This is a genomic window from Sulfitobacter sp. (assembly GCF_041552635.1).
In the GTDB taxonomy this organism is placed as follows: domain Bacteria; phylum Pseudomonadota; class Alphaproteobacteria; order Rhodobacterales; family Rhodobacteraceae; genus Sulfitobacter.
The window spans coordinates 1-42,271 of the sequence record NZ_JBFEKM010000009.1 but is presented as its reverse complement, the minus strand read 5'-3'; the positions used below and the strand labels follow the sequence as shown (position 1 = coordinate 42,271).

The following is a 42,271-nucleotide window of genomic DNA, read 5'->3' as shown; positions in this document are numbered from 1 at the left end:
GCCGCCAAGGCGGCAAATCCCAAGCTGCGGTTTTTTGCACCCTGCTTGCTGGTGCTGATCGCCGCAATGGCCGCTTGCAGTGCATAGTAGACCGCGAATGCCCGCGAGGCATAGCTGATGATCTGGAACACATCCGCGCCCCACGTCAGCAGCAACCCAACCACCGTGAGCAGCAGATACCCCATGCGCACGGAAATACGTTTTGCCGACAGTTCTTCCATAAGTCCACCTGATCCGCTGGTGTCGGCCACTGCGGCGCTAAACTGCGCCGCCAAAGCGGCAGCAACCAACAAAAACGGCAAGATCGGTGCCACATCGGCCATCATGTCAACGATGGCCGTTTCGCTGAAATGCAGGTCATCGCGGTGAAAGACATAGGCCAGTAGCACGATGTAGATCATGTAAATCAGGGTCGACAGCCATTGCGCCCACTTCATCGACCGCACACGGGTGCCAGCCTCATAGGTATCACCCAGATAGCGCGAGGTCTCGAACCCCTGCACTGTGACGATCAGTCCAAAGGCCAGCGTGACCGCCGCCCAGCCGGACATTTCTATCGGGATAACCACCAGCGCGCCCACCTGCACCTTGCCCCAAAAGAACGCCGACAGCGCCACCAACAGACCCGCGATAATCGCCAGTTTGATCGTCACAGCAAGGTATTCCAACCGCTCAAGCGAGGCAAAGCCGCGCGTCCAACCGACGGTCAGGATCAGCAGATAGACAGCACTGGTCAGTAACTTGGCCCCAACTGCGCTGTCAAAGGGCGTCAAACTTACGCCAAAGGCGCCGAACAGGTTCAGATAATAGGCGACAGACACGATATAGGCAAAACTCAGCGCCCAGGATGATGCCGCCTCAAGCCCTTTTGGCATTGCCTCGCCAGCCTGAAGCCGGCGCATATTATAGCGGATTGCGGCCCCGAACAGATAGGCGACGCCACATAGTCCGGCCATGACCACAGGGGCCAGCCAGCCATAATGGGCCATCAGGATCGGCCCCAATACCAGAAATCCGCTGCCGATGATCGACGCCAGCGGTGTCGTCATCGCAGCCCATGTCACGCTGCGCCGCACTGGCCCCGACCACAAAACACCCGCCGCCACAGTGATCGCGCCAAGGATTGCGAGCGCCAATATCATCGGGGCGATCTCATCGAGAAACTTTCAACGGCTTAGCCGCGGACATCTATAACGCCTGCCTCGGTCACGATCAGGTCCAGCGGTTGATCTGTGGGCTCAAGCGGCAGCGCGTCGACCTCTTGCCCCGCAAAGGCAAAGCCTATGGCCAACGTGGCCCGCCGCGCGCGAAGCTGTTCCAACGTGCGGTCATAGAACCCGCCGCCATACCCCAACCTGTCGCCCTTGCGCGTAAAGGCCAGCAACGGGACAATCACGATTTCGGGGTCGAAAAAATCGTCAGTCTCGGGAATTTTCGCCCCGAAGGGACCCGCTATCATCACCCCCTCGGGCGTCCAGCGCGAAAAGCGCAACGGTTGGTTTGCGCCCATGATCACGGGCACCCCGACGGGACCATGCGCAGATGCTTCGGCCATGGCCGGGCACGGGTCGATTTCGGTCCGGATCGGCATAAATCCCGACAGCGGCACACCGCGATAGCCTGCAAGAACCTCGCTTAGATATCCGGCTTGTGCGGCATTCGCAGCCTTGAACAGTGGGCTACGGCGGGCAAAGCTTGCCTTGCGGGCCGCATCCTTGATCGCCGCCAGATCGGTCACAGCAACACGGCGGCAGCAAGGCCAAGGAACGCGAAAAAGCCCACCACATCCGTGACCGTCGTCACAAACGCCCCCGAGGCCAGCGCAGGATCAACACCGATCCGTTCCAACACAATCGGAATGCCTGTCCCCGCGAGGCCTGCAACAACCATGTTAATCACCATGGCCGTCGCAATCACATAGCCCAGCGCGGGCGAGCCGAACCAAACGATCCCCACAATCCCCATAACAACGGCAAAGATGATTCCGTTGATCAGCCCCACCAGACATTCGCGCCGGATCACCCGCCAAACATTCGACCCAGTAAGGTCGCGTGTTGCGATGGCGCGCACGGCCACGGTAAGGCTTTGGGTGCCCGCATTGCCGCCCATCGACGCAACAATCGGCATCAACACAGCCAGCGCCACGATCTGCGCAATCGCAACTTCGAATTGTGAAATAACCATCGACGCTGCAATCGCAGTCACCAGATTGACCGCCAACCACGGCAGGCGCTGTTTTGTCGTCTCTATGACGCGGTCGGACAGCGACCCTTCACCGACACCGGCCAGACGCAAGATGTCTTCCTCGTGTTCCTCGTCCAGTACGGCCATGGCATCATCAATCGTAATGACCCCGATCAACCGGCCTTCGTCATCGACCACAGGGGCCGAGATCAGGTGATACTGGTTGAACGCATAGGCCACATCGCCCTCGGGCTGGGTGGCCGGGATCACCTGAAAGGTATCCTCAAGAATATCGCGCAGCGGCGTCGCCCGCTTTGAGCGCATCAGCTTGCCCAGCGTGACATTGCCCACCGGATGCAGCCGCGGATCAACCATCACGACGTGATAGAACTGATCGGGCAGATCATCCTCGGGGGTTTTGCGCAAATAATCGATCGCCTCGCCCACCGTCCAGTGTTCGGGGGCCATCACGACCTCGCGCTGCATCAGACGACCGGCGGAATACTCCGGATATGCCATCGCCTGCTCGACAGCGGCACGGTCCACATCTTCAAGCGCACCCAAAATCGCTTCGGCTTGCGCATCTTCAAGGTCTTCGATCAGGTCGACAACATCATCGCTGTCCATGTCGCGCACAGCGTCGGACAACACCTGCGGGGTCAGGATGCCGATGACTTCCTCGCGGATGGATTCGTCAAGTTCCGACAGGATTTCGCCGTCGAATTCGCGGTCATAAAGCCGGATCAGCTTGGTCCGCTCGAAACTGCTGATCTGCTCCAAAAGGTCAGCGATATCCGCCGCGTGCAGCGGCTCCATCAGCTCGGTCAGCTTGGCGGCATCATCAATCTCGACCGCATAAAGGATCGAGGCAACAGCCTTGGGGTTCAACCGGTAGGCTTCGGAATCGTCCTCTGCTTCAACGGGGTGCTCAAGTTCTTGAAGTTCATCGGCCATCACACACCCCTTTTCCGGTCGCAACGATAATAGGGGGGCCTGCAAGGGGATACAATGGCGCGCAACGTGACATTTGGGCGATTGTCCCCGCCCCGACCACCCCCTAAAAGGGAGCCATGAAAAACCAAGCACTCCTTCTCGGCCAGACCCTGCATTTCAACGGCAATCCGCTTACCGACAGCTGGAACGAAACCGTCCATATCGACAACGCAGGCGGTGTCCTGATCGAAGGCGGCCATATCGCGGCCGTTGGCCCGGCTGCAACACTCCGCGCCGCCCACCCGCGCGCACAGGTGACTGATTATGGCGATGCGCTGATCTGTCCGGGCTTTGTGGATGCGCATGTGCACTACCCCCAAACCGCCATCATCGCCAGCTGGGGCAAGCGCCTGATTGACTGGCTCAACCTCTATACCTTCCCCGAAGAAATGCGCCTGTCCGATCCGGCCTATGCGGCTGATATCGCGGGCCGTTATCTTGATCTGACGCTGGACCATGGCACAACGACGGTGTGTTCTTACGCGACCATCGCCCCCCATAGCGTTGATGCGATTTTCAACGCTGCCGCGTCGCGGGGCCAGCGCATCGTGGCTGGCAAGACCTGCATGGACCGCAACGCGCCCGACGGGCTCCGCGACACGGCGCAGACCGCCTATGACGACAGCAAGGCCCTGATCGACCGTTGGCACGGCAAAGGACGCGCCAGCTATGCAATCACACCGCGCTTCACGCCGACCTCAAGCACCGACCAACTGGCGGCCCTTGGCGCGCTTTGGGGCGAAAACCCAGATTGCCTGATGCAAACCCACCTTAGCGAACAGGTCGATGAAATCGCATGGGTCCGTGACCTTGTCCCCCATGCCCGCGACTACCTTGATACCTACGAAGAACATGGCCTGTTAGGCCCGCGCGCGGTCTTTGGGCATGCCATCCACATGACGCCACGCGAAATCGACCGTTTGTCGGAAACCGGCGCTGCCGTTGTTCACTGTCCGACATCGAACACATTTATCGGCTCGGGCCTGTTTGATATGGCGGGCCTTGCCGCGCGCCACATACCCATCGGCCTTGCCACCGACACCGGCGGCGGCTCCTCTTTCTCGATGCTGCGCACCATGGCCGCGGCCTACGAGATCGGCCAACTGCGCGGCACCCCGCTCCATGCCGCTCAGCTGATGTGGCTCGCCACTGCAGGCTCCGCGCGCAGCTTGCACCTGCAAGACAATATAGGCGCGCTTCAAACAGGGCTTGAGGCTGATATCACAATCCTCGACCTCGCCTCGACACCCGCCATCACCCAACGCGCCACAACGGCAGAGGACATCTGGGACAAGGTTTTTGCGACCATTATGATGGGCGACGACCGCGCGATCACAGACGTCTGGGTCAACGGCCAAAAGCGGCCCTGAATCCTCTTCATTTTGCCAAATAAACTCCCCGCGGAGCGTCCTTGCCCCACACCAGACACTGCCGTCCAAAACCGTTGGCTCACGCAGCATCAAGTGCCCGGAATAGAAATGCGGCGCAGCCGCTCCGCCTAACGGATCAACACGCTAGCGGGTCAGCAAGGTGCTGCCAGAACCATTGCCCAAATCCGGTCCGGTCCTTGGACCAACCCGAACTCGCGGGCGTTCTTGTTGATCATATTTGCATAATGGCCGGGCGAATTAGCCCATCCCTGCATAACCTGGTTCAAATCGCGCTGCCCCTTGGCAAGGTTTTCCGCAACAAAACACCATTTGTAGCGCTGTTTTCTAACTCTGTCTCCGACACTTGACCCGCTGCGCCCCTCATGGGCGAAATAGCCATGCTTGGCCATATCCAGCACATGCGCCTGTGCTGCGGCCTCAAGCTTGGTCGAATAAACAACCGGGGCCACGCCTTTGGACGCGCGCAAATCGTTCAGCGCTTTGATCGCAGCGGGGTTTGCAAGGACGGGCACCCCGAATGACGCCAACATAATAAAACAAAGTAAAAATCGTCTCATACCCGATCCCGCAAAGCCCGAGCCATCTGGTTTTGCTTCACAATTTGCTTTGATAGATCAATGGTTTTCAACTGGCCGTCAGCAACCACAATACGGCCTTCGACGACCAGATCGCGTACGGCCGTTGGCCCGGCAAGCAACAGTGCTGCCGGATCCCAACTGCCAGCCGCCTCAATGCCGCTGACGTCCCATATGGCAATATCGGCCCGCGCGCCCACAGCAATGCGGCCGCATTCGGGACGGCCCAGAATATCCGCCCCGCCGCGCGTGGCAATCTCAAGCGCCTCGCGCGCGCTCATCGCATCGGCCCCGCGGGCGACGCGTTGCAACAGCATCGCCTGACGGGCCTCGGCCACCAGATTGCCCGCATCATTGCTGGCCGATCCGTCCACGCCCAGCCCAACGGCCACGCCCGCATCACGCATGGCGCGGATCGGCGCGATACCCGACCCAAGACGGCAATTCGAACAGGGGCAATGCGCTACACCGGTGCCGGTGCGGGCAAACAGATCAATTTCGCTGGCATCCAGCTTGACACAATGGGCGTGCCAGACATCGGGGCCGGTCCAGCCTAGGTCTTGGGCATATTCCCCCGGACGGCAGCCGAATTTTTCAAGGGAATAGGCGATATCTTCGTCGTTCTCGGCCAGATGGGTGTGCAACATCACCCCTTTGTCGCGCGCCAGTACCGCAGTATCGCGCATCAAATCGCGGCTTACTGAAAACGGCGAACAGGGTGCTATGCCGACGCGACACATCGATCCCTGCGACGGGTCGTGAAAGGCGTCGATTACACGAATGCAATCGTTCAGGATCGCGGCCTCGTTCTCGACCAGCGCATCAGGCGGCAGCCCGCCGTCACTTTCACCGATGCTCATCGCGCCGCGTGTCGGCTGAAACCGCAGGCCGATTTCGGCGGCAGCATGAATCGTATCCTCAAGACGCGATCCATTGGGGTAAAGATACAGATGATCAGAGCTGAGCGTGCAGCCCGACAGCGCCAATTCGGCCAGACCAATCTGCGCCGAGGTAAACATATGATCGGGCGTAAACCGCGCCCAGATCGGGTAAAGCGTCTTGAGCCAGCCAAACAACAACGCATCTTGTCCACCGGGGACAGCACGGGTCAAGGTCTGGTACAAATGGTGGTGCGTGTTCACCAGCCCCGGCGTCACGACACAGCCACTGGCGTCGATCACCCGGTCAATCACCTGACTGTCGCCAATTATCCCGTGACCTACGGCAACGATGGCCCCATCGCGCACCAGAACATCAGCACCCGCCAATTCGCGCCGGTCATCATCCATGGTCAAAAGGTGATCCGCCCCCCGGATCAGCAGCGTCGTCATGGCGCGCAATCCCTTAGGATTGCCAATGCCTGCGCATGGATTTCTGCATTCGCAGCCGCGATTGCGCGCCCACCTAGATGGGCTGGACCACCTTGCCAATCGGTCACGATGCCGCCTGCGGCCTGCACAACCGCAATCGGTGCCTGAATATCATAGGCCTGCAACCCCGCCTCTATGACCAGATCAACCTGTCCTGCGGCGACCAAGGCATAGGCATAGCAATCCATACCATAGCGGGTCAGGCGCGCTTTGCGGGAGACTTCGGCGAAGGCAGCCCCTTCGGCGGCAGAACCCACTTCGGGGAATGTGGTGAAAACCGTCGCCTCGGAGATATCTCGTGCTGTGCGGGTTTTCAGCGGATGGGTTCCGCTGCTGCCCGTCAACATGGCATCATATGATGTGCCGATGAACCGCTCGCCGATATAGGGTTGATCGATGATGCCAAAAAACGGCCCATTGTCATCGCTTAGGGCAATCAGGACACCCCAAGTCGGTGTGCCAGACACAAAGCCCCGCGTGCCGTCAATCGGGTCCAAAACCCAAGTCAGCCCGGATTGCCCCGAGGCCGAGCCATATTCTTCGCCCAAAATCGCATCATCCGGGCGCTCTTTGCTCAGGATTTCGCGCATCGCGCGCTCAGCCGCACGGTCTGCTTCGGTAACAGGGTCGTACCCACCCGCCAGCTTGTTGTCCGCAGATAATGCAGCGGTACGAAAATACGGTAAGGTGGCGAGGCGTGCAGCATCTGCAAGCAGATGCCCTACACGCAATACATCGGGGGTGTCGTGAGGATGCTGTTTCATAGGTCTTGGCCTGCCATCATCGGCAGGCCTTTGCAAGATCGGATGAAACAGTCACATCTTATGCTACGTCGCTTAAAACCCGCGCAAGTTCGAACAAACGGCGACGCTGGTTTTCAGGAATAGCGTAATACGAACGCACAAGGTCCATCGCTTCCTTGTCGCCGATCAGATCGGCAGGGATATTGTCTGGCACAGCGTCGGTCTTGATCTTCTCGGCTTCCATACCTTCGAAGAAGTACGCAACGCTCACATTCAGGGCATCTGCGATATCCCAAAGACGGGACGCGCTGACGCGATTTGCACCTGTTTCGTATTTTTGGATTTGTTGAAATTTGATCCCGACTACTTCAGCAAGCTGTTGCTGCGTTACGCCAGCGAGCCAGCGACGTTGGCGAATGCGCTTTCCTACGTGGATATCAACTTTATGGGGCATCAGTTTCTTCTTTCTAAAAAATTGGACGTATACATACGTCCGGATCGTTACGTGACAAGGGGATCTTTGGCAGAGGTACCAAGCTTTAGCTTGGACGTTATCTTACAATTATATCAATGTTGCGCAAACAAAATGAATATGAACGCCCGTTCAAAAACTCTGACATTCGCGCTTTCTCCCCAGAAACACTGAACGTGTTGAGTAATTCCACATTAACTCTCCTTATCCGTGCACACAACCTACCGCTGAAACCTGACAGGTCAAAATGACTTCTGCCTTTTTTTAAGAATAAGGCTGCGTTGTACCGTTATAGTTGAGCATATAAAGCAGGGAATGCCCGCAACGAAAGCAGATTAAATAATTTAATATCAATATTTTAACATGCACTTGTGACCGATAACGCGCTCCTTGAGTCAACTGGCAAAGTTTTGCCTATTTGCAACCTAAATACACTGTAGTTGTCGCAACAGCTATAAACGCCCCTTCAGATGCGCCAGAAACCACTGAAAAATGGAATCACGAAGGACGTTGGTCCGTACGGTTTCACCCAGCACCTTGGTTGGTCGCCGGCAAGAGTTTCGCACCCACTTCAAGTGATCAAACCGCAGACAGTTACACAACCAACGCGAGATCTTTGTCCTGGCACAGCGGTATTTTGGCGTTACGAGATGCGATGGTTACGAAGCTTTTGGCTGCCAGCCCTGTGCCTGCATCCAAACCTCGCGACCAGTTACAACAGCTGCCAGAAAAACAGCGCACCCACATAGCCATAAAAATACAGCTAATACAAAGATTTGCGCTGTACATCTCTGGGGCCGGACAAAAACCGGATAATTTGTTGGAACAAGAACCTTTTATCGCCGTTAAACTCTTGAAAAACGGGGCGTCTGACCCGATATTCGTTGCAATACCGGGGTCGGATTGCCGACACCGCAACCATTATTTAGCTTTTTGGAGGACATTCATGGCCGACGTGAACACCATCCGGTCCGCAACCGGAACCCGCGCCGCCACTATCGACGAGGGCCTGCGCGCTCACATGAACAAGGTGTATGGCACCATGTCTATTGGCATGCTCATCACCTTTGCTGCTGCCTGGGCCATTTCCGGCCTTGCGGTAACGACAGATCCCGCTGCTGCCGTGGCGCAGATCGGGGCTGACACCTACCTCACGTCGCTCGGGTCGGCGCTGTACCTGTCGCCGCTCAAATGGGTGGTCATGTTCGCACCTCTTGCCTTTGTCTTCGGCCTAGGTGCCGCGATGAACAAAATCTCGGCAGCCACGGCACAGACCTTGTTCTATGCTTTCGCAGCCGTGATGGGCGTTTCGATCAGCTCGATCTTTCTGGTGTTCACCGGCTATTCGATCATCCAGATTTTCTTGATCACGTCGATCTCTTTCGCGGGTTTGTCCCTGTGGGGCTACACCACCAAGAAAGACATCTCGGGATGGGGTAGCTTTTTGATCATGGGCGTGATCGGCCTGATCGTGGCATCGGTCGTGAACATCTTCCTTGGATCGCCTGCACTGGTATTCGCAATCTCTGCCATCGGTGTGCTGATCTTTGCGGGTCTGACTGCCTATGACACGCAGAACATCAAGAACACATACTTGGCCCACGCCCAGCACGGCGACCAAGAGTGGCTGCAAAAGTCCGGGATCATGGGCGCGCTTAGCCTCTACCTGAACTTTATCAACATGTTCATGATGTTGCTGCAGCTCTTTGGGAACCGCGAATAAGCGGACATCTGCCCGGCAGTATCCGAAAGGGTCCGACCCTGAAATCAAGCGCCCGTCAGAGAAATCTGGCGGGCGTTTTTCGTTCGTCCTGCAATGTCGCCTTGCACTGGGCACAGCCTCAGCGTTTGATGAACAAAGGCGCGCTATGACAGGAGAACCACCATGCTTGAACTACGCCCCAATTGCGAGATGTGCGACAAGGACCTGCCAGCAGATGCCTCTGATGCACGGATATGCAGCTATGAATGCACCTTCTGCGCCGCCTGCGTCGAGGATGTATTAGAGAATGTCTGCCCCAACTGCGCAGGTGGCTTTGTGCCGCGCCCGATCCGACCCAAGCTGGACCGGCGCAACGGGGTCAGCCGCGCGCATCAACCTGCGTCGACCACACGGCGCGGTTTGAAATATGACATTGAAGATATTGCGCGCCAGACCGCCGCAACAAAGGGCATCGCGCCGAAAGATCGGTAGACTGCTTGACCGTGGTCTGACGGGCTTGGCTGTGCCTATCAAAGCACCCTGGTCCCGTCTGGCACCAGCCATCCGGTGCAAGCATTGCGGATCAGACGACAGTAGCGCCGAAAAGCTGACCGACCCCGGCGGTAAAGGCCATTGCCACCACCCCCCAAATGACCGCCCGGGCCATCGCGGGCCTAATGGGCGCACCGCCAAGTTTAGCACCACCGCCCCCCAGCAAGATGAGCGCCAGAACAGCGGTCACTGCAATGGTCGCGATATCCGTCGCCGTCGGTGCCACAAGGGCTGCAGCAAGGGGAAATGCCCCCCCGACGCCAAAGGCCAGGGCAGACGCCCCAGCGGCCTGCAACGGGTTCGCCTGACCAGCAAGGCCGAACATCCCTAGCTCTTCGCGGGCATGGGCCCCCAAAGCGTCGTGATCGGTCAACTGCGTAGCAACTTCGATGGCGAGCGAGGGTTCAACCCCCCGGCTTTCCAAGCCCTCTGCAAGCTCTTCCAATTCGTAGTCCGGATCTTGTTCTAGAGCGATGCGTTCACGTTCAAGATCAGCCGCTTCAACATCCGCCTGCGCAGAAACCGAAACATACTCACCTGCTGCCATGGACAATGCCCCGGCTGTAAGGCCGGCAAAGCCTGTCAGCACGACATTTCCAGGTTCCATCCCCGCCGAGGAAACCCCTACCAGCAGACTCGACATTGAAACGATTCCGTCATTTGCGCCCAAAACGGCAGCACGCAGCCAATTGCTGCGATTGATGTAATGACCTTCTTTGGGCATCGGATCACTTTCGGAACAGGCGGCAGAGAATCATAGGCTAAAAACGCAAAAGACCGCACACAAGGGCGCGGTCCTGCGTTCAAAAAGATCGGCAGATCTTACTTGATCTTGCCTTCTTTGTATTCGACATGCTTACGAATAACGGGGTCGTACTTTTTGATGACCATCTTTTCGGTCATGGTACGCGCGTTTTTCTTTGTAACATAGAAATGGCCTGTGCCCGCGGACGAGTTCAGACGGATCTTGATCGTGGTTGGCTTCGCCATAGTCGTTCTCCTGCAACAACGAGCGGACCGCTAATCGACCCCGTACTCGTGAAATCCTGAGATTTGGGTTCTAGTCACGCCTGCGCCCGAGTCAACCGCTATTTCCCGACGTCAGCGGAAAGGAGGCGGAAAATTCGAATTTTCCGGTCCGGAATTTTTAAAATTCCGAGTTTCAGCCGAAAAAGATGCGCGGAGGGCCTATAAGCCGGATTTTGTCCCTGCCCGAAGACAGGGGATGACCATTCCTCTGACCATACAGTTGCCTGCATGGCTATAGCTGCCAACCCGGACCTGCTGGGGCAGAAGAAGCCCCGCCTTGCCTGTTGCCAGACGCGGCGCGCGGTCCCTATTTGGCATTGCTCCCGGTGGGGCTTGCCATGCCGGGGATGTTACCACCCCCGCGGTGCGCTCTTACCGCACCGTTTCACCCTTACCGCCCCGGTGGTATCGGTTGCCCGACCCGCTGGGATGGCGGTATATTTTCTGTGGCGCTGTCCGTCGGGTTGCCCCGCCCGGGCGTTACCCGGCACCGTTTCTTCTGGGAGTCCGGACTTTCCTCGAACCTGTTGCCAAGCCCGCGGCCATCCAGCCTTCCGCGCGCTGCACGCCTAGCGCCTTGGGTCGGGCGGGGTCAATCTGTTTTGAACCAAGGATGCCTCCGGCGGGGATTTATTTCCATTTGGAAGGAGGAACGTGGCAAAGATCGAAGTCTGCCGTGCACAGCGGCCCCTTGCGCCACGGAGCAAAGCGCAGGCGGGTCGTGTGTAGCAATGTTTCCAACTCTGCTTCAGCCGTAAAGCCTGCTTGGTTGGCCGTTGCTATGAAATTGTCTGGTAGGGGCACGGCTGTCTCAGGTGCCACATGACCAAGTGCTGCCATGCCTTGCCGGGCAAGGCGGGCCCAGTCAAATTTTGGGCCTGGGTCCATTTTTCGGCCCGGTGCCATATCTGAGTGGCCGATTACGCCCGCAGGCGGGATACCCCAACGGTCCATGATGCCCCGCAATAGCGTTTCGAGCGCAGACATCTGAGGTTCCGAAAACGGGTGCGTGCCACGGTTGTCCAATTCAACCCCGATAGAACGGGAGTTGATATCATTCTGCCCGGCCCATTCGCCCTGCCCCGCATGCCACGCGCGCATGTCCTCTGCGACCATCTGCGTCACGCATCCCTGACCCGAGATCAGGTAGTGCGCCGAGACTTCGGCCGTTGCGTCACAAAGCCTCTCAAGCGCCGCTGCGGCGTTTTCCTTTGCTGTGTAATGGATCACAACCAAAGAGGGCCGCAGCCCATCGCGGCGCGGCCCGAAATTTGGGGACGGGTGTTGTTTCACGTCCACGATAAAACGCAGTTAGCCGTCAACACGCTTGCGGTAGGGGCTTGGATCCCAAGTGCAGGCAAAGCCATCACCATCGGGGTCCATGCCCGCGCGGTCACGCTGTGGGCCACCATCGCTCAGAAAGGCGATCTGGGCTTGGTCTGGGTGGCTGTATTCGCCACAAGCGCGCGCGTATTTGCGTTCTTTGTTAAAGCCGCGGCGGGTGTAAATCTTGGTCCCCACGGCATGTGTGTTTTGCAGAGCGTAGGCGACGATATTTGGTCCGGCATCGGCGCGGTCTGGCAATGCCTCGGGTTGGACAACGCGGTATTGCGCGCGGTTTGCGGCGATCCTTGCGGCATCACCCGCGATGCTGCGTTCCCCTGCCACGGCGTCAAAGTTGTTTTCCTGCGATATGCCTTCGGCGTTCAACACCGGTGGTGCCGGGTTTGACGGGCTGGCGTTCACCGGTTCAACCCCCGAATTGGTCGCCGCATCATTGCCCAGACCACCGGGGCGTGTCGCGTCCAGTATCCGCGCGGTCTCGGCCGCTGTTGCTTCGGCAGAGCCGTCCATGGGCGCAAGCGGCGCGGCGGTCACCGCAGCAGGTGCTGGCAGTGCCGCCGATGATCCGCTGGTCAAGGCCGCATCACGTTGCGTTTGCCCCGCCTGAAAGCTGTCGTTGAACCCGACGCCGCGCCCGCTGTCGGGGATCGCGGGCTGGCACGCGGACAGGGCCATGCCCATGGCTGCAACAAGAGAGAAACGTATGATCATTGGACCTGCTTTTTTATCTGCACTGCATTGTTTCGGGCCTTTTACCACCATTTCGCAGGCTTGGCTACAAAGCCTGCCGCCTTCTCAAGCGCATAGGCGGTAGACAGCAGATCCGCCTCTTCCCAAGGGCGGCCGATCAATTGCAGCCCCAAAGGAAGACCTTGGGCATTGGTGCCCGTGGGCAGCGCAATACCGGGCAGACCTGCAAGGTTGACCGTCACAGTAAAGACGTCATTCAGATACATTGCGACCGGATCCGCATCCGTCATTTCGCCGAGACCAAAGGCTGCTGACGGGGTCGCGGGCGTCAGAATACTGTCGACCCCGCTGGCGAATACGTCTTCGAAATCTTTCTTGATCAAGGTGCGCACCTTGCGGGCACGGTTGTAATAGGCGTCGTAAAAACCGGCGCTTAGCACATATGTCCCGATCATCACGCGACGCTGCACCTCGGGGCCAAACCCTTCGGCGCGGGTCTTTTCATACATCTCTGTGATGCCGTCGCCCTGATCCAGCTTGGCGCGGTGGCCATAGCGCACACCGTCATAGCGCGCGAGGTTCGAAGACGCCTCGGCCGGGGCGATCACGTAATAGGCGGGAAGCGCATATTTCGTATGCGGCAGGGAAATATCGACAATCTCGGCCCCAGCATCGCGCATCATCGCAATGCCATTCTGCCAAAGCTCATTGATCTCTTCGGGCATGCCATCCATGCGATATTCGCGCGGGATGCCGATCTTTTTGCCACGAATGTCGCCGGTCAGGGCGGCCTCGAAATCTGGCACGGCCAGATCTGCGGATGTGCTGTCTTTGGCGTCATAGCCCGCCATCGCACCCAGCATGATCGCAGCATCGCGCACGGTCTTGGTCATCGGTCCGGCCTGGTCCAGCGAGGACGCGAACGCCACCACACCCCAACGCGAACACCGCCCGTAGGTGGGTTTGATCCCCACGGTGCCGGTAAACGCCGCGGGCTGGCGGATCGACCCGCCGGTATCCGTACCCGTCGCCGCCAGACACAAATCAGCCGCAACTGCCGCCGCTGACCCACCAGACGAACCACCGGGCGTCAGTTGGGCATCATCGCCCGCACGCCGCCAAGGGTTCACCGCATTGCCATAAACCGATGTCTCGTTCGACGATCCCATGGCGAATTCGTCCATGTTCAGCTTGCCCAGCATCACAGCGCCCGCATCAAACAGGTTCTGTGACACGGTGCTTTCATACTCCGGCAAGAAGCCCTGCAAAATGCGCGATCCGGCCTGTGACGGCACACCTTTGGTGCAGAAAAGATCCTTGATGCCAATCGGCAAACCGCACATCGCAGGCGCATCGCCCGCCTTGATCCGCGCATCGGCAGCCTTTGCCTGATCCATCGCCAGATCGCCGGTGTGGTGCACAAATGCGTTCAACGCGCCCGCACCCTCGATCGCACCCAGACATGCGCCCGTCAGTTCCGCCGACGACACATCGCCCTTGCGCAATGCATCGCGCGCATCGGCCAAGCCCAGTTTGTTCAGATCAGCCATTATTCCACCACCTTCGGGACCGCAAAAAATCCTTCGCGCGCATCTGGCGCATTCGCCAAAATCTTGGCCTGCTGGCCACCGTCGCGCACCACGTCGTCGCGCTGTTTCAGCACCTGAGGCGTGACAGACGTCATCGGCTCGACCCCCTCAACATCGACTTCATTCAGCTGCTCGATGAATCCAAGGATATTGTTGAACTCTTGCGCAAGTGCTGGCAACGCGGCGGGGTCAACCTTGATACGGGCCAATTTGGCCACCCGTGCGGCTGTGGTCTCGTCAATGGACATGGGCGCTCCTTATCTCTTTGGCAGCCGTTTACCGCCCCCCGCTGCCCCCTGCAAGTCTGGGCTGGCCCTAAGCGGCCCAATCACCCCGCCTTGGCTTCATTTTGCCAAATAAACTCCCGCCGGAGGCTCCCCAAAGCGGCAACATGGGCTAAGCTCTCGTTCAGACTTACCCAAGGGAGAACCCACATGAACATTATCTGGCTCGGCCACGGCAGCTTTCGCATTGAATTAGAAGATCAGGTTTTGTTGATCGACCCCTGGCTGACGGGCAACCCGATGCTGGACAGCGAACACCACGCAGCAGCCCTTGAGGGGGCCACGCAAATCCTGATCACCCACGGCCATTTCGACCACACGCAAGATTTGAAAATGGTCGCAGAAACAACCGGCGCACCGGTTGCGGGCATGGTCGAACTGATGGGATATTTCGATGCCCAAGGCGTCCAGAACACCACAGGCTTTAACAAAGGCGGCACGATCAACTGCGGCAAAGTCGCGGTGACCATGGTGCCCGCATCGCATTCCTCATCGGTCAGCGGGGACAGCGGGCCGGTCTATATGGGGGCCGAAACCGGTTTCATGATCTCGGGCGAGGGCCACACGATCTATGTCTCGGGCGACACCGGCATTATGGCAGATATGGAATGGATGGGCGACTATCACAAACCCGATATCGGCATCCTAAGTGCGGGCGGTTTCTATACGATGGACATGGCGCAGGCGGCCTATGCCTCCAAAAAATACTTTGACTTCAAAACGGTAATCCCCGGCCACTACAAAACGTTTCCCGCACTTGAACAATCCGCCCAAGCGCTGGTCGACGGTCTGCCCGGCGTCAATGTGATTGAACCCGAAGTGATGAAAGCCATCGCGATCTAGTTTTTCGGCGCGATCGTACCAGTCAAACACACAACATTCCCTGCGCGCAGCTCCATGTCCGTGCGCAGGGATCCGGCCTTGCGTGCCTCCTCGGGGTCCAACGCCAGTGTGACACAAACCTCGAACGCCTGATCGCTTAGGCGGTGATAAACATAGGGCGCGCCGGTGACCGCGTCTTGGGTCGGCAATGCCCTGCTGGCGAAAGCGGTCGATCCGGGGCAATCCGGCACTTCTGCAAGGCTTTGAGGAAGCACCTCATCGTCCCCGACACAGCGCAAGCGGCTGCGCCAGCCGGCAAGATCCTCAAGCCGGTCAGCGTCTTGTTTTTGCAGCCGCGCGTGGGTCGGGCTGCCGACAACCCAAAGACCGCCGCCGATGGCCGCAGCAACCAGCGCGCAAAACCCGATCAGCAAAATCCGGTTCATTGCGGTTCGCCGCGCCGAATGTCCTTGAAGTAGAACAAGAATATCCCCCCTGCGACGACCATAATAATCAGCGCCTTGATCAAGAATTGCCCCGTCAAATCCCCCGTCAGCAAGGCAAAGACCGTCGCAACCAGATCACCCAACAAGGTCATGGCGGCCAAAAGCAGCGCAATATACGTCAGCCATTTGCGCATCGCCGACCGGTAAAGCGCGGGATCCTGCGCAAGTTTCCGCCGCTCGCGCAGGGTCAGCCACAGATACAACGGTGCCATCACGATCAGCACCGACACGCCCCAACGGATCTGCCGTGTCGTGCCATAATTCTCTTCGGCAAAGGCGAGATCAACCAGTGCTTGCAGCACCAGCACCAAATTCACAGCGCCGGTCAGCAACAGCCCAAAGGTCAGCGCGTAAACAAAGAAATCGCGCGCCGATACGGTCGCCACAGGCCGCGGGATCGGCGGCGAAAACGGGGTCTCGTCCCAAGCCGCCAATGCGTCGTGCACTTCGCTGACGCTCCAACCCGCGCGGGTCAGGGCGGTGGAAATCTCGGTCCGGGTTTTGCCCGCGACCAAGGCATCGCGTACAAACAGGCTTAGCGCGTCTTGGTTTGCCATATCGGGCTATCCTTTTCTTTTCTTTACGAAAAAATCTCTCAGCAACGCCTCGGCTTGCGCCGTCGCAATGCCGTCGTACACATCCGGCACATGGTGGCACTGCGCATGGGAAAACACCCGCGCGCCCTGCGCCACCCCACCCGATTTCGGGTCGGATGCCCCGTAATACAAGGTCGCCAGCCGCGCTGCCGAAATCGCACCGGCACACATCGCGCAAGGTTCCAGCGTCACATAAAGCGCATAGCCCCCCAAGCGTTCGACCCCCGCCGCCGCACAGGCCGCGCGGATCGCCAACACCTCGGCGTGGGCGGTCGGGTCATTCAGTTCGCGAGTGCGGTTGCCTGCCCGTGCAACGACCTGCCCTTGGGGGGAAATGATGGCGGCACCCACAGGCACTTCGCCGCGCGCAGCGGCATCGCGGGCTTCCTCGAGGGCGATATTCATGAAGGACGTAAAAACCATTGCACCACATGGCCGCAAACGGCACCCTTTCGCAAGCGTTTGAAACAGGGTAAGCGCTGGTGCATGAGCCAAGATAACCCAACACAGCCGCCCAAATCCGACACCCCGCCCGGTGATCGCATTGCCAAAGTTCTGTCTCGCGCAGGGCTTGCCAGCCGCCGCGAGGCCGAACGCATGATCGAAGCGGGCCGCGTGCGCGTCAACGGGGTGCAAATCGATTCGCCCGCTTTGAACGTGACGCCCTCGGACAAGATCAGCGTCGATGGCAAACCTGTCGGCGACCCCGAACCGCCGCGCATGTGGCTATATCACAAGCCAACCGGCCTTGTGACGACGAATCGCGATGAAAAAGGCCGCGGTACGATTTTCGATGATCTGCCCGAAGACATGCCCCGCGTGATGACCATCGGACGACTTGATTTGAACTCCGAAGGACTGCTGTTGCTGACCAATGACGGCGAGGTAAAGCGCAAGCTGGAACTGCCGTCAAACGGATGGCTGCGCCGATACCGCGTGCGCGTCAATGGACGCCCCTCGGACGAGATGCTGGAACCTTTGCGCACCGGCATCACTGTGGACGGCGAAGAATTCCAACCCATGACCGTCACGCTGGACCGCCAGCAAGGCGCGAATGCGTGGCTGACCATCGGTTTGCGCGAAGGCAAGAACCGCGAAATCCGCCGCGCAATGGAGGCGGTGAATCTGTCGGTCAACCGCCTGATCCGCACCAGCTATGGCCCGTTCCAGTTGGGCGAACTAAAACCCGGCGAGGTTGAAGAGCTTAAGCGCAAGGTCGTGCGGGACCAGCTGGGCATCGAGATCGAGGACAACACCGGCACGGCCATCAAGAAAAAGCCAAGCCACATCGTAAAACGCAAGCCGCGCAAACCCGGCGTTCCCGGCCCCGGTCGCCCCGGCCTGCCCAAGGAACCGGGCGACAAGACCGCGACCGGCAAGGTCATTCCCGGCAAGCCCAAGCCCGGTTACGGCAAATCCAAAGCGCCCCGACCGCCGTCAGACGCGCCCAGCCCACGCAAATTTGGCACCCGCGTGAAAAGCACCCGCAAGCCCTGAATTTGGGCGTTATCGGCAAGGGGCAACGATCCCTTGCCGGATAATCCCTAGCAGCACCACGACAGAACCCCTATATGTGGTGCAGAGGGAAAATTCAGATGGGTCGATTGTTTCTATTTATCGTTCTTTTGTCGCTGCTTGTCGTGATTGTTTTAATTTTGACAACACTTGTCGCGCGCGCCATGAACTTGGCACAGAACATCTTAAGCCCCACAAACTTACAATTCAAAGAGGGCCTTATGGTACCCACTCCATTTCAAAAAATTACCTATGTGGCCTTGCTTGTGCTGCTGTTCGGTGTCGCCACCGGTTGGCTGGGGGGCCTGTAATGGCGCAGCGTTTCGGCGGAAAATACAGTCAGGGCGGCGATGCCAAGCAGACCAAAAGGATCGAAGTCGATCCTGTCGGCGCGCGGTCGAACTTGCTTTTTATCCCTGGCATTGTGCTGGTTTTCACGTCGCTGAACGATGGCGCGCAGGGGCTGGCCCTTGGACTGGTCGCAGCCGCAGCGCTGACCGGTGCCGCCTTGATGCTGCGCGAAGGGGTCAAGGCCGAGGCGGCCTACCGCGCGCGCAAAGTGGCCGAACGCCCCGCCCTGCCCCGCAAGATGATTGCCAGCGCGCTGACCGGTATCGGGGTCGCCTTGGCCGCCTACAAGAACGACCCCGGTGTGATGGCGGCGGTTCTTTACGGCGCTGCGGCCATCGGCCTGCATGTGTCCGCCTTTGGGATTGATCCGCTGACCTCAAAGGGAATGGAGGGCGTCGACAGCTTTCAAAAAGACCGTGTTGCCCGCGTCGTCGACGAGGCTGAAAAACACCTGACCGCGATGAGCGCCGCAATCGTGCGCACGCGCGATCGCCAAGCGACAGAGCGCTTGGAACAGTTCCAGACCACCGCCCGAACCCTGATCCGCACCGTCGAAGAAGATCCGCGCGATCTGACCGGCGCACGCAAATATCTGTCGGTGTATTTACAAGGCGCACGCGACGCCACGATCAAGTTCGCCGATATCTTTGCCAATACTCAGGATGCGCAAGCCAAAGCCGATTATCTTATCTTATTGGATGATCTGGATAAAAACTTTGCCGCACGCACCCAAAAGTCGTTATTGGATGACAAAACCGACCTGACCATCGAAATTGACGTGCTGCGCGAGCGGCTTTCCCAAGAAGGTGTGCGTCTGAAGTGACCCGCTTTGCCCTAGAACAGGAACCCAAAAACCATGTCTGAAACCGTCCGTGAAAAAGCATCGCAATCCATCGCTTTGGTCGATGAGGTCACCGCTGTTGTATTACCCGAGCCCTTGCCTGCCGATGCCGTCATCACCCTGGACAAGGCCGACGGCCCGATGAGCGCTGAAATCAAAAGCCGCATGGCAGAGATCGACATGGAAGACACGCATTCCATCATCGGTTTCGGGTCCGGTGCGCAGGCGGAACTGCAAGAAATCAGTCAGGCCATGCTGCAAGACGTGCGCAACAAGGATATCGGCCCCGCCGGTGACAGCCTGCGCAACATCGTCACGACGATCCGTGACTTTTCGGTATCCGAGCTTGATGTCCGCCGCGAACGCAGCTGGTGGGAACGCCTGCTGGGACGTGCCGCCCCCTTTGCCAAGTTCACCGCCAAGTTCGAAAAGGTCCAGTCCCAGATCGATCACGTCACAGGTGAGCTGTTAACCCATGAACATACGCTGCTCAAAGACATCAAATCGCTGGATATGCTCTACGAAAAGACGCTGCAATTCTACGATGAACTCGCGCTTTATATCGCCGCCGGCGAGGCCAAGCTGGCCGATCTGGATGCCACTGCCATTCCCGCCAAAGAGGCCGCCGTCAAAGCAGCACCCGAGGATGATCAGGTCATCCTTGCGCAGGAATTGCGCGACATGCGCGCAGCGCGCGACGATCTGGAACGCCGTGTGCATGATCTGAAACTGACCCGTCAGGTGACGATGCAATCGCTGCCCTCGATCCGGTTGGTTCAGGAAAACGACAAATCCTTGGTCACCAAGATCAATTCGACCCTCGTGAACACCGTGCCGCTTTGGGAAACCCAACTGGCCCAAGCCGTCACCATCCAGCGTAGCGCCGAGGCCGCCGTGGCCGTGCGCGAAGCCAATGATCTGACCAATGAATTGCTGACCTCGAACGCGAAAAACCTGCGTGAAAGCAACAAGATCATCCGCACAGAGATGGAGCGCGGCGTTTTCGACATCGAAGCCGTCAAACAGGCCAATGCAGACCTGATCGGCACCATCGAGGAATCGCTTCAGATCGCCGACGAAGGCAAGGCGCGCCGTGCCTTGGCTGAAAAGGAACTGCAAGAGATGGAAGGCAAGCTGCGCGACACGCTTGCATCGGCCAGCGCGCCGAAACCAGCGGCAACAGCCGGTTAAATTTTGGGTGCTTCGGGATGAGGTTTGAAGTTTTTCAGCACAGGCGGGGTATGATGGCAGGGGCCGCTTTGGCCCTGCTGACCGCCTGTGCAGCGCCCCCCGTGGCCCCGACGTTGAAACCCATTGCGCGCCCCACGCTTGCCGCAATGCCCCCCCCCGTGGTGGCCAAGCCGACCTCGGAGGCCAGCGCCAAATTGCGCAGCTATTTCAACCAGATCCAACAGGCGCAGCTTAACTCTGGGCTGTTGCGCCGCGATGGTGGTGGGCCTGACACGCCCTTTACCGCCGATATGCTGGTGCGCAACTTTGAGAAAATCGCATTTTATAACGAATACAATGCCAACCTGACAGGCCATGGCGACAAGACCTTGATGCGCCGCTGGGAAAGCCCGGTACGCATGGCCATCGTCTTTGGTGACAGCGTACCGCCTTCTGAACAGCAAGCCGATGCGGCGACGATCCGCACCTATGCCGCGCGGCTGGCGGGGATAACCAGTCATCCGATTACGGTGGTAGGCAGTGCCCCTAATTTCATGGTTATCGTCGCCGGCGAAGATGACCGCGATACCGCCTTGCAAGAAGCCGCGCGGCGCATCCCCGGCGTGACCCCTGCCAGCCTTGCCGCCCTGCGCGACCTGCGCCGCGACACCTATTGCATCGTGGCGGCTTATGCAGGCGGTGCCGACCCCAGCGTCTATACCGCTGCGGTCGCGGTGATCCGCGCCGAAAACCCGTCGCTGATGCGTCTGTCTTGCATCCACGAAGAACTGGCCCAAGGGTTGGGGTTGGCCAATGACAGCCCCATCGCGCGCCCGTCGATCTTTAACGATGACGATGAATTTGCGCTGCTGACCCGCCATGACGAAAAGCTGCTCCAGATGCTGTATGACCCGCGCCTTCAGGCCGGAATGAGCGCCGAACAAGCAGCCCCGATCACCCGCATCATCGCCCGCGAACTGACTGGCGGGCCAATCTAGCCCCGCTGCCACGCTCCCGAAAGGACCACACCATGGGTATTCTCGATTTCCTCTCCGGCCAATTTATCGACGTCATTCACTGGACCGATGACACCCGCGACACCATGGTCTGGCGCTTTGAACGCGAAGGTCACGAGATCAAATACGGGGCCAAGCTGACCGTGCGCGAAGGTCAGGCCGCTGTGTTTGTCCACGAAGGGCAGTTGGCCGATGTGTTTACGCCGGGCCTCTACATGCTTGAAACCAACAACATGCCGATCATGACGTCGCTGCAGCATTGGGATCACGGCTTTAAAAGCCCGTTCAAATCCGAGATTTATTTCGTCAACACAACGCGGTTCAACGATCTGAAATGGGGCACCAAGAACCCGATTATCGTGCGTGACCCTGAATTCGGCCCCGTGCGCCTGCGCGCCTATGGCACCTATTCTGTCAAAGTCTCGGATGCCGCGCGTTTTCTGTCCGAAATCGTTGGCACCGACGGTGAATTCACCATGGACGAGATCAGCTATCAAATCCGCAACATCATCGTTCAGGAATTCTCGCGTAGTATTGCGATGTCGCAAATTCCGATTTTGGATATGGCCGCCAACACCCGCGAATTGGGCAAGGTCGTCAGCACCGAGATTTCGGCAACCATTGCGGAATACGGCCTGATGATCCCTGAACTTTACGTCGAAAACGTATCGCTTCCCCCTGCGGTGGAAGAGGTGCTGGACAAGCGGTCTTCGATGGGGATGGTCGGGGACTTGAACAAATACACCCAGTTTCAGGCCGCCGAAGCGCTTGGCCGCGATGGTGGCGCAGGGGCCGCGATGCAGGCAGGTCTGGGTGCAGGTCTGGGCATGCAGATCGGTCAGGCCGCCGCCGCACAAGCAGGCCCGTGGGGCCCGCGCCCGACCGCCGCAGCCCACACACCACCACCGATGCCCGAAAAGGTCTGGCATCTTGCCGAAAATGGCGAAACCAAGGGTCCATTTTCCAAGGCCTCCTTGGGCCGTATGGCGGCAGATGGCAGCCTGACACGGGCGACATTTGTCTGGACGCCGGGTCAGGACGGTTGGAAAACCGCCGATGACGTGGACGAGTTGGCACAGCTTTTCACTGTTCTGCCACCGCCCCCGCCGCCAGCCGGCTAAACGGGATGTCATAGCGCGGCGTAGGATGGGGGATATTGCCCCGTCCCGAAACTTTGACCCGCGCCGCGCCGTGGTTGCCCCAGAATGAAACGTTTATTACATACCCCCTTTGCCTGTCCGGCCACAGTCGGTCCCGCATTTCCCCTGCGATCCGCCTATAGGGCGATCTGTGGCATCGTGCGGCGCCCGTCCTTACCTGCTCTCACGCGCGGACCGCAGTAGATGCGCTGGCCACACCGACGCCGCATTCTGAAACTGGTCCATTGGGCGATGGTCCCGATGTTTGCGTGGTTCATTCTGGTGCAGCCCGCCGACGTGGCGCGCATAGGGCCCCTTGCGGTGCGGTTCCATTCCGTGATGGGTTTGGTGTTCGTCAGTGCCGCGCTGTTCTGGACGGGGCTCTATCTGCGCAACGGCTTGCTTGGCCGTCCCGGCCCCAAGCTGACAGGCTGGGCGCGGTGGCTGCATCCAATCCTGCACAAGACCTTGATCTGGGGCATCTTCGGGGTCGCTTTGACGGGGCTGCTGATTGGCATCACCTCGACTGTGCAGCTTTGGGCCGGGGGGATCGTGCCGATCGCCGTCCCGTTGGATATGCCGCGCGCCAATGACTGGGTTGGCACGCTGCACAGCATCGAATTCTACGGCCTTGCCCTGATTGCCGCCCTGCACGCCGGCTTCCACATCTGGCGACATGTCCGCCTGCGTGACAACGCCCTGCGCATCATGGTGCCCAAGGCGCTTTACCGTTTTCTTTGACGCCGCCCACGCCCGACCTTTTTTCAAGTCTTCCCTAGCGACGCGTCCCGCTGCGCGCTATGTCTTGTGCAAGCCTGCCCAATGGACGTCTTCATGCCCGATAGCCCCGCCTTTGATACGCCCCCTCCGCCCCCCGGCCCGGAGGAGGAACACCGTTTTCCTTGTGACACCTGTGGATCTGACCTGCGGTTTGACCCCGACACATATCAACTGGTGTGCGACCATTGCGGCAATACCGAAGCCATCTCGGGCAGACGCGCCCACCACCCCATCGCCGAGCTTGATTTCCGCGCCGCCATCGCGCGCGAATTGCCCCAAGCTGAAATGGAAGAAACCCGCGTCACCAATTGCCCCAATTGCGCTGCTCAAGTTGAATTCGACGATACCAAACACGCCACGGAATGCCCGTTCTGCGCCACGCCTGTGGTGGTCGATACCGGCCTGAACCGCCACATCAAACCCCGTGGGGTATTGCCCTTTGCCCTGACAGAAACCGTCGCCCGTGATGCGATGACCAACTGGCTGGGGGGACTGTGGTTCGCGCCCAACGGTTTGCAGGACTATGCCCGCAAGGGGCGCAAGATGCAGGGCATCTATGTGCCGTACTGGACCTATGACGCCAACACCCAGTCCGACTATAGTGGCGAACGCGGCACGGTGTATTACGTCACGCAGACCATGATGGTCGATGGCAAGCGTGTGCAAAAACAGGTGCCCAAAGTCCGCTGGAACCATGCCTCCGGGCGGGTCGCACGGTTCTTTGACGACGTGCTGGTGCTGGCATCGAAATCCCTGCCCAAACGGTTCACGGACGCGCTTGAGCCGTGGGATCTGTCGGCCCTTGAACCCTATGCGCCAGAATACCTCGCGGGGTTTCGCGCCGAAGCCTATGCCATCACCCTCGAGGATGGCTATACCGAGGCGCGCCATGTCATGGATGCGATGATTGAACGCGACGTGCGCTTTGACATCGGCGGCGACCGCCAGCGTATCCACAACATCCAGACCCGCGTCAGCAATGTGACGTTTAAACATGTGCTGCTACCCGTCTGGTTGGCAGCCTATAAATACCGCGGCAAGACCTACCGCTTTGTGGTCAATGGCCGCACCGGAAATGTGCAGGGCGAACGGCCCTACTCTGCACTCAAAATCACCTTCGCCGTGATCCTTGGCCTGCTGGCCGCCGGGATTGCCGGCTATTTTATGGCGCTCCAAAAATGACCCAGATTGATACGCTGACCGACACCCTGCAAGCGCGCTATTCGTGCCGCGCCTTTCTGCCTGATCCTGTCGCCGATGATGTGATCACCCGCATTGTCACGGCTGCGCGGCACGTCCCAAGTTGGTGCAACGCCCAACCTTGGCAGCTTAGCATCACCAAAGGGGCCGCAACCGACCGCCTGCGCACAGCCCTGTTGGCGCACGCAACCAAAGGGGCCGTGCCCCAGCCCGACCTTGACTGGCCTACAGGGTACTCGGGCGTCTACAACGACCGCCGCCGGACCTGCGGTTTTCAACTCTACGACGCCGTGGGGATCGACAAATCAGATCGCGAAGGTCGCACGGCACAGATGCTGCGCAACTACGCCCTGTTCGACGCGCCCCACGTGGCAATCATCACCTCACCGACTCAACTGGGCGCTTACGGCGCGATGGACAGCGGCGGCTTTGTCACCGCCTTTACGCTGGCCGCAACCGCACTCGGGGTGGCAACAATCGCCCAAGCCGCCATTGCCACCTATGCGCCCCTGGTGCGCGACCAGCTGAACATCCCCGAGGATCGGATGATCCTCTGCGCGATCTCGTTTGGCTACGCCGACAAGGACGCCCCAATCAACCAATTCCGGACAGAACGCGCCGCCCCCTCAGACATCATAGATTGGAACAGCTGACATGCGCGCGCTTTTACAAAGGGTCACCAACGCCTCTGTCACCGTCGACGGGGCAATCATCGGGCAAATCGATGCAGGTCTGCTGATCTTCGTCTGCGCCATGCCCGACGATACCGAAGCCACGGCACAAGCGCTTGCCGCCAAGATCGCCAAACTGCGTTTGTTCAAAGATGACGCGGGCAAAATGAACCTGAGCCTTGCCCAGACGGAAGGCAGCGCGCTGATCGTCAGCCAGTTCACCCTCGCCGCAGACACTTCACGCGGCACCCGGCCCGGCTTCTCCTACGCCGCCAAACCGGATCAGGCCAACGCGCTTTACGAACACTTCATTACCTGTATCAAAGCGCTCGATGTGCCGACCCAGACCGGACAATTCGGCGCGGACATGTCCGTGGCCTTGACCAATGATGGCCCTGTCACCCTCTGGATAGACACCCAAGCCTGACGCGTTTCAACCGGTTGTTCTGGCCACCCGGCTTCTCTGGCTCAAAAATATCCTCGGGGGTTTGGGGGCAGACAGCCCCCATTTCCACGGCTTAAGGCTCGCGAAACGCTTCTTTGGATTTGTACAAGGGCTTCAACAAATACTGCAAAACCGTCTTTGATCCGGTGTGCAGTTCGACACTTGCCTGCATGCCGGGCCTAATCTGTAACGATGCCTGACGCGGTGTCAGATGCTCTGTGTCAACTTGCAGGGTCACCTTGTAATGCGGATCACCATCAGGGCTGCGGGACCGCTCGTCCTTGAACGTATCTGCCGAAATCAGCTTCACAGTACCCTTCAGTGTGCCGTAAATCGTATAGTCATAGGCCGACAACTTGACCGTCGCCTCTTGGCCCGGCCGGACACCTGCGATGTTCTCGGGCTTGACGCGGGCTTCGACAAACAGTTCTTCATCCAGCGGGATAATCTGTAAAATCTCTTCGCCCGGACGCACAACGCCGCCGATGGTTGTGACGCTCAGGTTATTCACAATCCCCCGCAGCGGGCTAAGCAGAATGGTCCGGTTCAACTGGTCGGTGCTGGACTTAAGGTTCTGCTTCAGCGTTGCCAGCTCTTTCAGCACGTCAGAATATTCCTGCGCGCGCTCAAGCTCGGTGCCCGTGGTGATCTCGTCCAACTTTATGCGAGCATCGGCATGGACCTTGCGCGCGCGGGTCACTTCGATCAGCGACACGATCTTTTTCTTGTGCATGTTCTCCAGCAGTTCGCGTTCTTTCGCAGCTTGCGTCAGAACCCGCTGCGCCCCCTCTGACCGGGACACAAAATCGGATTGCCGCGCCTTCAAAAGCCCCCGCTCCGAGGCAACGATATCCGGCGTGCGCTGCGCGAGTTCATCGGGAATGTCCAGATCGAACTGGCCTGCCAACTCGGCCTCAAGGCGCAGACGCCGGATTTCAAAGGCGCTGATCTGGTCTTGCAGATCATCAACCGACGACTGGAACTGCGTGCCATACAGCCGCGCCAGCACATCGCCTTTTTCAACGACATCGCCCTCGCCTACGGCAAGTTCAGCCAGAATACCGCCCTCAAGGTTCTGAATGATCTGCGGGCGCGAAGAAGATATCATCGACCCTTCGGCGCGCACAATCTCGTCCACCCAAGCAAATGCCGCCCAAAGCAGGAAGACCAGTAGGCTGGCAGCGCACAGCCAGACCACCATCGACGGGCCGCGCATCTGTTCATTCATCTGCGTGCCCAGATGGGTGGTGCTGACCGTGCTCATGCGACACTTCCCTTGTGGCTGTGCTCTTTTTGGTCGGGCATCTTCTGGCCGGCCAAATGTGCAAGAACTTTCTCTTTCGGACCATCAATCGTCATGCGCCCGTCTTGCAAAACCACGGTGCGGTCGGTCAGCGCCAGAATGGGCGCGCGGTGCGTGGCGATGATGGCCGTGCGGCCTGCCATCCATTTTTGCAGCCGTGACACCAGCGTAGCCTCAAGCTGCTGGTCCAGCGCGGCGGTCGGTTCATCCAGCAGGCAAATCGCAGGGTCTTGCAACCACAGCCGCGCCCATCCGATGGACTGGCGCTGGCCGATGGACAGGCCCGCCCCTGCATCCTTGATCTCAAGGTCCAGACCCTTGTGGTGCTTTTTCACGAACGGTCCCAGCCCCGCAAAATCAAGCGCAGCCATCAAGCGGTCATCATCCCGCTCGAGCATGGTCAGGTTCAGGTTATCGCGCAAACTGCCGGAAAACAGGCGCACGTCCTGCCCCAGATAGCCGATCAAACGGCGCAGGTCGCGTGGTTCGATCTGGGACATCTCGGTCCCGTCAAGCAAGATGCGCCCTTCGGTGGGGGCGTAAAGACCGCTCAGCAGTTTCAGCAGCGACGATTTGCCAGACCCGTTCGCGCCCAGAACCGCGATATGCTGGCCCGGTTGGATCATCATGCCTTTGACATCCAACGTCGGCGCACCATCGTCTTCATAGCGGAAAATCACATCGCGCAGCTCGAACTGGCCTTTCAGTTTTTCGCGGCGCAGATAGGTTCGTGCCTCGTCGGTGTCCTGCGCGGCCCCGACAATGGCGTCCAACCCGTCAAGCGCGCCTTTGACATTGCCCCAGCGTGCCATCGTACCTGACAACTGCGTCAATGGCCCCAACGTACGCCCCGTCAGGATGCCCACCGCAATGATCGAGCCCACAGTAAACTGACCGGCAAACACCAGATAGGCACCTGTGATCACGGCGGCGACATAGGTGCCTTGCTGGATGCCCTGGCTCCAGAACGTGAGGAAGGACGACAGTTTCCGCTGCTCGGATGATTTCAGTGATGCCAAAGTGTTCAATTCTGTCCACAACCGCATCACGCGATCTTCGGCCCGCTGGGTCTTGACCGTATCAAGCTCGAAAATCGCCTCGTGCAGTAGCCGCGATGATTTGGTCGTGGCCCCTTGGGTTTCCTGCGTTAGCTGGATCGCCTTTTTCTGCAGGAAAAAGCTGGGCACCAGCATCAAGATACCGCCCAGCACCAAAACCCACACCACATTGCCCGCAATGCTGGCCACAAGGAACAAAAAGACAAAGATAAACGGGATGTCAGCGATGGTGCCGATGGTCGATGCGGTGAAAAATTCGCGCACCGATCCGAATTCACGCATCGCCGAAAACTGCTGGTTCGGTGCCTGGCCGCGCAGATCGGACCGCATCCCCAAAATCCGCTTCATCAAGATATCTTGCACTGACAGTTCAACCTGACGCCCTGCCCCATCCATCAACCGCGCGCGGGCCATCTTCAGGAACGCCTCCATCAACAGCGCAAGGCCGGCACCGGCGGCCAGAACCCAAAGCGTGGCCTCGGACTGGTGCGGGATCACGCGGTCATAAACCTGCAATGAAAACAGCGCCACGGCGACGGCCAAAAGGTTGGCCACAAACGACCCCATCGCGACTTCGATCAGCTGGCGACGGAATTTCGGGAACTGCCCCCAAAACCAGTGCGCAGGCGCGCCGTCGGTTTTATGGGTCTTGGCAACAGTGCTCAGCGATGCTTCGGCGCGCACAATGAGGCCTGCGAAAAACGGTTTGAAATCCGTCATCGGCACCATGGCGCGATTGTCTGTGCAGGTCTTGTCATAGACGATCAAATCGCCGCGCGTCTGGCCCATGACCAAAAGCACCTGACCAGATGTCATATAGGCCAGCGCGGGCCAGATGTCTTTCGACAAGGCGCTCACCCGGCTGACTTGGGTCAGCAGGCCAGCGCCTTCCAGCCCCTTGGCAATCGCCCCGGCTTCTTGGTCCGCCTTGGCACCTTCGACGGTATGGGCGGCGATTTTATCAAACACGTCGCGCGGCGCTGTCTCTACCCCCAGCAGACCGGCATAGGTCGCGGCAAGCTGCGCGCGCGCCATCAGACGGTCTTCCAGCCGGTTGACGTTATCGGCCTTGGGCTGCGCTGCGTTTGCTGCGGCAATCCGGCCTTGATTGCCGTTGGTGATCGTCAGGGTAAAGGTAGGCTTCTGGGTCAAATCGCGCTCCCGTCGGCCAGTACGCCCTGAATTTCAGCCATGTCGATTTTCAACCGCACCACATCATATTTCAGCACGACCTGCGTTTGTTGCTGGCGGGCATAGGTTTCATACACCCCCACCACATCCATCACCTGACGCTGGCCGGCATCATATTGTTCTTGAAAGATATCCAGATTGCGTTTGGCTTGCGCGGCAAGGGTCGCGGCCTCGGCGGCCTGACGCGTCTTGGCGCTGATCTGCCGTTCCAGACGGCGCAGGTTGCGGTTCGAATCCTCGACCGATTGACGCACCTTGCGGGTCGACGTTTCTTCGGCCAGTGCGATGGCTTCAAGCGACGCTTTGGTGCCAAAGCCCAACAGTTGATCGGAACTGACGCGCAGCCCCAAAGTGCTGCCCTCGCCCACAGTACCGCCCGCAGACAGGCCCGGCAATTGCCCTGCGCGCGCGACCTTGGCGGCGGCAATGGCGCGGGTTTTTTCGGCCTCGGACCGGATCACAGCCAGCGGTTCCCCCGCGAATGTGTTAACGGGAATATCAGGCACGCCGCGCACTGCGTCCAGCGGGCTGATCGACATGGCGTTCAGCTCGGAAATCGACGTCGCCTCGCGTTCCATGGCAGCTTCTTGGCTGGCGCGGATCTCGGAGAGTTTCTGGCGCAGAATGGTGAGGTCGGACATGTCTGACACACCGCCCTTGACCCGTTCCTCCATCACCCAGTTGAAATGGGTCATATCCTTGAGCGTGCCTTGCCCCAGCACAGCAGCCTCGCGGGCCTCGGCGGCGGTGGTGTATAGCTTGAGCGCGGTTGCGACCCGTTTATTGGTGTCTTGCGCCAGTGACACGGCGGCAACTTCGACATCGGCCACGGCAAAAGCACGTTCGCCCTTGCGACGGCCATTGTCGAACAACACTTGATCAACCACCAGATTTGCGGCAAGCGACCCCAGCGAGGTCAAACTGACCTGCGGGCCGATCTTCGGCAGCCAGTTTTTGCTGGCCGCCTCAGAGCGCAACGTGGCGGCGCGCAGCTCTGCCTCGGCGGTGCGGCTGTTGGCGGCCAGAACCGCCGAGGCGACCTGATCAGAGACGGTGCCCTGTGGCAAAACAGAAGACCGCAGGGACAGACCCTGAATGATCTGACTGTCTGCGGTTATTTTCTCTGCATAGGTTGGTTTCATCGCTTGCGAGGCATCGGGGGTTTTCATCCGTGCCACCATGTCCGCCGGATCAAACCCGCCGCCGATGTCCGACATGCAGCCAGACAAGGCAAGCGCCGCTGCGCAAAGCCCTCCTGACCATGTTAAACTGTGCCCCATATCCTGCCCTCAAACATGCCGTTTTTGTTTTTTTGGGCGCGGGGTGGTCGTTGCCACCCCGCGCCATCGGCTGGTCTTGGTTTTAGATCACGACGTTGATGTCGTCGTCGATCATCAATGTGCCCTCGTTGCCCAAGGTGTAGATATCATAGGTCTGGCCATCTTTCGCTTCGGACCCAGCCCGCACTGCACCTGTGATTGTGACACGATCGTCGCTGTGCCCGTTGATCACCAGCGTGTTGGTGTTGCTGGACAAATTCACCAATGCGGCTTCGGTAATCGTCAGTTGCGCTTCTTCGGCGAATTGCAGATCAATCGTTTCGATGTTGAACTGGGCCAAGTTCGGGTTTGTCAGGCCAAGCTGGGTGTTCGCGCTTTCGTCGTCCAGCGCCAGATAGGTGCCCGACGAATTGCCCGCCGCATCCGTAGCCGTCACGATCAGGTCAGACCCGTCCGGCACATCGGTGGTGAACAAAAAGTTGCGTTCGCCGATCTGGTCGATATCAAAGCTGGTCGATTCAACCTCGGTAATTGAGGCGTCCGGGTTGACCTGATGCACATCCAACTGGTCCGGGCTGATCTCGGTCGAGATACCGCGGATGCCGTCGCCGTCACGGGTGTAGGACGCGATGACAGGGCCGTCGGGCGCATAGGTATCAATCGCCAGCGTGTCGGTGATCGACGCGATGTTGCCCACGTGATCAATGGCTGCGACCGTAATATCGGCGTCATAGGTACCCTCGCGGATATCGCCTGCCGGCACGGTAACGCTCCAGTTGCCATTGCCATCAACATCGGCGGCATAGCTGCGCCCGTCGAAGGTGACTGTCACGGTTGATCCCGCTTCGACGCGGCCGTTCAGGTCAATGCCCACGGCGGCTTCGCGCGCGCTGACAACACCGTCACTGCCACCGGCCTGCGCCATATCAAGTGGATCAACGACGGTGTCGATCAGAACCTGATGGCTTTCCGTAGCCGAGTTGCCGGCGCGGTCGGTTGCTTTGACTTTGACGGTCGTGAATTCGGTACCCTGCGGCACCTGACCGGGGGCAAAGGTCACAGACCAGTTGCCGTTTGCGTCAACCGTGCCGTTCGCATTGGCATTGCCCAGCGAAATTACCACAGTTGATCCGACTTCTGTCGTACCGGTGACCAGCACGCCGCCATTGGCCAGACGCTCTGCGCCGCTGACGATGTCATCGCCTTCGACCGCGTTCAGCGCCAGATTGTCCACGCGGGTGTCGACCTGAACGCTGTCTTGTTCGAAACGGGTGTTCCCGGCAGCATCGGTCGTTGTCGCGGTGATCTGCGCGGTGTAAACGCCTTGGGCCACTTCGCCAGCCGCATAAAACGACGTCCAGTTGCCATTTGCATCGGCACGCACGGCATGCGTCACACCAGCCAGCGATACTTCGACCAAAGCCCCCGCATCAGCGGTCCCCGAGATCACGACACCCTCGCCGCGTTCGGCGGCGTTGATGACATCATCACCCTTGATCGGCTCGGGGCTGATGGTCAGCAGGCCAGCGTCGGTATCGACCGCGACAGATTGCGAAATCGTCTTGGTGTTGCCAGCCTTGTCGGTTGCAGTGGCGGTCATCGACGACGCGTAGGTGCCCGAAGGAATATCACCGGACGCAAAGGTCACAGTCCAGTTGCCAGCGCTGTCGACAGTTGCGTTGTGGGAAACAGTGCCCAGCGTAACCGAAACCGACGATCCGGCTTCGACTTTGCCAGTCATGACGATGCCCTGATTGGCCTCGGACGCGTTGATTGTCGCATCCGAACCGCCCGCTTGGCTGTCGAACGACAGGCGGTTGACCAGCGTATCAATGCTGACCTGACCATTCGCAGTCGATGTGTTGCCAAAGCTGTCGGTTGCCACAGCAGTGACGGTGCCGGTGCTTTCGCCGGTAGGGATTTCATTTGCCGCAAAGACGACGGACCAATTGCCGTTTGCATCGACCGTGGCCGGATGCGTTGCCGACCCGAATGTCACCGAAACGCTGGATCCGGGCTGGGTGCTGCCGGTCAGCGTGACACCCTCGGCGCGTTCTGCACCGTTGATCGTGCCATCGCCTGCAATTGAACCCTCGGACACGGACACCTCGGAAACCGTGTCCACCACCAACTGTTCGGTGGTCGTGGTCGCGTTGCCATAGCTGTCGGTTGTCTTGACGGTGATGTCTTTGACGTATTCGCCAGCAGGCAAAACACCGGACTGCCATGTGACAGACCAAGACCCGTTTTCGCCGACCGTCGCAGTCCGCGTAAAGGTGTCGATGGTCAATTCGACCTTGGCACCGGGTTCGCCCGTGCCGCTGACGGTGACGCCGCCGCCAAAGCTTTCTGCGTTAAAGCTGTCGCCAGAGGATTGCGCACCAGACGTGATGGTCACAGTCGGGGCCACAGTATCCACCACAAGGGTTTCCGTGGTCGTGGTCGAATTGCCATATTGGTCGGTCGACTTGATCGTGATCTCTTGCTCGTATTCGCCACCAGCCAAAGTGCCATTTTCGTAGGTCACAGACCACGACCCGTCTTCGCCCACAGTTGTGGTGCGGGTGGTGCCGTCGATGGTGATTTGAACCGTTGAACCGGCTTCGCCCTGGCCTTCGATCTTGACGCCGTCTTCGAATGTCTCGGCATTAAAGAAGTCGGACGCGCCTTTGGTACCCTCGGATACGGTGGTTGTCGGGCCAGTTGTGTCGATGACAAATGTGGGACCGTCCAGAACGGCCACGGACCCGCCGGTTGTCACTGTCACGACAGCCTCGTAGTCGCCATCTGCCGGAAAGTCATCGCCTTCAAAGACGACTTCGAATTTACCGTCTTCGTCGATGACTGTTTCGATTTCCTTGTCGCCTATCGTTACGACAACATCGGATCCGGGCTCTCCACCGCCAGTGACAGTCACGGATTTCTCAACGCCGTCCCCGCCGACCGTCGCCGAGGAGTCGGCTTCGTTCACAAAAGGTGTCGCAGTGGACGTACCGCCACCGCCACCACCGCCGCCACCGACACCGCCAACAACAGCTGCACCACCGACAACGGCAGCCGCCGCCGCCGCAGCAGTACCGCCACCGCCCAGCAATCCCGCGCCAAGCAAGGGTGCCGCAAGCATCGACACTTCGTCGTCGCCGCCGACCATTCCACCGGGCCCGGTCACCATGTCATTGCGACCCAGATAGATCAGGTCGTCAGACGGGCTCCATTTGCCCCATTGTTCGGTCGGACCGTATTGCGCAAAAAGACTGCCGCCGTCGCCTTCGACGAAAGCCACCTCGTTCAGATATCCATCCGACGAGATAAACAACCGGTTCGCAGCACCGATCTCGTTAAAGTAATTTTCGATTGTGATGACAGACCCGTCTGCCAAGGTCATAACAAGGTCGTTGCCCGCGCGCTGCTGGGCCAGAAGGTCGGTCTGCCGCAAATTAAGCGAGATTTCCTGACCTGATGTTGCCTGAATGACGTGGAAGTTGGAGCCATCAGCTACCATACCACGTTGAACTGCGCCCGCTTGATCGCGAACGACGAAATCTATCGTCTTCATAATGCCACCGCTCTACCTCGATGCCCGTTCTACGCGGATCATCTAGTTTGTTTAATTGACTGCCGATCCGTTGATCGCACCGTGCAGCCGCCTGAAATTGTTCGTCTTACCCAAACGAAACTGTTTATTAAGCATCAACTTACAATTTTCGAATGCAAATTGCCAAGTTTTATTTCGTCCCGTCATACTAAGGCCGCATTCGTCCTTGCACTGGCGCAACAGTTTTGCCCGCAGACCGGCTTTGTTAACCAACATTAACGCGCCGAAAGGCAATAGCTATTAAGTTTCGCGGACTTACAACCATGACGGGACACCTAGGACGTCAGGAACAGATGCATGTGAATCGTTGACAACGCGCAGCCTCAGGGCAAACGTTAAGCTATGAAAACACCCACAAACACCCCGCTGCCGCTGATTGAAGATCCGGATATGGGCATCACGATGTCCGATGGCTGCCGCCTGTCCGCACGGATCTGGCGACCCGAAAATTCCGGCGATGCGCCGGTGCCCGTGATCCTTGAATACCTGCCTTACCGCAAACGCGATGGCACCACAGCGCGCGATGCGCTGACACACCCATGGTTTGCTGAACGCGGATATGCCTGCGTGCGCGTCGACATGCGCGGCAATGGCGACAGCCACGGGATTATGGAAGACGAATACACCCCGCTTGAACAATCCGACTGCATCGAGGTCATCGACTGGCTGGCCAAGCAGGACTGGTGCAACGGCAATGTGGGTATGATGGGGATCAGTTGGGGCGGCTTTAACGGCTTGCAGGTCGCAGCACATGGGCCAGAGCCGCTTAAGGCGGTGATCACCCTGTGTTCCACCGTGGACCGCTTTGCCGACGACATCCACTATAAGGGCGGCTGCCTTTTGAACGAAAACCTTGGTTGGGGGGCGACGATGTGGGCCTATTCCAGCCGCGCGCCCGATCCCGCCTTGCGGTCGGACTGGCGCGAAATGTGGCTGGAAAGGCTCAAGGCTGAACCGTTCCTGCCCTCTCTCTGGCTGCGGCACCAATCGCGCGATGCCTATTGGAAGCAGGGTTCGGTCATCGAGGATTACTCTGCCATCAAGGCCAAGGTTCTTGCGGTCGGTGGTTGGGGCGATGCCTATAAAAACGCCGTTCCGCAACTTGTTGAGGCATTGCCCGGTGCAAAAGGCATTGTCGGACCATGGGTGCATAAATATCCGCATTTCGCGATCCCCGAACCGCGCATCGGTTTCCTGCAAGAGGCGCTGCGCTGGTGGGATCGCTGGTTGAAAGACATCGACACAGGCGTAGAAAGCGACCCCGATTATCGTGCCTATTTGATGGACGGCATGCGCCCCGCGGCGTGGGTGCTGGAAAGGCCCGGTCGCTGGATCGCTGAACCCACAGGTGCCACTGCACATTTGCCCGTCGAGACGTTGCATCTGACCAACGCTGGCCTTGCGCATCAAACCGCGCCGCTGGACGCGACCGTCGCATCGCCTGCACATTGCGGCGCAAGCGCTGGCGAATACTGCGCCATCTGGCTGGGGCCGGAAATGCCCGGCGATCAACGGCAGGATGATGCATTGTCCACGACGTTCGATACGGGGCCACTGGTTAAGAATATGGATATTGTCGGCGCACCGCGCATCACCTTGCGGGTGTCATGCGACAAACCCCAAGGGCAGATCGCCGTACGGCTGAACCACATCCATCCCGACGGGGCCAGTGCGCGTATTACCTATGGCGTGTTGAACCTGAGCCATCGCAATAGCGCTGAGAACCCCGCCGCCATGGTCCCTGGCAAGACCGAAGAGATCAGCTTTGATCTGGATCACATCGCCTACCGCGTACCTGCGGGCCACAGTCTGCGGGTGTCGATTTCAACCGCCTATTGGCCGCTGATCTGGCCCACGCCAGAGACCGCAGCGCTGACCCTTTCGGGCGGCACAATCGCCCTGCCCCAACGGCCCACGGCAGGCGGCGACGAATATGCGTTCCCCCCGCCCACAGCCGCAGAGCCTTGGCAAACCGAAACCTTGCGCCCCGAAAACCACATCCGGCGACAGGAAACAGATATGGTCACGGGCAATGTGTCGCTGGTGATCGAAGACGACTTTGGCAAAGTAAAAGACGCCGATCACGGGCTGATCAACGGGTCGGTTGCGCGCGAACGCTGGACGATCAATCCCGATGATCCGCTTAGCGCCACGGGCCTATGTCACTGGACCGAAGAACTCGAGCGCGATGGCATCAAATTGCGGACAGAGACTCATTCAAAAATGTGGTCGGATGCGACAACATTTTACCTGACCGCACGATTAGAAGCGTACGAAAACGGTACATTGATTTACGAACGCGACGTCGAGGATGGTATTCCACGACACTTCATGTAATAAAACCGACACATTCACCCAGCTATTAAGTCTTGCGACACAAACGGAAATGCTTAACGTTGTGTCATCAGTCAATAAAAACCACGGCACAAAGTCGTGGATAAAATCACGCACAACACCAGGGAGAAATCATCATGGATGATCAACTAAAACATATGACAGGCCAAGTGGCCAAAGGTACAATGACGCGCCGCGAATTCGTGGGCCGCGCTGCTGCTCTTGGGGTCACTGCTGCAGTCGCCAACTCGATGCTGGCCGGCAATGCTCAGGCCGCCGCACACGAGGCACCGGTTCGGGGTGGCTCGCTCAAGATCGGCTCCTCGGGTGGTGAATCCACCAACACGCTTGACCCGGCCCTGACCGCGTCCGAAGTGCCATTGGACAACCTGCGTCACCTGTATGAAACACTGGTCGAAGTCGATCCAAGCGGCGCAGTTGAACCACGTATGGCCGAAAGCTATGAAGCCTCTGCCGATGCAAAAACTTGGGCGTTCAAGATCCGTAAGGGCATCCAGTTCCACAACGGCAAAGACATGACCCCCGAAGACGTGCTGATGACCATGCAGCGCCACTCGGATGAAAACAGCCAGTCGGGTGCTTTGGGCATCATGCGCGGCATTTCCAACATGAAGGTCGATGGCGACAACTTTATCGTCGAACTCGAAGTCGGCAACGCTGACCTTCCTTATCTAATGGCCGATTATCACCTGATGATCCAGCCCGGCGGCGGCATCGACAACCCCGGTGCCGGCATCGGTACAGGCCCCTACACGCTTGAGGTCGACGAACCCGGCGTGCGCCACGGATTTACCCGCAACGAAAACTACTGGGATGCCGACAACCGCGGCTTTACGGACTATAACGAAGTGCTGGTACTGAATGATGCGACTGCCCGTACGGCGGCGTTGCAATCGGGTCAGGTCAACATGATCAACCGCGTTGACCCCAAGGTTGCGGCCCTGCTGGACCGTGCCCCGAACCTGAGCGTAAAGTCCGTTTCGGGCCGTGGCCATTATGTGTTCATCGCGCATATCGACACCGCACCCTTTGACAACAACGACCTGCGTCTGGCGCTGAAATACGCGATCAACCGCGAAGAAATGGTCGACAAAATCCTGCGCGGCTATGGCTCTATCGGGAACGACATGCCGATCAACGCATCCTATCCGTTGTTCGATGCGTCCATTCCACAGCGCGAGCATTCCATCGAGAAAGCAAAAGAGCATTACGCCAAGTCCGGACACGATGGCAGCCCGATCATCCTGCGCGTTGCCGATGGTGCCTTCCCCGGTGCTGTTGATGCTGCGTCGTTGTTCCTTGAATCCGCCAAAGCAGCTGGTATCCCGCTGGAAATCAAGCGCGAGCCTAACGATGGTTACTGGTCCGAAGTCTGGAACAAGCAGCCGTTCTGCGCATCCTATTGGGGTGGCCGTCCGGTGCAGGACCAGATGTATTCGACAGCCTACCTGTCGACCGCAGACTGGAATGACACCCGTTGGAAGCGCCCTGAATTCGACGCGATGCTGCTTGAGGCACGTGCCGAACTGGACGAAGCCAAACGTAAGGCGATCTATTCCCAGATGGGCCAGATGCTGCGCAACGAAGGCGGTGTGATCCTGCCGATGTTCAACGACTTTGTCGACGGTGTTGCCAGCAACGTTGGTGGCTGGATCGAAGATCCGAACGCCGAACTGATGAACAACAAAGCGCCGATCAAATGCTGGGTCAAAGACGCGTAAGGGTACCATTAGATGCACCCGATACTGACACTGATCGCCCAACGCTTAGCGTTGGGCCTTCTACTCCTCTTTGCCGCGTCAATCCTGATTTTCGTTGGCACCTCGATTTTGCCCGGTGACGTGGCACAATCCATATTAGGCCAATCTGCCACGCCCGAAGCGCTGGCGAATTTACGCCGCGAACTTGGACTGAATGACCCCGCCGTTACCCGCTATTTCTCGTGGCTGGGTGGTGTGTTGCAGGGCGATTTGGGCACCGCGCTGACCAATGGCCGCGACATCGCCGAAAGCCTTGGCGGACGACTGAAAAACACTCTTTTCCTTGCCTTCTGGGCGGCCGCCATATCGGTCCCGTTGGCAATTTTCCTTGGCCTGCTGGCCGTGCGCTACAAAGACCGCTGGCCGGACAAGCTGATCTCGGCTGTGACGTTGACCACGATTTCCATCCCTGAATTCATGATCGGCTATGTGTTGATCTATTGGGTTGCGATCAAATGGCGTATGTTCCCGTCCGTGGCGATCATCAATGACAGCATGACCCTTGGGGCCAAACTGAACGCCATCGCGATCCCCGTCATGGTCCTGACGCTGGTGGTGTTGGCGCATATGATGCGCATGACGCGTGCCGCGATCCTGAACGTAATGCAATCTGCCTACATCGAGACGGCTGAGCTTAAAGGCCTGGGCATGCTCAAGATCATCCGCAAGCACGCCTTTCCAAACGCCATCGCGCCGATCGTGAACGTGGTGATGCTGAACCTTGCCTATCTGGTGGTCGGTGTCGTCGTGGTCGAGGTTGTGTTCGCTTATCCCGGTATGGGGCAATATCTGGTGGACCACGTCAGCAAACGTGATGTGCCTGTGGTCCAAGCCTGCGGTCTGATCTTTGCTGCCGTCTATATCGGTCTGAACCTGATTGCCGACATTGTGTCGATCCTTGCCAATCCACGGCTGAGGCATCCCAAATGAGTTCAGTGCATTTTTCCCCGAAAAAATGCGCTGTGCGCGACCAAGCGTTTTTGCAAAGCAAAACCGCGGGAAGACGCCCATTCGCCGCATCGCCACCGCCCGTTGACCCAATCAAAATTTTGGGAGCAACCTCATGAAAAACATCCCCATCTCTGCCATGATCGGCCTGTTCTTCACCGGCATCTATTTCCTCATGGCAATCTTTGCCCCATGGATCGCACCTTATGGCATGGCCGAAGTCGTCGGTGACGTCTGGGAGCCCTCCTCAAGCGAGTTTCTACTCGGCACTGACAGCATCGGCCGCGATCTGCTTAGCAGGATGATCTATGGCGGGCAGACCACGATCTTTATCGCCACAGCCGCGACAATCCTCAGCTTTACGCTGGGGTCCGTCATGGGCTTTTTCGCCGCTGTGTCTGGCGGCTGGGTCGATCAAGCCCTTTCGCGCTTTGTCGATCTTATCATGTCGATCCCCTCGTTGATCTTTGCATTGGTTGTTTTGTCGGTGATGCCAACGACCGTCCCGATCCTGATCATCCTGATGGGTCTGCTGGACAGCACCCGCGTCTACCGTCTGGCCCGCGCCGTGGCCGTTGACATCACCGTCATGGATTACGTCGAAGCCGCCCGCCTGCGCGGCGAGAAAATCGGCTGGATCATTTTCCGCGAAACCTTGCCAAACGCGTTGTCGCCGCTGGTCGCTGAAATGGGTCTGCGCTTTATCTTTGCGGTGCTGTTCGTGTCCACCCTGTCGTTCCTTGGCTTGGGTGTTCAGCCACCCCAAGCCGATTGGGGCGGCATCGTGAAAGAGAACAAGGAAGGCATCAACTACGGCATTCAGGCAGCACTCTATCCCGCCTATGCGATTGCCACCTTGTGCATCTCGATCAACCTTGTTGCGGATTGGATTTTGAACCGCACCACATCGCTGAAAGGGGGCCGGGGATGACCGAACCACTGCTTAAGGTACGCGGCCTGAAAATTGGTGCGACGGCCTATCCCCCGGGTGAAAAGCCGGTCGCCATCAAGATCGTACACGGCGTCGATTTCGAACTTGAGGCCGGCAAAGTGCTGGGTCTGATCGGTGAATCCGGTGCAGGCAAGTCCACCATCGGTCTGGCCGCGATGGCCTATGGTCGCGGCGGCGTTGAAATCACCGGCGGTGAAGTCTGGGTCAACGGGCGTAATATCCTTCAGGAAAACCTGCGAAACCTCCGGCGTCTGCGCGGTGCCGAAGTGACCTATGTCTCGCAATCTGCGGCGGCGTCCTTCAACCCCGCGAAAAAGATCATGGAGCAGGTCACAGAGGCCGCCATTTTCCAGAACAAGTTCTCAAAAGCCGAGGCCGAGGCGCGTGCGGTGGAACTGTTTGCCAAGCTGGGCCTGCCCGATCCCGAGCACATCGGCGACCGCTATCCGCATCAGGTGTCTGGCGGTCAGCTGCAACGCTGCATGACGGCGCTGGCGCTGTGCCCCGAACCCGATCTGGTGGTGTTCGATGAACCCACGACGGCGCTGGACGTGACCACCCAGATCGACGTGCTGGCCGCAATCAAGGAAGCGATTGCAGCGACCGGTGTGGCCGCGCTGTATATCACCCATGACCTTGCCGTTGTGGCACAGGTCAGCGACCACATCATGGTGCTGCAACAGGGTGATATGGTCGAATACGGCACCGTTGATCAGATCATCAACAATCCCCAAGAAGAATACACCAAGGCGCTGGTGTCTGTGCGGTCGATCAACCACGAAGAAAAGACCCCGACAGACAATCCCGTGCTGCGGGTAGAGAACGTGACAGCCCGCTACAAGGGCACAAATTTCGACGTGCTCAAGAACATCAGCGTTGATATTCACCCCGGCCAAACCCTTGCCGTGGTGGGTGAATCAGGGTCTGGCAAATCGACATTGGCGCGCGTCATCACCGGATTATTGCCCCCCAGCGACGGGCAAATCACCTTTGACGGGCGGGTGTTGAACCCTGAACTGGCGACACGCCCCATCGAAGACCTGCGCGAAATGCAGATGATTTATCAGATGGCCGACACCGCAATGAACCCGCGCCAAACCGTGGGAACCATCATCGGGCGCCCGTTGGAGTTTTATTTCGGCCTGAAAGGAAAAGCCAAGCAGAAGCGTATTCAGGAATTACTGGACGAGATCGAATTGGGCGAAGGTTTCCAAGACCGCTATCCGGCAGAGCTTTCAGGCGGTCAAAAGCAACGCGTCTGTATCGCGCGCGCCCTTGCCGCCAAGCCCAAGCTGATCATCTGCGACGAGGTCACCTCGGCGCTTGATCCGCTGGTGGCGGACGGTATCCTCAAGCTGTTGCTGAATCTGCAAAAGATCGAAGACGTCGCCTATCTGTTCATCACCCACGATCTGGCGACGGTCCGTGCCATCGCCGACAGTATCGCGGTGATGTATCAGGGCGAAGTCGTCCGTTACGGGCCCAAAAGTCAGGTCCTGTCGCCGCCCTTTGACGACTACACCGACTTGCTTCTCAGCTCGGTTCCGGAAATGAAAATCGGCTGGCTGGAAGAAACGATTGAACACCGCCGCATGGAAAGTGCCGGAAACTAGGGTCACCGGATTTTTCGAATTTTCCGCCCCACCCCGCCGATGTAGGACCAAGCTATGAAGACCAAACTGTTACTAATCATCCTTGACGGTGTCCCCTACCGCAATTTCCGGCGCTTGTTTGGGAACCTCGAAGGTTGGGTCGACAGCGGCGATGCCCGTGTGTGGACACAGCGCGCCGTGCTGCCGTCGATCTCGGCGTCGTGCTATGCGTCTATCCACACAGGCGTGGCCCCGGCCGAACACGGG

The 42,271-nt window shown here is 58.8% G+C and carries 40 protein-coding genes and 1 other RNA gene; 20 read left to right on the top strand and 21 right to left on the bottom strand.

All coding sequences use genetic code 11. The features are described 5' to 3' along the window. The 3 genes from ABYT07_RS02070 to mgtE all read right to left on the bottom strand — a co-directional run. Positions 1-1,142: hypothetical protein (locus ABYT07_RS02070; RefSeq protein ID WP_372989048.1), on the bottom strand; the 1,142-nt coding region annotated here is incomplete at its 3' end. Positions 1,143-1,174: 32 nt separating this feature from the next. Next, complete coding sequence (locus tag ABYT07_RS02065; RefSeq protein ID WP_372989046.1) at positions 1,175-1,738, bottom strand: 5-formyltetrahydrofolate cyclo-ligase; 564 nt, start codon at positions 1,736-1,738, stop codon at positions 1,175-1,177. Further along, complete coding sequence (gene mgtE, locus ABYT07_RS02060) at positions 1,735-3,138, bottom strand: magnesium transporter (protein ID WP_372989045.1); 1,404 nt, start codon at positions 3,136-3,138, stop codon at positions 1,735-1,737. Before mgtE ends, ABYT07_RS02065 begins: the two co-directional genes overlap by 4 nt. A 116-nt stretch (positions 3,139-3,254) precedes the next feature. On the opposite strand from mgtE, the gene guaD reads away from it, so the two are divergent. Continuing rightward, positions 3,255-4,547: a guanine deaminase gene (gene guaD / locus ABYT07_RS02055; RefSeq protein ID WP_372989043.1), complete on the top strand. Its 1,293-nt coding sequence runs from the start codon at positions 3,255-3,257 to the stop codon at positions 4,545-4,547. Between the two features lie 152 nt (positions 4,548-4,699). Here the strand turns inward: guaD and ABYT07_RS02050 are convergent, their stop codons facing one another. The 4 genes from ABYT07_RS02050 to ABYT07_RS02035 are packed head-to-tail and all read right to left on the bottom strand — an operon-like array spanning position 4,700 to position 7,710. Next, positions 4,700-5,125, bottom strand: coding sequence for a CAP domain-containing protein (locus ABYT07_RS02050; protein ID WP_372989041.1), 426 nt, complete (start codon positions 5,123-5,125; stop codon positions 4,700-4,702). After that, positions 5,122-6,474, bottom strand: coding sequence for an 8-oxoguanine deaminase (locus ABYT07_RS02045; RefSeq protein ID WP_372989040.1), 1,353 nt, complete (start codon positions 6,472-6,474; stop codon positions 5,122-5,124). The genes ABYT07_RS02050 and ABYT07_RS02045 overlap by 4 nt, the downstream gene beginning before the upstream one ends. After that, positions 6,471-7,277: a histidinol-phosphatase gene (gene hisN / locus ABYT07_RS02040; RefSeq protein WP_372989038.1), complete on the bottom strand. Its 807-nt coding sequence runs from the start codon at positions 7,275-7,277 to the stop codon at positions 6,471-6,473. Before hisN ends, ABYT07_RS02045 begins: the two co-directional genes overlap by 4 nt. 58 nt (positions 7,278-7,335) lie before the next feature. After that, the gene (locus tag ABYT07_RS02035; RefSeq protein WP_372989036.1) at positions 7,336-7,710 is read right to left on the bottom strand and encodes a helix-turn-helix domain-containing protein; all 375 of its coding nucleotides are present in this window, start codon (positions 7,708-7,710) and stop codon (positions 7,336-7,338) included. Between the two features lie 964 nt (positions 7,711-8,674). Here ABYT07_RS02035 and ABYT07_RS02030 point away from each other — a divergent pair. Both ABYT07_RS02030 and ABYT07_RS02025 read left to right on the top strand, forming a co-directional pair. Next, the gene (locus tag ABYT07_RS02030; protein WP_372989034.1) at positions 8,675-9,451 is read left to right on the top strand and encodes a Bax inhibitor-1 family protein; all 777 of its coding nucleotides are present in this window, start codon (positions 8,675-8,677) and stop codon (positions 9,449-9,451) included. A gap of 162 nt (positions 9,452-9,613) precedes the next feature. Next, on the top strand, positions 9,614-9,922 hold the full coding sequence (locus ABYT07_RS02025) for a DUF1272 domain-containing protein (RefSeq protein ID WP_372989033.1): 309 nt from the start codon (positions 9,614-9,616) through the stop codon (positions 9,920-9,922). Between the two features lie 91 nt (positions 9,923-10,013). On the opposite strand, the gene ABYT07_RS02020 is transcribed toward ABYT07_RS02025, so the two are convergent. The 7 genes from ABYT07_RS02020 to gatC form a co-directional block, all read right to left on the bottom strand. Continuing rightward, complete coding sequence (locus ABYT07_RS02020) at positions 10,014-10,706, bottom strand: VIT family protein (protein ID WP_372989031.1); 693 nt, start codon at positions 10,704-10,706, stop codon at positions 10,014-10,016. Positions 10,707-10,804: 98 nt separating this feature from the next. After that, on the bottom strand, positions 10,805-10,972 hold the full coding sequence (gene rpmG, locus ABYT07_RS02015) for a 50S ribosomal protein L33 (RefSeq protein ID WP_005852281.1): 168 nt from the start codon (positions 10,970-10,972) through the stop codon (positions 10,805-10,807). A 185-nt stretch (positions 10,973-11,157) separates the two neighbouring features. Continuing rightward, positions 11,158-11,569: RNase P RNA component class A (gene rnpB, locus ABYT07_RS02010), an RNA gene on the bottom strand. A 72-nt stretch (positions 11,570-11,641) separates the two neighbouring features. Then, positions 11,642-12,304, bottom strand: a complete 663-nt coding sequence (locus tag ABYT07_RS02005) for an N-acetylmuramoyl-L-alanine amidase (RefSeq protein WP_372989049.1) — start codon at positions 12,302-12,304, stop codon at positions 11,642-11,644. 18 nt (positions 12,305-12,322) lie between these two features. Then, positions 12,323-13,066, bottom strand: a complete 744-nt coding sequence (locus ABYT07_RS02000) for a hypothetical protein (protein ID WP_372989029.1) — start codon at positions 13,064-13,066, stop codon at positions 12,323-12,325. A 41-nt stretch (positions 13,067-13,107) separates the two neighbouring features. Continuing rightward, positions 13,108-14,595, bottom strand: a complete 1,488-nt coding sequence (gene gatA / locus ABYT07_RS01995) for an Asp-tRNA(Asn)/Glu-tRNA(Gln) amidotransferase subunit GatA (protein ID WP_372989027.1) — start codon at positions 14,593-14,595, stop codon at positions 13,108-13,110. Next, positions 14,595-14,882: an Asp-tRNA(Asn)/Glu-tRNA(Gln) amidotransferase subunit GatC gene (gatC, locus tag ABYT07_RS01990; protein WP_372989026.1), complete on the bottom strand. Its 288-nt coding sequence runs from the start codon at positions 14,880-14,882 to the stop codon at positions 14,595-14,597. Before gatC ends, gatA begins: the two co-directional genes overlap by 1 nt. 186 nt (positions 14,883-15,068) lie before the next feature. Between gatC and ABYT07_RS01985 the strand changes: the two genes are divergently transcribed. Beyond that, positions 15,069-15,761, top strand: coding sequence for a metal-dependent hydrolase (locus ABYT07_RS01985; RefSeq protein ID WP_372989025.1), 693 nt, complete (start codon positions 15,069-15,071; stop codon positions 15,759-15,761). On the opposite strand, the gene ABYT07_RS01980 is transcribed toward ABYT07_RS01985, so the two are convergent. From ABYT07_RS01980 to ABYT07_RS01970, 3 genes are read right to left on the bottom strand one after another with little or no spacing between them, the layout of a single operon-like run. Continuing rightward, positions 15,758-16,186: a hypothetical protein gene (locus ABYT07_RS01980; protein WP_372989023.1), complete on the bottom strand. Its 429-nt coding sequence runs from the start codon at positions 16,184-16,186 to the stop codon at positions 15,758-15,760. The genes ABYT07_RS01985 and ABYT07_RS01980 overlap by 4 nt on opposite strands. Beyond that, the gene (locus ABYT07_RS01975; protein WP_372989021.1) at positions 16,183-16,803 is read right to left on the bottom strand and encodes a DUF5671 domain-containing protein; all 621 of its coding nucleotides are present in this window, start codon (positions 16,801-16,803) and stop codon (positions 16,183-16,185) included. Before ABYT07_RS01975 ends, ABYT07_RS01980 begins: the two co-directional genes overlap by 4 nt. 6 nt (positions 16,804-16,809) lie before the next feature. Next, a complete protein-coding gene (locus ABYT07_RS01970) occupies positions 16,810-17,265 on the bottom strand; it encodes a nucleoside deaminase (RefSeq protein ID WP_372989019.1) in 456 nt (151 codons plus the stop codon). Between the two features lie 63 nt (positions 17,266-17,328). On the opposite strand from ABYT07_RS01970, the gene ABYT07_RS01965 reads away from it, so the two are divergent. The 10 genes from ABYT07_RS01965 to dtd all read left to right on the top strand — a co-directional run bounded on the left by ABYT07_RS01965 (position 17,329) and on the right by dtd (position 25,952). Continuing rightward, positions 17,329-18,339 (top strand): pseudouridine synthase, encoded by a 1,011-nt coding sequence (locus ABYT07_RS01965; protein WP_372989017.1) that lies wholly within the window; start codon positions 17,329-17,331, stop codon positions 18,337-18,339. Between the two features lie 98 nt (positions 18,340-18,437). Continuing rightward, positions 18,438-18,668 (top strand): hypothetical protein, encoded by a 231-nt coding sequence (locus tag ABYT07_RS01960; RefSeq protein WP_372989015.1) that lies wholly within the window; start codon positions 18,438-18,440, stop codon positions 18,666-18,668. Continuing rightward, positions 18,668-19,531, top strand: coding sequence for a 5-bromo-4-chloroindolyl phosphate hydrolysis family protein (locus ABYT07_RS01955; protein WP_372989013.1), 864 nt, complete (start codon positions 18,668-18,670; stop codon positions 19,529-19,531). The genes ABYT07_RS01960 and ABYT07_RS01955 overlap by 1 nt, the downstream gene beginning before the upstream one ends. A gap of 33 nt (positions 19,532-19,564) precedes the next feature. Beyond that, positions 19,565-20,740, top strand: coding sequence for a toxic anion resistance protein (locus ABYT07_RS01950; RefSeq protein WP_372989012.1), 1,176 nt, complete (start codon positions 19,565-19,567; stop codon positions 20,738-20,740). Positions 20,741-20,757: 17 nt separating this feature from the next. Next, complete coding sequence (locus ABYT07_RS01945) at positions 20,758-21,717, top strand: DUF2927 domain-containing protein (RefSeq protein ID WP_372989010.1); 960 nt, start codon at positions 20,758-20,760, stop codon at positions 21,715-21,717. 32 nt (positions 21,718-21,749) lie between these two features. Continuing rightward, entirely contained in the window at positions 21,750-22,856 is a 1,107-nt protein-coding gene (locus ABYT07_RS01940) for an SPFH domain-containing protein (RefSeq protein WP_372989009.1), read from the top strand. A gap of 222 nt (positions 22,857-23,078) precedes the next feature. Next, a complete protein-coding gene (locus ABYT07_RS01935) occupies positions 23,079-23,615 on the top strand; it encodes a cytochrome b/b6 domain-containing protein (protein WP_372989008.1) in 537 nt (178 codons plus the stop codon). 93 nt (positions 23,616-23,708) lie between these two features. Next, positions 23,709-24,836: a primosomal protein N' (replication factor Y) - superfamily II helicase gene (locus tag ABYT07_RS01930; RefSeq protein ID WP_372989007.1), complete on the top strand. Its 1,128-nt coding sequence runs from the start codon at positions 23,709-23,711 to the stop codon at positions 24,834-24,836. After that, positions 24,833-25,507, top strand: coding sequence for a nitroreductase (locus ABYT07_RS01925; protein ID WP_372989006.1), 675 nt, complete (start codon positions 24,833-24,835; stop codon positions 25,505-25,507). Before ABYT07_RS01930 ends, ABYT07_RS01925 begins: the two co-directional genes overlap by 4 nt. 1 nt (position 25,508) lies before the next feature. After that, positions 25,509-25,952: a D-aminoacyl-tRNA deacylase gene (dtd, locus tag ABYT07_RS01920; protein ID WP_372989005.1), complete on the top strand. Its 444-nt coding sequence runs from the start codon at positions 25,509-25,511 to the stop codon at positions 25,950-25,952. Positions 25,953-26,043: 91 nt separating this feature from the next. Here the strand turns inward: dtd and ABYT07_RS01915 are convergent, their stop codons facing one another. From ABYT07_RS01915 to ABYT07_RS01900, 4 genes are all read right to left on the bottom strand, one after another. Further along, a complete protein-coding gene (locus tag ABYT07_RS01915; protein ID WP_372989004.1) occupies positions 26,044-27,234 on the bottom strand; it encodes an HlyD family efflux transporter periplasmic adaptor subunit in 1,191 nt (396 codons plus the stop codon). Continuing rightward, positions 27,231-29,483 (bottom strand): ATP-binding cassette domain-containing protein, encoded by a 2,253-nt coding sequence (locus tag ABYT07_RS01910; RefSeq protein WP_372989003.1) that lies wholly within the window; start codon positions 29,481-29,483, stop codon positions 27,231-27,233. The genes ABYT07_RS01915 and ABYT07_RS01910 overlap by 4 nt, the downstream gene beginning before the upstream one ends. Beyond that, on the bottom strand, positions 29,480-30,802 hold the full coding sequence (locus ABYT07_RS01905; RefSeq protein WP_372989002.1) for a TolC family protein: 1,323 nt from the start codon (positions 30,800-30,802) through the stop codon (positions 29,480-29,482). Before ABYT07_RS01905 ends, ABYT07_RS01910 begins: the two co-directional genes overlap by 4 nt. Positions 30,803-30,884: 82 nt before the next feature. Beyond that, a complete protein-coding gene (locus ABYT07_RS01900) occupies positions 30,885-34,358 on the bottom strand; it encodes an Ig-like domain-containing protein (RefSeq protein ID WP_372989001.1) in 3,474 nt (1,157 codons plus the stop codon). A 381-nt stretch (positions 34,359-34,739) separates the two neighbouring features. Between ABYT07_RS01900 and ABYT07_RS01895 the strand changes: the two genes are divergently transcribed. From ABYT07_RS01895 to ABYT07_RS01870, 6 genes are all read left to right on the top strand, one after another. Beyond that, positions 34,740-36,734: a CocE/NonD family hydrolase gene (locus tag ABYT07_RS01895; protein ID WP_372989000.1), complete on the top strand. Its 1,995-nt coding sequence runs from the start codon at positions 34,740-34,742 to the stop codon at positions 36,732-36,734. A 134-nt stretch (positions 36,735-36,868) separates the two neighbouring features. After that, entirely contained in the window at positions 36,869-38,473 is a 1,605-nt protein-coding gene (locus ABYT07_RS01890) for an ABC transporter substrate-binding protein (RefSeq protein WP_372988999.1), read from the top strand. A gap of 12 nt (positions 38,474-38,485) precedes the next feature. Beyond that, the gene (locus ABYT07_RS01885; protein WP_372988998.1) at positions 38,486-39,442 is read left to right on the top strand and encodes an ABC transporter permease; all 957 of its coding nucleotides are present in this window, start codon (positions 38,486-38,488) and stop codon (positions 39,440-39,442) included. Positions 39,443-39,575: 133 nt separating this feature from the next. Continuing rightward, the gene (locus ABYT07_RS01880; RefSeq protein WP_372988997.1) at positions 39,576-40,391 is read left to right on the top strand and encodes an ABC transporter permease; all 816 of its coding nucleotides are present in this window, start codon (positions 39,576-39,578) and stop codon (positions 40,389-40,391) included. Further along, complete coding sequence (locus ABYT07_RS01875; protein ID WP_372988995.1) at positions 40,388-42,025, top strand: ABC transporter ATP-binding protein; 1,638 nt, start codon at positions 40,388-40,390, stop codon at positions 42,023-42,025. The genes ABYT07_RS01880 and ABYT07_RS01875 overlap by 4 nt, the downstream gene beginning before the upstream one ends. A 54-nt stretch (positions 42,026-42,079) precedes the next feature. After that, positions 42,080-42,271: alkaline phosphatase family protein (locus ABYT07_RS01870; RefSeq protein WP_372988994.1), on the top strand; the 192-nt coding region annotated here is incomplete at its 3' end.

What these genes read in the sequence shown, in the direction of transcription:
- ABYT07_RS01925 (WP_372989006.1), top strand. Translation starts at nt 24,833, where the DNA reads ATGACCCAGATTGATACGCTGACCGACACCCTGCAAGCGCGCTATTCG.
- ABYT07_RS01915 (WP_372989004.1), bottom strand. Translation starts at nt 27,234, where the DNA reads ATGAGCACGGTCAGCACCACCCATCTGGGCACGCAGATGAATGAACAG.
- ABYT07_RS01875 (WP_372988995.1), top strand. Translation starts at nt 40,388, where the DNA reads ATGACCGAACCACTGCTTAAGGTACGCGGCCTGAAAATTGGTGCGACG.
- ABYT07_RS02025 (WP_372989033.1), top strand. Translation starts at nt 9,614, where the DNA reads ATGCTTGAACTACGCCCCAATTGCGAGATGTGCGACAAGGACCTGCCA.
- ABYT07_RS02030 (WP_372989034.1), top strand. Translation starts at nt 8,675, where the DNA reads ATGGCCGACGTGAACACCATCCGGTCCGCAACCGGAACCCGCGCCGCC.
- ABYT07_RS02045 (WP_372989040.1), bottom strand. Translation starts at nt 6,474, where the DNA reads ATGACGACGCTGCTGATCCGGGGGGCGGATCACCTTTTGACCATGGAT.
- ABYT07_RS01975 (WP_372989021.1), bottom strand. Translation starts at nt 16,803, where the DNA reads ATGGCAAACCAAGACGCGCTAAGCCTGTTTGTACGCGATGCCTTGGTC.
- hisN (WP_372989038.1), bottom strand. Translation starts at nt 7,277, where the DNA reads ATGAAACAGCATCCTCACGACACCCCCGATGTATTGCGTGTAGGGCAT.
- guaD (WP_372989043.1), top strand. Translation starts at nt 3,255, where the DNA reads ATGAAAAACCAAGCACTCCTTCTCGGCCAGACCCTGCATTTCAACGGC.
- rpmG (WP_005852281.1), bottom strand. Translation starts at nt 10,972, where the DNA reads ATGGCGAAGCCAACCACGATCAAGATCCGTCTGAACTCGTCCGCGGGC.
- mgtE (WP_372989045.1), bottom strand. Translation starts at nt 3,138, where the DNA reads ATGGCCGATGAACTTCAAGAACTTGAGCACCCCGTTGAAGCAGAGGAC.
- ABYT07_RS01905 (WP_372989002.1), bottom strand. Translation starts at nt 30,802, where the DNA reads ATGGGGCACAGTTTAACATGGTCAGGAGGGCTTTGCGCAGCGGCGCTT.
- gatC (WP_372989026.1), bottom strand. Translation starts at nt 14,882, where the DNA reads ATGTCCATTGACGAGACCACAGCCGCACGGGTGGCCAAATTGGCCCGT.
- gatA (WP_372989027.1), bottom strand. Translation starts at nt 14,595, where the DNA reads ATGGCTGATCTGAACAAACTGGGCTTGGCCGATGCGCGCGATGCATTG.
- ABYT07_RS01950 (WP_372989012.1), top strand. Translation starts at nt 19,565, where the DNA reads ATGTCTGAAACCGTCCGTGAAAAAGCATCGCAATCCATCGCTTTGGTC.
- ABYT07_RS02020 (WP_372989031.1), bottom strand. Translation starts at nt 10,706, where the DNA reads ATGCCCAAAGAAGGTCATTACATCAATCGCAGCAATTGGCTGCGTGCT.
- ABYT07_RS01890 (WP_372988999.1), top strand. Translation starts at nt 36,869, where the DNA reads ATGGATGATCAACTAAAACATATGACAGGCCAAGTGGCCAAAGGTACA.
- ABYT07_RS01960 (WP_372989015.1), top strand. Translation starts at nt 18,438, where the DNA reads ATGGGTCGATTGTTTCTATTTATCGTTCTTTTGTCGCTGCTTGTCGTG.
- dtd (WP_372989005.1), top strand. Translation starts at nt 25,509, where the DNA reads ATGCGCGCGCTTTTACAAAGGGTCACCAACGCCTCTGTCACCGTCGAC.
- ABYT07_RS01980 (WP_372989023.1), bottom strand. Translation starts at nt 16,186, where the DNA reads ATGAACCGGATTTTGCTGATCGGGTTTTGCGCGCTGGTTGCTGCGGCC.
- ABYT07_RS01900 (WP_372989001.1), bottom strand. Translation starts at nt 34,358, where the DNA reads ATGAAGACGATAGATTTCGTCGTTCGCGATCAAGCGGGCGCAGTTCAA.
- ABYT07_RS01970 (WP_372989019.1), bottom strand. Translation starts at nt 17,265, where the DNA reads ATGGTTTTTACGTCCTTCATGAATATCGCCCTCGAGGAAGCCCGCGAT.
- ABYT07_RS02000 (WP_372989029.1), bottom strand. Translation starts at nt 13,066, where the DNA reads ATGATCATACGTTTCTCTCTTGTTGCAGCCATGGGCATGGCCCTGTCC.
- ABYT07_RS01965 (WP_372989017.1), top strand. Translation starts at nt 17,329, where the DNA reads ATGAGCCAAGATAACCCAACACAGCCGCCCAAATCCGACACCCCGCCC.
- ABYT07_RS01945 (WP_372989010.1), top strand. Translation starts at nt 20,758, where the DNA reads ATGAGGTTTGAAGTTTTTCAGCACAGGCGGGGTATGATGGCAGGGGCC.
- ABYT07_RS01885 (WP_372988998.1), top strand. Translation starts at nt 38,486, where the DNA reads ATGCACCCGATACTGACACTGATCGCCCAACGCTTAGCGTTGGGCCTT.
- ABYT07_RS01880 (WP_372988997.1), top strand. Translation starts at nt 39,576, where the DNA reads ATGAAAAACATCCCCATCTCTGCCATGATCGGCCTGTTCTTCACCGGC.
- ABYT07_RS01940 (WP_372989009.1), top strand. Translation starts at nt 21,750, where the DNA reads ATGGGTATTCTCGATTTCCTCTCCGGCCAATTTATCGACGTCATTCAC.
- ABYT07_RS02035 (WP_372989036.1), bottom strand. Translation starts at nt 7,710, where the DNA reads ATGCCCCATAAAGTTGATATCCACGTAGGAAAGCGCATTCGCCAACGT.
- ABYT07_RS02050 (WP_372989041.1), bottom strand. Translation starts at nt 5,125, where the DNA reads ATGAGACGATTTTTACTTTGTTTTATTATGTTGGCGTCATTCGGGGTG.
- ABYT07_RS01895 (WP_372989000.1), top strand. Translation starts at nt 34,740, where the DNA reads ATGAAAACACCCACAAACACCCCGCTGCCGCTGATTGAAGATCCGGAT.
- ABYT07_RS01935 (WP_372989008.1), top strand. Translation starts at nt 23,079, where the DNA reads ATGCGCTGGCCACACCGACGCCGCATTCTGAAACTGGTCCATTGGGCG.
- ABYT07_RS01985 (WP_372989025.1), top strand. Translation starts at nt 15,069, where the DNA reads ATGAACATTATCTGGCTCGGCCACGGCAGCTTTCGCATTGAATTAGAA.
- ABYT07_RS01955 (WP_372989013.1), top strand. Translation starts at nt 18,668, where the DNA reads ATGGCGCAGCGTTTCGGCGGAAAATACAGTCAGGGCGGCGATGCCAAG.
- ABYT07_RS01930 (WP_372989007.1), top strand. Translation starts at nt 23,709, where the DNA reads ATGCCCGATAGCCCCGCCTTTGATACGCCCCCTCCGCCCCCCGGCCCG.